49 protein-coding genes are annotated in these 50,113 nt (G+C 67.7%); 15 read left to right on the top strand and 34 right to left on the bottom strand.

All coding sequences use genetic code 11. The annotated features are described in order from the left end of the window. Positions 1-127 precede the first annotated feature (127 nt). The gene (locus QUV35_RS18930; RefSeq protein WP_366945445.1) at positions 128-844 is read left to right on the top strand and encodes an HNH endonuclease signature motif containing protein; all 717 of its coding nucleotides are present in this window, start codon (positions 128-130) and stop codon (positions 842-844) included. 88 nt (positions 845-932) lie between these two features. Here the strand turns inward: QUV35_RS18930 and QUV35_RS15575 are convergent, their stop codons facing one another. From QUV35_RS15575 to QUV35_RS15535, 9 genes are all read right to left on the bottom strand, one after another. Further along, the gene (locus QUV35_RS15575; protein WP_300876066.1) at positions 933-1,976 is read right to left on the bottom strand and encodes a Fic family protein; all 1,044 of its coding nucleotides are present in this window, start codon (positions 1,974-1,976) and stop codon (positions 933-935) included. A 125-nt stretch (positions 1,977-2,101) separates the two neighbouring features. After that, on the bottom strand, positions 2,102-2,593 hold the full coding sequence (locus QUV35_RS15570; protein WP_300876063.1) for a thioesterase family protein: 492 nt from the start codon (positions 2,591-2,593) through the stop codon (positions 2,102-2,104). Further along, complete coding sequence (locus QUV35_RS15565) at positions 2,590-3,747, bottom strand: acyl-CoA dehydrogenase family protein (protein WP_300876060.1); 1,158 nt, start codon at positions 3,745-3,747, stop codon at positions 2,590-2,592. The genes QUV35_RS15570 and QUV35_RS15565 overlap by 4 nt, the downstream gene beginning before the upstream one ends. Beyond that, complete coding sequence (locus QUV35_RS15560) at positions 3,744-5,702, bottom strand: biotin carboxylase N-terminal domain-containing protein (RefSeq protein WP_300876057.1); 1,959 nt, start codon at positions 5,700-5,702, stop codon at positions 3,744-3,746. The genes QUV35_RS15565 and QUV35_RS15560 overlap by 4 nt, the downstream gene beginning before the upstream one ends. After that, on the bottom strand, positions 5,699-6,496 hold the full coding sequence (locus tag QUV35_RS15555; RefSeq protein ID WP_300876054.1) for an enoyl-CoA hydratase/isomerase family protein: 798 nt from the start codon (positions 6,494-6,496) through the stop codon (positions 5,699-5,701). Before QUV35_RS15555 ends, QUV35_RS15560 begins: the two co-directional genes overlap by 4 nt. Then, the gene (locus tag QUV35_RS15550) at positions 6,493-7,665 is read right to left on the bottom strand and encodes an acyl-CoA dehydrogenase family protein (RefSeq protein ID WP_300876051.1); all 1,173 of its coding nucleotides are present in this window, start codon (positions 7,663-7,665) and stop codon (positions 6,493-6,495) included. The genes QUV35_RS15555 and QUV35_RS15550 overlap by 4 nt, the downstream gene beginning before the upstream one ends. A gap of 31 nt (positions 7,666-7,696) precedes the next feature. Continuing rightward, the gene (locus tag QUV35_RS15545) at positions 7,697-9,349 is read right to left on the bottom strand and encodes a carboxyl transferase domain-containing protein (protein ID WP_300876048.1); all 1,653 of its coding nucleotides are present in this window, start codon (positions 9,347-9,349) and stop codon (positions 7,697-7,699) included. 201 nt (positions 9,350-9,550) lie between these two features. Then, on the bottom strand, positions 9,551-10,453 hold the full coding sequence (locus QUV35_RS15540) for an SDR family oxidoreductase (RefSeq protein WP_300876045.1): 903 nt from the start codon (positions 10,451-10,453) through the stop codon (positions 9,551-9,553). After that, complete coding sequence (locus tag QUV35_RS15535; protein WP_300876043.1) at positions 10,450-11,145, bottom strand: TetR/AcrR family transcriptional regulator; 696 nt, start codon at positions 11,143-11,145, stop codon at positions 10,450-10,452. Before QUV35_RS15535 ends, QUV35_RS15540 begins: the two co-directional genes overlap by 4 nt. A gap of 144 nt (positions 11,146-11,289) precedes the next feature. Here QUV35_RS15535 and QUV35_RS15530 point away from each other — a divergent pair, with 144 nt between their 5' ends. From QUV35_RS15530 to QUV35_RS15520, 3 genes are read left to right on the top strand one after another with little or no spacing between them, the layout of a single operon-like run. Continuing rightward, complete coding sequence (locus tag QUV35_RS15530; protein WP_300876042.1) at positions 11,290-12,525, top strand: saccharopine dehydrogenase NADP-binding domain-containing protein; 1,236 nt, start codon at positions 11,290-11,292, stop codon at positions 12,523-12,525. 1 nt (position 12,526) lies between these two features. After that, positions 12,527-12,970, top strand: a complete 444-nt coding sequence (locus QUV35_RS15525) for a hypothetical protein (protein WP_300876039.1) — start codon at positions 12,527-12,529, stop codon at positions 12,968-12,970. Positions 12,971-13,022: 52 nt separating this feature from the next. Then, positions 13,023-14,135: an NADH:flavin oxidoreductase/NADH oxidase gene (locus QUV35_RS15520; RefSeq protein ID WP_300876036.1), complete on the top strand. Its 1,113-nt coding sequence runs from the start codon at positions 13,023-13,025 to the stop codon at positions 14,133-14,135. A gap of 6 nt (positions 14,136-14,141) precedes the next feature. On the opposite strand, the gene QUV35_RS15515 is transcribed toward QUV35_RS15520, so the two are convergent. Beyond that, a complete protein-coding gene (locus tag QUV35_RS15515) occupies positions 14,142-14,666 on the bottom strand; it encodes a MarR family transcriptional regulator (RefSeq protein WP_300876033.1) in 525 nt (174 codons plus the stop codon). Between the two features lie 101 nt (positions 14,667-14,767). On the opposite strand from QUV35_RS15515, the gene QUV35_RS15510 reads away from it, so the two are divergent. Together QUV35_RS15510 and QUV35_RS15505 are read left to right on the top strand one after the other, a co-directional pair. After that, positions 14,768-15,766 carry a tripartite tricarboxylate transporter substrate binding protein gene (locus QUV35_RS15510; RefSeq protein WP_300876030.1) on the top strand — a complete coding sequence of 333 codons (999 nt, stop codon included), beginning with the start codon at positions 14,768-14,770 and terminating at the stop codon, positions 15,764-15,766. Further along, complete coding sequence (locus QUV35_RS15505; protein ID WP_300876027.1) at positions 15,759-16,244, top strand: DUF3237 domain-containing protein; 486 nt, start codon at positions 15,759-15,761, stop codon at positions 16,242-16,244. Before QUV35_RS15510 ends, QUV35_RS15505 begins: the two co-directional genes overlap by 8 nt. Here the strand turns inward: QUV35_RS15505 and QUV35_RS15500 are convergent. The 5 genes from QUV35_RS15500 to QUV35_RS15480 form a co-directional block, all read right to left on the bottom strand. Next, positions 16,241-17,407 carry an NAD(P)/FAD-dependent oxidoreductase gene (locus QUV35_RS15500; protein WP_300876025.1) on the bottom strand — a complete coding sequence of 389 codons (1,167 nt, stop codon included), beginning with the start codon at positions 17,405-17,407 and terminating at the stop codon, positions 16,241-16,243. The two genes, QUV35_RS15505 and QUV35_RS15500, sit on opposite strands and share 4 nt — an antisense overlap. Positions 17,408-17,490: 83 nt before the next feature. After that, positions 17,491-18,759, bottom strand: a complete 1,269-nt coding sequence (locus QUV35_RS15495; protein ID WP_300876022.1) for a sigma-70 family RNA polymerase sigma factor — start codon at positions 18,757-18,759, stop codon at positions 17,491-17,493. A gap of 9 nt (positions 18,760-18,768) precedes the next feature. After that, complete coding sequence (locus QUV35_RS15490) at positions 18,769-19,179, bottom strand: VOC family protein (protein ID WP_300876019.1); 411 nt, start codon at positions 19,177-19,179, stop codon at positions 18,769-18,771. Positions 19,180-19,198: 19 nt separating this feature from the next. Further along, a complete protein-coding gene (locus QUV35_RS15485) occupies positions 19,199-19,621 on the bottom strand; it encodes a YciI family protein (RefSeq protein ID WP_300876015.1) in 423 nt (140 codons plus the stop codon). Between the two features lie 98 nt (positions 19,622-19,719). Beyond that, positions 19,720-20,073, bottom strand: a complete 354-nt coding sequence (locus tag QUV35_RS15480; protein ID WP_300876012.1) for a YciI family protein — start codon at positions 20,071-20,073, stop codon at positions 19,720-19,722. Positions 20,074-20,202: 129 nt separating this feature from the next. Here QUV35_RS15480 and QUV35_RS15475 point away from each other — a divergent pair, with 129 nt between their 5' ends. The 4 genes from QUV35_RS15475 to QUV35_RS15460 all read left to right on the top strand — a co-directional run bounded on the left by QUV35_RS15475 (position 20,203) and on the right by QUV35_RS15460 (position 22,365). Continuing rightward, positions 20,203-21,099 carry a demethoxyubiquinone hydroxylase family protein gene (locus QUV35_RS15475; protein ID WP_300876009.1) on the top strand — a complete coding sequence of 299 codons (897 nt, stop codon included), beginning with the start codon at positions 20,203-20,205 and terminating at the stop codon, positions 21,097-21,099. Positions 21,100-21,480: 381 nt separating this feature from the next. Further along, a complete protein-coding gene (locus tag QUV35_RS15470) occupies positions 21,481-21,750 on the top strand; it encodes a hypothetical protein (RefSeq protein WP_300876007.1) in 270 nt (89 codons plus the stop codon). Beyond that, the gene (locus tag QUV35_RS15465) at positions 21,720-22,010 is read left to right on the top strand and encodes a nucleotidyltransferase family protein (RefSeq protein ID WP_300876005.1); all 291 of its coding nucleotides are present in this window, start codon (positions 21,720-21,722) and stop codon (positions 22,008-22,010) included. Before QUV35_RS15470 ends, QUV35_RS15465 begins: the two co-directional genes overlap by 31 nt. Then, positions 22,003-22,365 (top strand): DUF86 domain-containing protein, encoded by a 363-nt coding sequence (locus QUV35_RS15460; protein WP_300876002.1) that lies wholly within the window; start codon positions 22,003-22,005, stop codon positions 22,363-22,365. Before QUV35_RS15465 ends, QUV35_RS15460 begins: the two co-directional genes overlap by 8 nt. A gap of 3 nt (positions 22,366-22,368) precedes the next feature. On the opposite strand, the gene QUV35_RS15455 is transcribed toward QUV35_RS15460, so the two are convergent. After that, the gene (locus QUV35_RS15455) at positions 22,369-23,574 is read right to left on the bottom strand and encodes a tetratricopeptide repeat protein (protein WP_300875999.1); all 1,206 of its coding nucleotides are present in this window, start codon (positions 23,572-23,574) and stop codon (positions 22,369-22,371) included. A 9-nt stretch (positions 23,575-23,583) separates the two neighbouring features. Next, complete coding sequence (locus QUV35_RS15450) at positions 23,584-24,348, bottom strand: enoyl-CoA hydratase (protein ID WP_300875997.1); 765 nt, start codon at positions 24,346-24,348, stop codon at positions 23,584-23,586. A gap of 183 nt (positions 24,349-24,531) precedes the next feature. On the opposite strand from QUV35_RS15450, the gene QUV35_RS15445 reads away from it, so the two are divergent. Then, entirely contained in the window at positions 24,532-26,787 is a 2,256-nt protein-coding gene (locus QUV35_RS15445; RefSeq protein ID WP_300875994.1) for a patatin-like phospholipase family protein, read from the top strand. Positions 26,788-26,793: 6 nt separating this feature from the next. On the opposite strand, the gene QUV35_RS15440 is transcribed toward QUV35_RS15445, so the two are convergent. From QUV35_RS15440 to QUV35_RS15370, 15 genes are all read right to left on the bottom strand, one after another. Further along, positions 26,794-27,600 carry a thioesterase family protein gene (locus tag QUV35_RS15440; RefSeq protein ID WP_300875992.1) on the bottom strand — a complete coding sequence of 269 codons (807 nt, stop codon included), beginning with the start codon at positions 27,598-27,600 and terminating at the stop codon, positions 26,794-26,796. Between the two features lie 97 nt (positions 27,601-27,697). Further along, positions 27,698-28,906, bottom strand: coding sequence for an acetyl-CoA C-acyltransferase (locus QUV35_RS15435; RefSeq protein WP_300875989.1), 1,209 nt, complete (start codon positions 28,904-28,906; stop codon positions 27,698-27,700). Continuing rightward, positions 28,903-29,325, bottom strand: coding sequence for an endonuclease domain-containing protein (locus QUV35_RS15430; RefSeq protein WP_300875987.1), 423 nt, complete (start codon positions 29,323-29,325; stop codon positions 28,903-28,905). Before QUV35_RS15430 ends, QUV35_RS15435 begins: the two co-directional genes overlap by 4 nt. A 141-nt stretch (positions 29,326-29,466) precedes the next feature. Further along, on the bottom strand, positions 29,467-31,866 hold the full coding sequence (locus tag QUV35_RS15425; protein WP_300875984.1) for a 3-hydroxyacyl-CoA dehydrogenase/enoyl-CoA hydratase family protein: 2,400 nt from the start codon (positions 31,864-31,866) through the stop codon (positions 29,467-29,469). Positions 31,867-31,897: 31 nt separating this feature from the next. Continuing rightward, positions 31,898-32,335 (bottom strand): DUF2147 domain-containing protein, encoded by a 438-nt coding sequence (locus QUV35_RS15420; RefSeq protein ID WP_300875982.1) that lies wholly within the window; start codon positions 32,333-32,335, stop codon positions 31,898-31,900. A 32-nt stretch (positions 32,336-32,367) separates the two neighbouring features. Next, the gene (locus tag QUV35_RS15415; protein WP_300875979.1) at positions 32,368-34,164 is read right to left on the bottom strand and encodes an acyl-CoA dehydrogenase C-terminal domain-containing protein; all 1,797 of its coding nucleotides are present in this window, start codon (positions 34,162-34,164) and stop codon (positions 32,368-32,370) included. Between the two features lie 42 nt (positions 34,165-34,206). Then, complete coding sequence (locus tag QUV35_RS15410; protein ID WP_300875977.1) at positions 34,207-34,914, bottom strand: TetR/AcrR family transcriptional regulator; 708 nt, start codon at positions 34,912-34,914, stop codon at positions 34,207-34,209. A 123-nt stretch (positions 34,915-35,037) separates the two neighbouring features. Then, positions 35,038-35,730, bottom strand: a complete 693-nt coding sequence (gene pdeM, locus QUV35_RS15405; protein ID WP_300875974.1) for a ligase-associated DNA damage response endonuclease PdeM — start codon at positions 35,728-35,730, stop codon at positions 35,038-35,040. A 29-nt stretch (positions 35,731-35,759) separates the two neighbouring features. Then, positions 35,760-36,452 carry a nucleoid occlusion factor SlmA gene (gene slmA / locus QUV35_RS15400; RefSeq protein ID WP_300875969.1) on the bottom strand — a complete coding sequence of 231 codons (693 nt, stop codon included), beginning with the start codon at positions 36,450-36,452 and terminating at the stop codon, positions 35,760-35,762. Between the two features lie 132 nt (positions 36,453-36,584). Continuing rightward, positions 36,585-38,072 (bottom strand): ATP-binding protein, encoded by a 1,488-nt coding sequence (locus QUV35_RS15395; protein ID WP_300875967.1) that lies wholly within the window; start codon positions 38,070-38,072, stop codon positions 36,585-36,587. Then, the gene (locus QUV35_RS15390) at positions 38,056-38,748 is read right to left on the bottom strand and encodes a response regulator transcription factor (protein ID WP_300875966.1); all 693 of its coding nucleotides are present in this window, start codon (positions 38,746-38,748) and stop codon (positions 38,056-38,058) included. The genes QUV35_RS15395 and QUV35_RS15390 overlap by 17 nt, the downstream gene beginning before the upstream one ends. A 128-nt stretch (positions 38,749-38,876) precedes the next feature. Further along, a complete protein-coding gene (argB, locus tag QUV35_RS15385) occupies positions 38,877-39,776 on the bottom strand; it encodes an acetylglutamate kinase (protein ID WP_300875963.1) in 900 nt (299 codons plus the stop codon). 112 nt (positions 39,777-39,888) lie between these two features. Next, entirely contained in the window at positions 39,889-40,995 is a 1,107-nt protein-coding gene (locus QUV35_RS15380) for a M14 family metallopeptidase (RefSeq protein ID WP_300875960.1), read from the bottom strand. Continuing rightward, entirely contained in the window at positions 40,992-42,209 is a 1,218-nt protein-coding gene (locus QUV35_RS15375; protein ID WP_300875958.1) for a M20 aminoacylase family protein, read from the bottom strand. Before QUV35_RS15375 ends, QUV35_RS15380 begins: the two co-directional genes overlap by 4 nt. Positions 42,210-42,386: 177 nt before the next feature. Continuing rightward, the gene (locus tag QUV35_RS15370; protein ID WP_300875956.1) at positions 42,387-43,538 is read right to left on the bottom strand and encodes an ABC transporter substrate-binding protein; all 1,152 of its coding nucleotides are present in this window, start codon (positions 43,536-43,538) and stop codon (positions 42,387-42,389) included. Positions 43,539-43,634: 96 nt separating this feature from the next. On the opposite strand from QUV35_RS15370, the gene QUV35_RS15365 reads away from it, so the two are divergent. The 3 genes from QUV35_RS15365 to QUV35_RS15355 are packed head-to-tail and all read left to right on the top strand — an operon-like array spanning position 43,635 to position 47,119. Continuing rightward, positions 43,635-45,677, top strand: a complete 2,043-nt coding sequence (locus QUV35_RS15365; protein ID WP_300875955.1) for a molybdopterin oxidoreductase family protein — start codon at positions 43,635-43,637, stop codon at positions 45,675-45,677. 7 nt (positions 45,678-45,684) lie between these two features. Next, a complete protein-coding gene (locus tag QUV35_RS15360) occupies positions 45,685-46,776 on the top strand; it encodes an aminopeptidase (RefSeq protein WP_300875952.1) in 1,092 nt (363 codons plus the stop codon). A 19-nt stretch (positions 46,777-46,795) separates the two neighbouring features. Continuing rightward, positions 46,796-47,119: a polyhydroxyalkanoic acid system family protein gene (locus tag QUV35_RS15355; protein WP_300875949.1), complete on the top strand. Its 324-nt coding sequence runs from the start codon at positions 46,796-46,798 to the stop codon at positions 47,117-47,119. A 15-nt stretch (positions 47,120-47,134) separates the two neighbouring features. On the opposite strand, the gene QUV35_RS15350 is transcribed toward QUV35_RS15355, so the two are convergent. Next, positions 47,135-47,389 (bottom strand): acyl-CoA-binding protein, encoded by a 255-nt coding sequence (locus QUV35_RS15350; RefSeq protein WP_300875946.1) that lies wholly within the window; start codon positions 47,387-47,389, stop codon positions 47,135-47,137. A gap of 237 nt (positions 47,390-47,626) precedes the next feature. On the opposite strand from QUV35_RS15350, the gene QUV35_RS15345 reads away from it, so the two are divergent. Next, positions 47,627-49,111: a wax ester/triacylglycerol synthase family O-acyltransferase gene (locus QUV35_RS15345; protein ID WP_300876068.1), complete on the top strand. Its 1,485-nt coding sequence runs from the start codon at positions 47,627-47,629 to the stop codon at positions 49,109-49,111. A gap of 64 nt (positions 49,112-49,175) precedes the next feature. Here the strand turns inward: QUV35_RS15345 and QUV35_RS15340 are convergent, their stop codons facing one another. Next, entirely contained in the window at positions 49,176-49,946 is a 771-nt protein-coding gene (locus tag QUV35_RS15340) for a type III pantothenate kinase (protein WP_300875943.1), read from the bottom strand. Positions 49,947-50,113 lie beyond the last annotated feature (167 nt).

The following is a 50,113-nucleotide window of genomic DNA, read 5'->3' as shown; positions in this document are numbered from 1 at the left end:
TCTTGAAAAGTTGCACCGACTTTGCTCACGTATCAGCGGGACAGGACACTAGGTCGATATACCCTATAGGGGTACCGCATGGAGCATCTCCATCTTGAGAGCTTGAGCTGCGGGTTCGAGGGTGGGAATGGGTTTTAAAGCATCGGATGGTTCACCAAACGCTTCCAAAGAAGCCTCCTGGTCGGATGAAGAACTGCAGAGCACCATCGCAGCCTATGTCGAAATTCAAGAAGCAGAAAGGGTGGGAGCTGCCGTCAACAAGGCCCAAACTTATCGTCTCCTCAGCGCTAAGTTCGAACGGTCTCCCGGCGCGTTTGAGCGAAGAATGCAAAACATCTCTGCGGTGCTGGACGCTTGGAATCTCCCCTGGATCGACGGACTTAAACCGATGCGAAACATCGGCGCCAATGTCCGACCTCGAATCGCAAAACTGTTGAGGCGGGCCTACGGAGAATTGGCCAAGAACACAGAGGCATATGAGGCAGAGGTCTTGCTCCACCTTGAAAGCACTCCGGCCGTGGCACCGACAGGTTCGGTGAGTCCCGCCTTGACGGTTCGGACGGTCACCACGTTTGTTAGAGATGCCGCGGTCAAGGCATGGGTATTGGAAAGCTCAAAGGGAAAGTGCGAATGCTGTGGTGAGCCAGCCCCCTTCCAAACAGTCGATGGATATCCGTACTTAGAAGTGCACCATCTTCGAACGCTAGCCAGTGGAGGCTCAGACACTCCGTCCAATACGCTGGCAATCTGCCCCAATTGCCATCGACGGCTGCACTACGGTGAGGACGCGGGCGACCTTCGGCGCCGACTGCTGCAGACTCTGCCCCGACTCATACGCGAATGAATCGTCTGGCAGGTTCGAACGCTGCTGTCATCTACCTGCGGGTCTGCATGCCAATACAAACCTTCGCCCACATCTCCCAAACCCCTCCTCACTCATACCAAACACCCCTCCCCGCCCCCCGTTGAACCAGCTGTCCCCGTGCAACCAAGGCGCGGAAATGTTGCTTGAGGGTGTTGCGGTTGCTGCCGGTCAGCCGCATCGCTTCGGCCATGGTGATGCGGCCATGCTCGCGCGCGAACTCGACGATCTGCAGTGAGCGTTCCGGCAGCACGGCCAGCACGATCCTTTCGCGTTCCACCTTGCGGTTGAGCCGGCTCACTTGTTCGGCCAGTGCCCGAAGAAAAAACATCAACCAGGGTTGCCAGTTCGGTGAAGCGGTGCGAATCGTCCCCTGCGTTTGCCGAAGCGCAAGGTAGTAGGCCTCCTTGCTCGACTCGATCACGCTCTCCAGCGAGCTGTAGGGCACATAGGCATAGCCCGCCTGCAGCAACAGCAAGGTGGTCAGGACCCGGCTGAGGCGTCCGTTGCCGTCCTGAAACGGGTGGATCTCCAGAAACACCACCACCCAGATACCGATGAGCAGCAAGGGATGGAGACGGCCTGCATCGCGCTCTTCGTTGAACCAGCTGACCAGTTCGCTCATGAGGCGCGGCGTGTCAAAAGGCGTCGCGGTTTCAAACACCACGCCCAAGGGTTTTCCGTCGTCATCGAAGGCAACCACGTTGTTGGTGGAGGTCTTGTAATTGCCCCGGTGCCAGGCGTCCTTCTCGCTGTGCGCGAGCAGGTCGCGGTGCAGCTGCTTGATATGGTTCTCGGTCAGCGCAATGTCTTGCGAAGACGAGAACACCAGCTCCATGACCTCCGCATAACCGGCCACCTCCTGCTCGTCGCGCGTCGTGAAGGATTTGATCTGAAGCCTGGAGAGCAGGCGTTCAACGTCCCGGTCAGACAGCTGGCTGCCCTCGATGCGGGTGGACGAGCCGATGCTTTCGATGGTGGCCACGCGCCGCAAGGCCGAGAGGCGGTCTGGCGCCAGGGTGCCCAGCGCGCGCCATGCCCCCTTGAACTCATCGATGCCGGCGATGAGTTTCAGCACCTCCGGGGTGATCTGAACGGTGTGGATGGCCAACATGGGAACCGATAATACGCCCGATTACACCCATTAATGCCTGTCAGATGAGCACTTGGACGGAAATCACCCATTCCAACACCCAATGACACCCATTTCGCGAAGAACGGATGCCTGCGTGCCCGCCCTCACGAAACGATATAAGCCCCCGCCCCGGTCGACAACAGCTTCCCGTCCGCCCCCAGAATCTCCATGCGTGTGCTGGCCACGCGCGAGCCCAGGCGCATGACTTCGGCGCGCAGTTCAAAGTGGTCGCTGATGCCGGGGCGCAGGTAGTCGATGCGCAGGTCGATGGTGCCGAGCTTGCCGAAGCGGTGCAGGCGCTGCAGCGGGGGTTCGTCCATGTGGCGGGCGCCGATGGCGGCCATGCAGGCCAGGCCGCCCATGGCGTCCAGGCAGGCGCTGATGACGCCGCCGTGGATGCGGTTGTGGCTGTAGTGGCCGACCAGCTGCGGCTTCATGTCGATGCGGCCGGTGACCTTGTCGGGCGTGATGCTGGTGATCTTCAGGCCCAGCACCTGATTGAAAACGATCTTTTCTTCAAACAGCTGCTTGAGCGCGTTGACAAACTCGGGCTCGAATTCAACCGGGGCGGCCGGGGTCGTTGTTGTTTTGGTCATAGCGCCCATTGTCGTGCGGCGAGTTCCTTCATGATCTCCTCGGCGCCGCCGCCGATCATCATGACCTTGACTTCGCGGTACACGCGCTCGCTCACGGTGCCGCGCATGTAGCCCATGGCACCGAGGATCTGCACGGCAGCATCGGCGCAGTGCTGCATGGTCTGGGTGGCGTGGTTCTTCAGCAGGCACACCTGTGCGACCCAGTCGGCGCCATCGTCACCGTCATCCACGCGCGCGCCCAGCGCGTCCACCCAGGCCTGGGTGGACTGGATGCGCATCTGCATGTCCATGAGCTTGTGGCGGATCACCTGGCGTTCGATCAGCGGTGCACCGAAGGTGCAACGCTGGCGGGCCCAGGCCAGGGCTTCGTCATAACAGGCTTGTGCAAAACCGAGTGCCATGGCCGACATGGCCAGGCGCTCGCCGTTGAAGTTGCCCATGATCATGCGAAAGCCCGTGCCCTCCGCGCCCAGCCGGTAGCGGGCGGGCACACGCACACCGTCAAAGCGCAGGTGTGCGGTGTCGCTGCAATGCCAGCCCATCTTGTGCAGCTTGCTGCGCGAGATGCCGGGGGTGTGGCAGGGCACGACGATCATGCTGATGCCGCCTGCGCCCTTGTTGTTCACATCCGTTCGCACGGCGAGCGTGATCCAGTCGCAGCGCATGCCGGAGGTGATGAACACCTTCTCGCCGTCGATGACGTACTCGTTGCCCTCCAGCCGCGCGGTGGTGCGCAGCGCGGCCACGTCCGACCCGCCGCCGGGCTCGGTGATGCCCAGGGCCGCAATCTGCTCGCCGCGCAACACGGGCGCAATCACCTCGGCCTGCAGCTCGGGTGTGCCGTGTGCCAGCACCGGTGGCAGGCCGATGTTGTGCGTGAACAGGCTGGCCATCACACCGCCACTGCCGCCATGGCGTGCCAGCGTTTGCGACATGGCGTTGCGCACGCTCCAGGGCGCGGGCGTGCCACCCAGGTGCTCGGGGTAGCCCAGGCCGAGCAGACCGAGCTCGGCGGCCTGGTGGTAGAGGCCGCGAGGGAACTCGCCGGCCTCGTCCCACGCGCCCACGTGGGGTGCAATGGCTTGCGTGGCGAAGCGCTGCACGGTGTCGAGCAGGGCTGCGCGGTCTTCGGGGGTGAAGTCTGTTGAGGTCATGCGGCAAAGGTGACAAGGAGTTGTCCGGGTGCAAGCTGTTGACCTGTGGTCACCAACACGCCCTCCACCATCAGGTCGCGCGGTGCGGCCAGGGTGTGTTCGAGCTTCATGGATTCGATGACCAGCAGCGGCTCGCCCTTGGCCACCGAACCGCCGGGCTGGGCGTGCACGGCGATGAGCTTGCCGTTGAACGGGGCGCGCAGTTCGCGGGCGCGGTCGGCGCCGCCGGCGCGTTGGGCGGGCTGGTGACTCCGTTCGGTGAGCCAGAGGTCCACCGCGGGGCCTGCGCCCTGCACCTGCACATGCCAGCGTCCGGCTGCGGTGGCCACGGCAGAGGCGGTCCAGCGCTGGCCATCGAGCGACACGCGCACTGTCCCGCCGCCCGGGGCTTCCAGCTGGGCAGTGTGTGCGGTTTCGCCGTGGCCGATGCGCAGCTGGCCGGCGCCGAGTTCCTGCACGTCGAGGGTACACACCGCGTCGTCGAGGCCAAAGCGCAGCGGCCGGTTGAACGGAACGGCCAGGCTGGTCGCGGGCGGTGCCAGCGCGTGCTGCACCGCGAGCATGGCCACCACCAGCGCGGGCTGGCCGGGTGCACGCTGCGCGGCCAGTTGGGCGCGCAAGTCTTCGCCGTGCCCGGCCAGGAAGGGAATGAGCGCCTCGCCCGCGCCAAACACCGGATGGCGCAGGCAGGCGGCCAGAAACGCGCGGTTGGTGGGCAGGCCCAGCACCTGCGTTTGGTCGAGCGCGTGGGCGAGCTGCCCGATGGCCTCGGCGCGTGTGGGTGCATGGGCAATGAGCTTGCCCAGCATCGAATCAAAGTGCGGCGTGACCTCGCTGCCGGTTTCCAGCGCGTGGTCGAAGCGCAGGCCGGGGGTCATGGGCGGTTGGGTGAAGCGGGCCACGCGGCCGGTGTGCGGGGTGTGGTGGTCGTCTTCGGCGCACAGGCGCACTTCGATCGCGTGGCCGTTGAAGGTGATCTCTTCTTGCGTCAGGGGCAGCGGTTCACCGCGCGCCACGCGCAACTGCCATTCGACGAGGTCGAGGCCGGTGAGGGCTTCGGTGACGGGGTGTTCGACCTGCAGGCGGGTGTTCATTTCCATGAGGAAGAAGGCCCCGGAATCCTCCACCAGAAACTCCACCGTCCCCGCCCCCACATAGCCCGCTGCCTGCGCCAGCGCCACCGCGCAGCGCCCCAGCTCTTCGCGCAAGGCCGGTGACACCGCCGGGCTCGGTGCTTCTTCAATGATCTTCTGGTGCCGCCGCTGCACCGAGCAGTCGCGCTCGCCCAGGTGCACGCAGTGACCGTGGGCGTCGGCAAACACCTGCACCTCCACGTGCCTGGGGCGCAACAGCGCGCGCTCGATCAGCAGGTCGCCGTTGCCGAAACCGCTGAGGGCTTCCGAACGTGCACTGCGCAGGGCGGGCAGCAGCTGGTCTTCGCGGTGCACCAGGCGCATGCCGCGCCCGCCGCCGCCCGCCACCGCCTTCACCATGAGCGGGAAGCCGATGCGCTGCGCCTCGGCGACAAAGGTGTCTTCGCGCTGGTCGGCACCGAAGTACCCGGGCAGGCAGGGCACGCCGTGCTCTTGCGCCAGCGCCTTCGCCGCCGACTTGCTGCCCAGCGCACGAATGGCCGCGGGCGGCGGGCCGACCCAGGTGAGGCCGGCGTCGATCACGGCCTGGGCGAAGTCGGCGTTCTCGCTGAGGAAGCCGTAGCCGGGGTGCACCGCATCGGCGCCGGTGGCGCGTGCGGCTTCCAGCAGCCGCTCCACCCGCAGGTAGGACTCGGCCGAGGTGGTGCCGCCCAGGGCAAACGCGGTGGTCGCTTCCCGCACGTGCAGGGCATGGCGGTCAGGCTCGGCGTACACGGCCACGGTCTGCATGCCCATGGCGTGCGCGGTGCGGATCACGCGGCGCGCGATTTCGCCGCGGTTGGCGATCAAAAGGCGTTTCATTTTTTGCTGGTCCAGGGGGGTGGCTGCTTTTTGGCAAAGGCCGACAGGCCCGCTGCGGCTTCGGGGCTGCGCAGCGCGGCCGCGAAGGCAATGGCGGCTTCGTCACGCAGCTCGGGCACATCCCCGCGCAGGCGCTGCAGCAGGCGTTTGGTGCTGGCCACGGCGCCGGGCGCGGCGCGCTTCAGGCGCGTCAGGCGTTCCTGCAGGCCTTGCTCGAGCCCACCGTCGTCGGCCACCTCGTCCACCAAGCCGAGCTGCATGGCGGCCTCGGCGCGAAAGCTCAGGCCTTGCAGCAAACACTGGCGGGCACGGGTCTCGCCCAGGCGCATCCACACGAAGGGCGCGATCTGCGCCGGCGGCAAACCGAGCGTGACCTCGGGTGTGCCGAACACCGAGCGCTCGGTGGCGATCACATGGTCGGCGCAACACACCAGGCCAAAGCCACCGCCCATGGCCGCGCCGTCCACCGCGCACACCAGCAGCTGAGGCAGCGCACACAGTGCGTGCAGCACATCGCCAAAGCCCCGGTTCATGGCGATCAGCGGATCGTCCTCGCCGGGCTTGAGCGGCTGGCCGATGGCGCTGGAAAACCCGCCCAGGCTGCCACCGGCGCTGAAGGCACCGGGCGCGCCGGTGAGCACGACGATGCGCAGGCTGTCGTCGGCCTGCGCGCGCAAGGTGGCCTCAAACAGGCCGAGCACCATGGCGTCGCTCAGGGCGTTGCGGGTGGCGGGGTCGTTGAGCGTCCAGCGCTCGGTATCGCCCTGGCGTTCGACCAGAAAGCTCTGGCTCACTTCATCGGCCTTTTGGCGATGCCCATGGTTTTCGCAAGAATGCCCAGCATCACTTCATCTGCCCCACCGCCGATCGACGCCAGGCGCCCGTCGCGGTACATGCGCGAGACCTTGTTCTCCCAGGTGAAGCCCATGCCGCCCCAGAACTGCAGGCAGGTGTCGGGCACGGTGCGGTTCAGGCGCCCGGCCTTGAGCTTGGCCATGGTGGCCCATTCGGTCACGTCCTCGCCGGCGATGTAGTGCTCACACGCCTGGTAGGTCAGCGCGCGCAGGCTCTCCACCTCGGTCTTGAGCTCGGCCAGCTTGAACTGCACCCATTGCTGATCGGCCAGGCTGGCGCCAAACAGCTTGCGCTCCTGCGCCCATTCCACCGTCCATTCGATGCAGTTGGTGAGGCTTTGCAGGGTGCTGGCCGCGCACCACAGGCGCTCTTCCTGAAACTGCTGCATCTGGTAGATGAAGCCCGCGCCCTCCTGGCCGATGCGGTAACGCTGCGGCACGCGCACCTCGTCAAAGTAGATGAGGCCGGTGTCGCTGCTGTTCATGCCGATCTTGCGGATCTTCTGCGCCACCTCGATGCCCTTGACGAGCTTGCCGTTCTCGCGCATGGGCACCATCACCAGGCTCTTGTTCTTGTGCGCCGGGCCGTCGCTGGTGTTGACCAGCATGCACATCCAGTCGGCCTGCAGGCTGTTGGTGATCCACATCTTCTGGCCGGTGATCACGTAGTCGTCGCCGTCCTTGCGCGCCACGCTCTTGATGCCGGCCACGTCGCTGCCGGCGGCCGGTTCGCTCACACCGATGCAGCCCACCGAGTCGCCGGCGATGGCCGACGCCAGAAAGTCGCGCTTGAGTTCCTCGCTGCCAAAGCGCGCCAGCGCGGGCGTGGCCATGTCGGTCTGCACGCCGATGGCCATGGGCACACCGCCGCAGTGGATGTGGCCCAGCGTCTCGGCCATGGCCAGGCCGTAGGAATAGTCGAGCCCCGCGCCACCAAAAGCCTCGGGCTTGGTCAGGCCCAGCAGGCCCAGCTCACCCAGGCCCTTGAACACCTCGTGCGCCGGAAAGATCTCGGCCTTCTCCCACTCGTCCACCTGCGGGTTGATGTGTTCGTCGATGTAGCGCTTGAGCGTCTTCTGGATCTCGCGGTGCTCGTGGGTGAACTGCATGGCTGGTCTCCGGTGGTTGTGATGGAAGGGCTTACATGCGGGCCACGCCGAACTGCATGGGCCGGGGCTGGTGCGCGGCGGCCTCGGCGCAGGTGTCCAGGCAGAAGGCCAGCACGGCGCGGGTGTCGCGCGGGTCGATCACGCCGTCGTCGAGCACCAGGCCGCTGGTGTGGAAGGCGTCGGCCTGGCTCTCGAACACGTTCACGATCTGGTCGAACTGAGCCTGCATCTGCACCGGGTCGGGCGTGATGCCTTTGCGCGCCATGCCGGCCTCGGCCACGATCTGCATGGTGCGTGCGGCCTGTTCGCCGCCCATCACGGCGGTTTTCGCCTGCGGCCAGCTGAACAGGAAACGCGGTTCGTAACCGCGCCCGCACATGCCGTAGTTGCCGGCGCCGAACGACGCCCCGCACTGGATGGTGATCTGCGGCACGGTGGCGCTCGTCACGGCCTGGATCATCTTGCTGCCGTGCTTGATCATTCCGCCCTGCTCGCTGTCCTTGCCCACCATGTAGCCGGTGGTGTTCTGCAGGTAAACGATGGGGTGGCCGAGCTGGCACATCCACTGGATGAAGTGCGTGGCCTTGTTGGCGCCGGCCACGTCGATCGGGCCGTTGTTGCTGATGATGCCCACCGCGTGGCCGTGGATGCGGGCCTGCACGCACAGCGTGGCGGCACCGAAAAGGGCCTTGAACTCCAGCAGCTCGGAGCCGTCGACGATGCGGGCGATGACTTCGCGCATGTCCACCGGTTCGCGGTGGTGGGGCGGCATGAGGCCGAGGAGTTCTTCGGCGGGGAAAGTGGGCTCCAGGCCATCCGCTCGGGCCGAGCCTCCCTCCCGAACGGATGAGTGAGGCTCGGGGCGGAGTGAAGGGTGAAGTCGAGGGCGAAGGGAAGCGAGGAGTCTGCGCGCCATCCCCAGCGCCTCCCGGTCATCCTCCGCCAGATACTCCCCCAGCCCCGACACAGCGGTGTGCATCTCGGCCCCGCCCAGTTCTTCTTCGGTGGCCACTTCACCGGTGGCCGCCATCAACAAAGGCGGCCCCGCGAGAAAGGCCCGCGAGCGCCCCCGCACCATGATCACCACGTCGCTGAGCCCCGGCATGTAGGCGCCACCCGCCGTGCCCGAACCGTGCTGCACCGTGATCACCGGCAGGCCGGCGGCAGAGTGGCGCGCCAGGTTGCGGAACAGCGTGCCGCCGTGCACGAAACCCTCGACCTGGTATTTCATGAGGTTGGCACCGGCGCTCTCGACCAGGTGCACGAACGGCAGCCTGTTCTGCAAGGCCATGTCCTGCACGCGCAGGATCTTCTCCAGGCCACGCGGCTGGATGGCGCCGGCCTCGATGCCCGAGTCGCTGGCCACCACCATGCAGCGCACGCCGGCAATGAAGCCGATGCCGGCCACCATGCCGCCGCCAGGCACCGACTTCGCCGGGTCCCGGGTGTCCTGCAGAAAGCCCGCCAGCGAACACAGCGGCAAGTAGGGCGCGCCCGGATCGAGCAACAGCGCCACCCGTTCGCGCGGCAGCAGCTGGCCGCGTTTGTCGAACACCGGTTTTGACTTGGCCGAGGCCTGTGCGGCCCGGTCTTCGAGCGCCCGCAGCTGATGGATGCGCGCGAGCATGGCGTCGCGCCGTTGCTGCGCCTGCGGGCTCCGGGGATTGAAAGACGATTCAAACATGGCAAGCCACCGATGTCCGCTCGGGCTGAGCCCACCTCCGTTCGGGCTGAGCCCACCTCCGTTCGGGCTGAGCCCACCTCCGTTCGGGCTGAGCCTGTCGAAGCCCTGGCCCAGGTGTAGGTGAACCCTTCGACAAGCTCAGGGCGAACGGAGCTGCGCTCAGGGCGAACGCAGAGTGGCTCCGCACGAACGGATCTTTTTTCATTCCTGAAGCACCCTCGGCGTCACATACCGATGAAAACCGTCGAAGGGTTTCACCGCGTCGCGGCCCTGCACCTCCACCGGTGCGGCCACCTGGCCCCAGCCCATGCGCACCTGCGGTCGCGCTCCGTCCACCCTGAGCACGCTGCCGCTGATGAAGCTCGCCGCGGGCGAGAGCAGGAAGACGATGGCGGCGGACGTTTCGGCTTCGTTGCCGAAGCGCCCGGCCGGCACGGTCTCGCGCATTTCGCGCAGCATGGGCCCGGCCTCGGCGGGGTAATGGTCCATGCCGCTGGAGGCGATGTAGCCCGGGGCCACCGCGTTCACGCGCACACCGCTGCGCGCCCATTCCAGCGCGGCCGTTTCGGTGAAATTCACCATGCCCGCGCGCGCCGCGCCGCTGTGACCCATGCCGGGCATCGAACCCCACATGTCGGCCACGATGTTGACGATGGATCCACCAACGGCCTGCATGCTCTGCACGTAACACTCGCGCGCCATCAGGAAGCCGCCGGTGAGGTTGGTGTCGATCACCGCCTGCCAGCCCTTGGCGCTGATGTTCTCCAGCGGCGTGATGTACTGGCCGCCCGCGTTGTTCACCAGGCCGTCGATGCGGCCATGTGCGGCAACCACCGCCGTGACCACGGTGCGCACCGTGTCTTCGTGGCGGATGTCGCAGGCGTGGAAACTGGCGCGGCCACCGTCGGCCACGATCTCGCCGGCCACCAGCTGCAGCTTTTCCAGCTTGCGCCCGATCAGCACCACGTGGGCGCCCAGGCTGGCCAGTTCGTGCGCGGTGCAGCGGCCGATGCCGGAGCCGCCGCCGGTGACCAGAATCACCTGGCCCCGCAGCAGGCCGGGGGCAAACGCAGAGCGGTAATGTGAAGCTGGGTGCGAAGTCATGCGGCCTCCTTGAGAAAGAGTTGCAGGGCAGCGGTTGTGAGCTCGTCGAGCGAGGCGCGCGCACGCGATCGGGCAGTGCGCCCCGAGGGCGCTGCGTACCATTGCACCGACCAGTTCAGCGCACCGAAGATCATGAGCCGCGCCAGCAGCGGATCGCCCGCCAGTTGACGGGTGGCATGCAGCGCCTCCAGCACCGGCACCCACGCCGCTTCGTAGTCGTCCTTCAGGCGGTTGACCTCGCTGCGCTGCGTCGCGTCGAGCGAGCGCCACTCGTACAGCATCACCGGAATGAAATCGCTGTCGGGCCCGAGCAGCACGTCGAAGTGGTTGCGCACCAGCACGCGCAGGCGCTCGCGCAACCCGGCATCGGGCGCCAGGCGGGCCAGCGCGGCATTCTGCCGCTGCAGCGCACCCTGCATGCCCTCGAGCATCACCGCGGCCAGCAGGGCTTCCTTGCTCTCGAAATGGTAGAAGGGCGAGCCCGATCGCATGCCCGCGGCGGTGGCGATGTCGCGCGTGCTGGTGCCCGCAAAACCCTGCGCCCGGAACAGCCGCGCCGCACCCGTGAGCAGCTCGCGCCGCCGGTTGCCATCGTCGCGCTCATCGGCCGTCTTGCGCGGTCGCCCGCGCGAACGCCGCGGCGCTTGGGCAGCCCCCTCGGTGGCCAGGGTTTCGGGTGTGTCCACGGTCATGGCCGCAGACCTTAACAGCGCAGGTGAATTTCAACAAGCAATTGCTTTGTGAAAATGAAGACCGCTGTCTCCGGCTCGACATCGAGGCCCCGTGCATACCCTGATGGCGATGACGGGCCGGCCGCGTTTCTGCGACCATGCCGCATGGACAAAGCCTTCGACATCATTGTTTTCGGTGCCACCGGCTTCACCGGCCGACTGGTCGCCGAGTACCTCCACCAGACTTACGGCGAGGGACGCGGTGTGGCCTGGGCCATGGCCGGGCGCAGCCTGGAGAAGCTCACGCAGGTGCGCGACGAACTCGGCATCGGTCCCGCCCTGCCCCTGCTGGTGGCCGACGCGACCGATGCCACCGCGCTGGCCCGGCTGGTGGCGCAGGCGCGGGTGGTCATCAGCACCGTGGGGCCGTACCAGTTGCACGGCCAGCCGCTGGTGGACGCCTGTGCACAGGCCGGCACCGACTATGTGGACCTGTGCGGCGAGCCCGGCTGGATGGCGCAGATGATTCCTCGCCTGCAAGGCCCGGCGGCGGCCAGCGGGTCGCGCATCGTCTTCTCGTGCGGTTTCGACTCGATCCCGTTCGATCTTGGCGTGCTCTTCCTGCAGCACGAAGCGATGCAGCGGCTGGGCGCTCCACTGGTGCGGGTGCACGGCCGGGTGAAGGTGATGAAGGGCGGCTTCTCCGGCGGCACGGCGGCCAGCCTGCTGGCCACACTGGAGGCCGCCGGGCGACAGCCGGGGTTGGCACGCACGCTGGGCGATCCGTTTGCGCTCACGCCGGGTTTTCGCGGCCCTCGCCAAGCCGACGACAACACCGCCGCTTTCGACGATCTCGCACAGTCGTGGACCGGGCCTTTCGTGATGGCGCCGATCAACACCAAGAACGTGCACCGCACCCATGCACTGCGCGGGCACCCCTGGGGCACCGATTTTGTCTACAGCGAACGCATGCTCACGGGTGCTGGCGCCGGCGGCGAGAAGCGCGCGCGAACGATGGCGCGCAACACCCGGCTGCAGAACGCGCTGCTGGCGTTCGGCCCCACGCGCGCGCTCATCCGCCGCTTTGCGTTGCCGCAGCCCGGCCAGGGCCCGACGAGGGAACAACGCGAGAAGGGCTGCTACGAGGTGCTGTTCATCGGCCAGACCGCCGATGGCCGAACCCTGCGCGCGAGCGTCAAGGGCGACCGCGACCCGGGCTATGGCTCCACCTGCAAACTGATTGCCGAGGCCGCCCTGTGCCTGGCCCGCGAGACCGGCCCCGACATGACGCCCGGCGGCGTGTGGACGCCGGGTGCGGCCATGGGCCTGACGCTGGTGCGCCGCCTGCAGGAGCGCGCGGGCCTGGGCTTTCGGATCCTTGACGAGCCTGCGCACGCCTGAGATGAGGGAACAGCGCGTCAGCATTGCCCACGCCGGCGACATTCCGCCCGCCTGGGGCCCCCTGCGCACGGCCTCGCGCCGCTTCACGGTGGCGATTCGGGAACCCCGCGGCATGGAGCGGTTTGAAGTGGCCTGGGGCGAACTCACGGCCGACCCGGGCCTGGACTGGGTGGTGGTGCCGGACCACGGCGCACCCTGGCCGATCAAGAAAGCCTTGTTCGAGCGCAGCTACGAGGCCGTCGGGCCCGGACGCTACCGCAAGCTCGAGCGCAGCCGGCTGGTGCAGGTGCCGCCCGGCACCGTGGCGCTGCTGGCCACGCTCGAGGGCCCGCTCGAGGTGCGACACCCCGACCACGTGGCCGTGGGCTCGGCGGGTGAGGTCTACGCGAACGCGGACGACTGGGTGCGCGAGCACCTGCGCTTCGACACCGACAACACGCCCTGAACGCGCCCTCAACGCGCTCCCGATCGTCCCATTCACCGTCTCAAGGAACCCCGTGAGCCAGCTTTTTTCTCCCCACGACATCGGTCCGTTGCACCTGAAGAACCGCATCGTGATCGCGCCCATGTGCCAGTACTCGGCCGAACACGGCAACGCCACCGACTGGCACCTGATCCACCTCGGCCACCTTGCGCTCTCGGGCGCGGGGCTGTTGATCCTGGAGGCCACGGCGGTCACGCCCGAAGGCCGCATTTCACCGACCGACCTGGGCCTGTGGAACGAGGCGAACGAGCACGCGCTGGGCGAGGTGCTGCGCAAGCTGCGCCAGCACTCGGCCATGCCGGTCGCGATCCAGCTCTCGCACGCCGGGCGCAAGGCGTCCAGCCGTGCGCCATGGGAGGGTGGACAACTCATCGCCCTGCAAGACGGCGGCTGGGACACGCTGGCGCCCTCGGCCATTCCCCATCTCCCGCACGAAGCGCCGCCGCACGCGCTCGACGCGTCCGGCCTGGCGCGCATCCAGCAGGCCTTCGTGGACGCGGCCCTGCGCGCACACCGCATCGGCATCGATGCGATCGAGCTGCACGCCGCTCACGGCTACCTGCTGCACCAGTTCCTTTCGCCCTTGTCCAACCAGCGCAGCGACGAATACGGCGGCTCGCTGGAGAACCGCATGCGCTTCCCGCTGGCGGTGTTCGACGCGGTGCGCGCGGTGCTGCCGCCCGGCATGGCGCTGGGCCTGCGGCTCTCAGCCACCGACTGGGTCGACGGCGGCTGGGACGTGGCGCAGAGCGTGGTCTTCGGGCAGGCGCTCAAGGCGCGCGGCTGCCACTTCCTGCACGTCTCCAGCGCGGGCATCTCGCCGCTGCAGCAGATCCCGCTCGGCCCGGGCTACCAGGTGCCGCTGGCCGAACAGCTCAAACACGAGGTGGGCCTGCCCACCATCGCCGTGGGTCTGGTGACCGAGCCCGAACAGGCCGAAGCCATCATCGCCAGCGGCCGGGCCGACCTGGTGGCGCTGGCGCGCGCCATGCTCTACGACCCGCGCTGGCCCTGGCACGCTGCGGCCGCGCTCGGCGCCCGGGTGGACGCCCCGCCCCAATACTGGCGCAGCCAGCCGCGCGGCGTGAGCCAGCTGTTCGGCGACGTGAAGATCGGCCAGCGCTGAGGCGACTCAAACGGCCCGGGCCGAGCGCCGTGCGGCGGCGCGCGAGCGATCCAGCTTCGGCAGGTCCAGCGCCTCCAGGTTGGCGCGCGCGCGCTCGGCCAGGCGCTGCACCAGCGCGTCGAGCTGCGCCACCTCGTCGGGCTCCAGCGCCAGCAGCAGCTGCCGGTTGAGCTCCACCACCACCGGCAGGAACTCGTCGTAGAGGGCGCGGCCTGCCTCGGTGAGCGACACCCGGGCCTGGCGCCGGTCGCTGGGGATCACCACGCGCGCGATCAGCTTCTTGCCGGCCAGCGCGGTGATGATGCGCGAGGTGCGGGCGCGGTCGAGCTGCGCCAGATCCGCCAGCTCGGACGACAGCATGGGCGCGTGCCGGGCCAGCATGACGATCAGCCGCCATTCGCGGCGCGAGATGCCGTAGCGGGCCTGGCACAGGCGCCCCACCGGCGCCACGGCCACCGCCTGCAGCCGGGACAGGCGGTACAGGAAGAGTTCGCTTGCCGCCTGGGCGGGGTCGCTGCGGAAATCGGACACGTGCACTCCTCTGGGTGAATACCCTGAGCTTGGTTGTATTGGTCAATCAAATGGTCCGGGCATAGATTCGACGCTCACGCCCGAACCACCCAGGAGACAACATGTACACCATCCTCTCGTCCCCGTCGACCACCCGCCTGGCACGCACCGCCTGGCTGGCCCTGGCAGCGGCCTGTGCCGCGCCCCTCGCCCTGGCCCAGGCCTGGCCGGGCAAGGCCGTCACGCTGGTGGTGGGCACACCCGCCGGCGGCTCGGTCGACGTCTATGCCCGGGCACTGGCCGACCAGCTCGCCCGCCAGACCGGCGGCACCTTCATCGTCGAGAACAAGGCCGGCGCCAACGGCAACCTCAGCGCCGACCAGGTGCATGCCGCCGCGCCCGACGGCCACACGCTGTGGATCAGCACACAGGCCATGTTCACCATCAACCCGTCGGTCTACGGCAACCTGCGCTGGAAGCAGTCGGACTTCAAACCCATCGCCAAGGGCATCGAGAGCCCGCTGGTGCTGGTCACGCACCCGTCGGTGCCAGCCAGAACCCTGGCGGAACTCGCCAAGTGGGCAGCGGCCAACCCGAAGAAGGCCGCCTACGCTTCGTTCAGCCCGGGCACGCCCTCGCACTTCCTGGGCTTCCAGCTCAACGAACGCCTGAAGCTCGACATGGTGCACATCCCCTACAAGGGCAGCGCGCCGCAGATCGCCGACCTGCTGGGCGGCCAGGTGCTGCTCGGGTTCACGCAGCTGCAGGCGGCGCTGCCGCAGGTGCAGGCCGGCAAGCTCAATGCCATCGCCGTCACGTCCAGGGAGCGCACCCGGTTCATGCCCGAGGTGCCGACCCTGGCCGAGCTCGGCCACCCCGACCTCAGTTCCACCGTCTGGTTCGGTGTGGTGGCGCCGTCGGCGGCCCCCAAGGCGGTGCTTGACCAGATCATGGCGGCTGCGGTGAAGGCCCAGGCCACGCCGGAATTCAAGGCCCGGCTGGAGGCCCAGGGCTTCGACGTGCCGCAGGAGAACGGCGACGCGTTCGCGGCCACCATTGCCGCCGAGACCGCGCGCTGGGCGCAGGTCGTCAAGGCCACCGGGTTCCGCGCCAATGAGTGACGCTGGCCACCCGGTGTCGCCCGCACCACCCGAACTGGACTTTTTCGCCACGCTCTCGGTGCAGGTCGCGGCGGCCCACGAGGTCGGTCAGACGCCTGCCGGCAACCGGCGGATCATTCCCATCCTGGGCGGACAGGTGCAGGGCCGGGGATGGAGCGCCCGCGTGCTGCCGGGCGGCGCGGACTTCCAGGCCATCGTGACCCCCACGCTGGCCCGGCTGGACGCGCGCTACCTGCTGGAGACGGAGGCGGGCGAGCTGATCTATGTCTGCAACCGGGCCGTTCGCGCCGCAGCGCCCGAGGTCACGGCCCGCCTGATCCGGGGCGAGCCGGTGGACCCGGCCCAGGTGTACTTCCGCTGCGTGCCCACGTTCGAAACCGCCGCACCCAGCCTGGCCTGGATCAACGAACGGGTGTTCGTGGGCACCGGCGTGCGCCGCCCCGACCGGGTCGAGATCAGCTGCTTCAACGTGCTCTAGGCGCGCCCGGCCCGGGCCATGTGGCCGGCCACCTGCTGCGCCTGCGCCGCAATGGTGCGCAGCAGGCCCCCGGGCTGGCGCACATCGAAGCCGACGAAATACACACCGGCCAGCGCGCCCTGCCCCACCGCCTGGGCGGGCATGCCGCGCGTGTCCAGCGGCAGGGCTGTGGACGGAAACAGCTCGGGCAAAGCCGCGCCGTAGCCGGTGGCCAGCAGCACGGTGTCGAACGGGTGCTCGCTGCCGTCGGTGAACCGCACGCCGCCGGGCACCAGGCTCTGGATGCCGGGGTAGACCTGGATGTCGCCGTTCCTGATGTGCGCCAGCGTGCCCACGTCGATCACCGGGGTCTTGCCCTCTTCACGCAACTGGCGCAGCGGCGACACGGTGGCGGTGTGCAGGCCGTAGCGGCCGAGATCGCCCACCGTGAGCTCGCGCAGCAGCGTGGCGGCGGCGTCGCCCAGTGCGTGCGGCAGGCGGCCGAGCAGGATGCTCGATAGCTGGGTGGGCCGGCCCAGCACGTCGCGGTACACGATGTTGACCGGCGAACGCACCGACAGCGCGGCCCGCACGCCGTGCTCGGCCAGGTCGAGTGCGATCTCCGCGCCGGTGTTGCCCATGCCCACCACCAGCACGCGCTGGTTGGCAAACGCCTGTGCGTTGCGGTATTCACGGCTGTGCAGCACACGCCCACCGAAGCCGGACTGCCCGGGCAGCGCCGGCGCCGATGGCCGGCGGTTGGCACCGGTGGCCACCACCACCTGGCGCGATGCGATGACGCGGCCACCGGCGATGCGCGTGATCCAGCCAGAACCATCGCCCGCCGCAGGCTCGATCGTCAGCACCGACTGGCCGAGTTCGGGCACCAGGCCGTGGTGCCGGGCGTAAGCCGCGAGGTAGTCCACCACGCCCTGGCGCGACACATAGCGCGGTGCGTCGGCTGGAAACGCCAGGCCCGGCAGCGCCGAGTGCGTCTTGACGGTGTGCAGATGCAGCCGGTCGTAGTGATGGCGCCACGCCGAAGCCAGCTCGTGCGCCTGGTCGATCACCAGCGCGCGCACGCCGCGCTGCGCCAGGCAGGCCGCGGTGGCCAGCCCGGCCGGCCCGGCCCCGATGACGAGGGTGTCGGTTCGGGTGGGGGGTGCGGTGGATGTGCTGGCCATGGACACGGGTGGTGAGTGACCAGTGTGGCGGTCGCACCGGCACCGCGCCATGGGGCTTGTACCCGTGCCAGAAAGACCTCGGTTCAACGCAGGCTGTCGGCGCGTTCCAGCAGGAAAGTTCGCTCCCGCTCGTTGCTGGCCAGCGCAGCGGCCCGCTCGAACTCGGCCCGGGCCTCGGGGCGGCGCCCGAGCCGCTCCAGCAGGTCGCCGCGCACGCTGGGCAGCCAGTGGTAGTGGCGCAGGGCCTTGTGCTGCACCAGGGCGTCGACGATCAGCAGGCCTGCCGCGGGGCCGGCGTGCATGGCCACGGCCACCGCGCGGTTGAGCTCCACCACCGGTGAAGGAGCGACCCGGGCCAGCTCGCCGTACAGGGCAGCGATGCGTGCCCAGTCGGTCTGCGTGGCGCGCAGCGCACGGGCGTGGCAGGCGGCGATGGCGGCCTGCAGCTGGTAACTGCCGGCTTCAGGCGCCAGGGCCTCGGCGCACGCCAGCGAGGCCAGTCCGCGACGGATCAGCAGCGTGTCCCAGCGGCTGCGGTCCTGCTCGACCAGCAGCACCGGGCGGCCCTGCGCATCGGTGCGCGCCGCCGTGCGCGAGGCCTGGATCTCCATCAATGCCAGCAGGCCGTGCACCTCGGCCTGCTGCGGCGCCATCTGCGCCAGCATGCGGCCCAGGCGCAAGGCCTCGTCGCACAGGGCCGGGCGCATCCAGTGATCGCCCTGGGTGGCGGTGTAGCCCTCGTTGAAGACGAGGTACACCACCTCCAGCACCGACTTCAGGCGCTCGCCCAGCGCCGGCCCGCGCGGCACTTCAAAGGGCACGCCCGCATCGCCCAGCGTTTTCTTGGCGCGCACGATGCGCTGGGCGATGGTGGCCTCGGGCACGAGAAAGGCCCGAGCGATCTCGTTCGTGGTGAGGCCACCGAGCAGCTTGAGGGTGAGCGCCACGCGCGCATCGGCCGACAGAACGGGGTGGCAGGCGGTGAACACCAGGCGCAGCAGGTCGTCACCCATCTCGGGCTGGCGGGATTCGTCGAGCGTGTCCACAAAGTCGGGCACGTGGTTGGCCCCCAGCGCCTCGAGGTCGGCCGCGATCTCGCCGTGCCGGGCCTCGGCCATCTGCCGGTGGCGCAGGTGATCGAACGCGCGGCGCCGGGCGGTGGTCATGAGCCAGGCGGCGGGGTTGTCGGGCACGCCTTGCGTCAGCCAGTGTTCGAGCGCCGCCAGCAGGGCGTCCTGCGCCAGCTCCTCGGCCACGCCCACGTCACGCACGACGCGCGCCACATGGGCCGTGATGCGCGCGGACTCAAGGCGCCAGACGGTGGCGATGGCCTGGTGGACACCGGCGTGCATGGCGCGCGCTCACATCTGCGCGGGAGCCGCCGCCTCATCCATCCAGAAGATCTCCCACTGATGGCCATCCAGATCGGCAAAGCCGTGCTGGAACATGAAGCCGTGGTCTTGCGGCGCATTGGGTGTGGTGGCCCCGGCGGCCACCGCCCTGGCCACGAATTCATCCACCTCGGCACGGCTGTCGCACGAGAGCGCAATCAGCACCTCGGTGGTTTTCCTCGCGTCGGCAATCGGCAACCGGGTGAAGCCCTGGAAGAACGGCTCGACCAGCAGCATGGCGTGAACGTGGGGTGCGATCTCGAGACACGCACCCTTGTCGTTGGTGAACCGCTCGTTGAAGCCGAGGCCGAGCGCCCTGAAGAAGGCCTGCGAACGGGCCAGGTCCTTGACGGGCAGGTTGACGTGGATGTCGCGCAGCATGGTGATCTCCTGTGGGTGCTCAGTTCGTGCCCCGGCTGAGCTTCTTGAAGTCCTCCAGCGGCTGGCTGGGCGGGAATTCGTCGAGCTCGATGAGCTGGCGCAGCTCGATCACGCCTTCCCTGCCCCTGCCGGCCGGGTTGGGGAATCGGCGGCTCCATTCCAGCGCCTCCTCGCGCGAACGCACCTGGATCAGGGTGTAGCCGGCCATGAGTTCTTTGGCCTCGGCAAACGGCCCGTCGACCACGCGCGTGCTGCCGTCGCTGCCGTGTTTCACCCGCCATCCCTGGCGGCTGGGGTGCAGCCCCGCCCCATCGAGCAACACGCCGGCCCGGGCCAGCGCCTCGTGGTAGCGGACCATCTCGGTCATCAGTGCCTCATCGGGCGCGGGGTTGGTCTCGGCTTCAAATTCGTCGCAAGACTTGACGATGATCATGAATCGCATGGGCGTCTCCTGGTGGGTGGGATCGTGGGTGGGGGTGCTCACCCACACGACGATCCAGCCATGGCGTTTTCGACAGACCGGCCCCGGCCCGTCGCCACTCACTGGTAACAGGGGGCGAGCGCGCGCACCTCGACGGTGGCCCATTCGGCGGCCGGGCATTCGTGGGCGATGGCCACCGCCTCGTCGAGGCTGGCGCACTCCAGCAGAAAGAAACCGCCCACCATTTCCTTGGCCTCGGCAAACGGGCCGTCGGACACCCTGGGCTGCCCTCCGGCGGTGGTCACACGCACCGCGCTGGCCTGCGAGGCCAGCGACTCCGACGCCTTGAGCTTGCCCTGCGCCTGCAAGCCCTCGCCAAAACGCTGCATGCGGGCATAGAGCTCGCGGCCCTCGGCCTCGGTGCGGCCGGCGCGCTGCGTGGTGGGTTCGATGATCAGCAACATGAAGGACATGGCGGTCTCCGGTCGAGGGGTTGCAGCAGGCTGAACATCCTACACAGCGCAGGGGCTTGCAGCACAGCGCTGCCCGGGGTCTTGAGATAGGGCGCTGCAGCAGCCGGCCCGCGCCGATACGATCCGCGCATGACTGAAAACACCCCGGCCCAGCGTTGCATGACCGTTCTGTACGACGGCGATTGCCCGCTGTGCCGACGCGAAATCGCCGTCTACCAGGGGCTTGCTGCGCGCGAGCCGGTGCGCTTTGTCGATGTGAGCGCCCCCGACACCGCCCTGCCCGACGAGCGCAGCACCTTGCTGGCGCGTTTTCCTGTGCAGCGCGAAGACGGCAGCCTGCTCAGCGGGGCCGAGGCGTTCCTGGCCTTGTGGGCGCGCCTGCCGGGCTGGCGCTGGCTGTCCCGGCTGGGCCGCCTGCCCGGCGTGCCCTGGCTGATGGAGCGCGCCTACGTGGGCTTTCTGCGCGTTCGCCCGGCCATGCAGCGCGTGGCGCGCGGCCTCGATGCCCCCGCCGTGCCCGACGACATGCTGGCCGATCTGCGTTCGGACCACGCGGGCGAAACCGGTGCGGTGTGGATCTACCGGGGCATTGCACTGGTCACGCGCGACCCCGCCCTCAAGGCCTTTGCCCTGCGCCATGGCCAGACCGAGGAGGACCACCTGCGCCGGGTCGGCGAGGTGTTGCCCTGGGGAAGGCGCAGCTGGCTGCTGCCCGCCTGGCGCGTGGCGGGCTTCCTCACCGGGGCCCTGCCCGCTTTGGCGGGGCCGCGCGCGGTGCACGCCACCATCGCGTCGGTGGAGACGTTTGTCGACCACCACTACCAGCAGCAGATCCAGCGGCTGGAAGGCCGCGCCGGCGTGGCCCCGCTGCGCGCCCTGCTGGTGGAATGCCAGGCCGACGAGGTGGCGCACCGCGATGAAGCCCTGGCCTTGCAGACGCAGGCTCCGGGGGCACTGCTGCGCGCCTGGTGTGCACTGGTCGGCAGCGGCTCGGCCATGGCGGTGAAGCTCGCACGGCTGGTCTGACCCTGCTTGGCACCCTCCCACATCCGGGGGGTGGCGTTGCCACGCTGCGGGTGACCAGGTGGACCGCGCACCAGCTGCAATCGCTCGGCGCCGACGTGTTCGGTCTGCAGGCAATGTGGAACCCGGTGTCGGTGCAGCGCGCACTCACCTCGGCCGGTGTGGCAGACCACAATGACCTGCTGGAGGCGCCCGGCTCCAACGGCAAACAGTCCACCGGCCCGGGACGGCGATCTCCACCATCCCGCGCACGGCCGAGGCCACGGCGCTGCGGTTTCTGCTCTCTGAACAGTCGCGCTACCTGTTGGGCGAGACCAAGGGCGGCGACACCTCGCTCCACGCCGCGAAGACCTTGCAGGCATACCCCAACACCCGCGACGTGCATTGCACCCCTGTGCACCAGGACATCCCGAGTCGCTCGACCACACCGTGGTCAGCCAGGAGTTCCACGACAACAGCAAGAAGCGGATCTGGATGTTCGACGACCAGGTGATCAACAACGACCACCTGAACGTCGAGGACCACAAGGCCCTGGGCACCGGCGACCACGGCGTGGTCCGGGGGACGTTCAGGTACAGCCTGGCGAAGGTCACGGCCTGCAGGCTTTCAAGTACAGTTTGCCCATGGACCGCGACCACACGCTCTCACTGCTGAAGCAACACAAGCCTGAACTGGCTCGGCGCTTCGGCGTGCGCGATTTGTCGTTGTTTGGATCAACGGCCCGTGGCACGGCGCGAAACGACAGCGACGTGGATCTGCTGGTGTCGTTTGAAGGGCCAGCGACTTCGGAACGCTACTTTGGCGTTCAGTTTTTTCTGGAGGATTTGCTGGCGTGCCCGGTCGATCTGGTCACCGAAAAAGCGCTGCGCCCCGAACTGCGCGCCCACGTGGAAAGGGATCGCTTGCGTGTCTGAACCGTTGCAACGCGAATGGCACTTCTACATCGACGACATGATCGGTTTCTGCGCCAAGGTCCTCGAGTACACAAGGCATCTTGACGAAAACAGCTTTGGGGCAAGCGGCGTGAACTACGACGCTGCACTGCGCAACATGGAGTTGATCGGCGAGGCAGCCACCCACATTCCAGATCAAGTGCGATCAAGGCATCCCGAAATTGCGTGGCGAAAGGTCATTGCCACGCGCAATCGTCTGATTCACGGCTACCTGGGTATTGACAACGATGTGTTGTGGAGCATCGTCCAGACCGACATCCCCCAGTTGCTCCAACAACTGCGGCAGATCAAGCGCACTTGGGCCGACCCAGCCTGAATCTCAGGCGCTGGCCACCGGCTCCAGCAGCACATACAGGCCCGTCACCGGCTGCTGCTGGTCTTCCCGCAGCGGTGCCTGCCAGCTCTGGCGCACACGAAAGCCGTTGAGCGCGCACAGCCGGTCAACGCAGGCCGCAGAGTGGGCATAACGCAGGCTGGGCAACAGCCTGAGTTCGCTGCCATCGGTGGCGAGTTCGACCGAGAACGCAAAACATGCCCCGGGCTGCAGGCGCTCACGCACCGCCTCGAACACGGCGTCGAGGGCGCCCACGTACATGAACACGTCGGCCGCCATCACCAGGTCGACCGGCTCGGTGCTCTCGCGCAGGAAGGCCAGCAGATCGCCATGGACCACGCGCCGGTAGGCGCCACTGGCCCGGGCCTGGGCCACCATGGCCGAAGACAGGTCCACGCCGTCGACCGCACCCGCCTGCGCCTGGATGAGGCGCCCGCACAGGCCGGTGCCGCAACCCAGATCGAGCACCCGCTCGAAGTGCTGGCCGCTGGCGAGCAAGGGGGCCAGCAGGGTGGTGTGCGCCTGGTAGTTCAGCTGTTCGACCAGGTGCGCCTGGAAGTCGTCGGCGTACTCGTCGAACAGGGCTTGCACGTACAGCGACGGTGGATGCGCGGGCACGGCACCGCCCTGCACCGACGACAGGTAGAAACGGTTGAGCGTCTCGTCGCCACCGTTGGCCAGGGCCTGCTCGTAACACCGCGCGGCCTCGGCGTGGCGCCCGATGTCGCGCATCACGCTGCCGCGCTGGCTCCAGGCTTCGGCCAGCGTGGGCTCGATGGCCACCGCCTGGTCGAGCGCCTGCAGCGCCTGGCCCGGCTGCTGCAGGCGCAGCCGGCACATGGCCAGCGACAACCACAGCTGCCCGGTGTTCGCACCGAGCCGGATGCCTTCCTGCAGTGCCTGCGCCGCTTCGCCCCAGTGCGCCAGCGCCTCCTGCGAGAGCCCCAGGGCCACCCAGGCATCGCGGTGGGCGGGGTCGGCCCGGGTAGCCTGCGCGAGCGTGGCCACGGCGTCCGTCCAGCGGCCCAGACGGCACTGCGTCACACCGAGGTTGGCCAGCACCGAGGGCCGCCCCGGCACCAGGGCCAGGGCAGCCTCGTAATGCGCTGCGGCGTCTTCGAGCAGGCCCGCCTCGAACGAGGCGTTGCCTTCAAAAAACCGGGCCTTGGCCTGTTCGACGGGATCGGTCATGGCGCGTGGTCACAGGTTCGAGAAATCCGGCTTGCGGCGTTCCATGAAGGCACCGAAGGCCTCTTTGGCCGCCGGCTCGCCCAGCATGCGACCGAAGCTCACGCCCTCTTCGGCCATGACAGCCATGACCTGCTTGAGCTGACCCTGCTTCATCAGGCGCTTGGTCTCGATCAGCGAACTGATGGGTTTGGCGGCCATCTTGCGGGCCACGGTCTGTGCGTAACCCGAGACCTCGAGCGGGGGCAGCACGCGGTTGACCAGGCCCACTTCAAGGGCCGCCTCGGCCATGAAGGGCTCACCCAGCAAGAGCGCTTCGGCGGCACGGTGGTAGCCCAGCATCTGCGGCACCAGCAGGCTGCTGGCGGCCTCGGGGCACAGGCCCAGGTTGACGAAGGGCATGGAGAAGGCGGCGTTGTCGCCGGCATAGACCAGGTCGCAGTGGAACAGCAGCGTGGTGCCGATGCCCACGGCCGGACCGCACACGGCGGCGATCAGCGGCTTGGGAAACTGCGCGAGGCCGCGCAGGAAACGGAACACCGGCGACTCGGTGGTGGCGGGCGGGTTGTTGAGGAAGTCGGCAATGTCGTTGCCGGCCGAGAAGATGGCTTCGTTGCCCTGGAACACGACACAACGCACTTGCGGGTCGTCCTGCGCGGCCTGCAGCGCGTCGGCCATCGCGCCGTACATGGCAGCGGTGATGGAGTTCTTCTTGTCGGGGCGGTTGAACGTGAGGGTGCAGACGCCGGCTTCGGTGTGGACGAGGATGTCGCTCATGGGGAGTGTCTCGGTGGGCAGGAGGACCCGCAAATTACCACGAATGACCGGCTCGCGATGGGGTGCGCTCCCCAGCCCTGACCGGTGCGTGACAGCGTGTATCGGCGCCTCTTTCCGATGCATGCCCCGCCTACACTTGGCCGCATCCCGGCGCCTGGGCGCCCTTTCGCACACAGGTGTTTCATGCGCTCCCGTTTCGCCCTTCCGATCCTTGTCCTGGTGGCGTCGCTGCTGCTGCCACTGCCCTCGGTGGCGCAGGGCAGCAGCGTCGGCGAACGCCCCCGTGTGGCGCTGGTGCTCTCGGGCGGTGGCGCGCGCGGGTTTGCACATGTGGGCGTGCTCAAGGCGCTGGAGGCCGCGCACGTGCCGGTGGACATGATCGTGGGCACCTCGATGGGCGCGATCATCGGCGGGCTGTATGCCAGTGGCATGAAAGCCGACGACCTGGAGCGCGAGATCCTCGCGGTGGACTGGGACGGCTTGTTCAACAGCCGCGAGCCGCGCCAGCTGCTGTCACAACGCCGCAAGGAAGAAGACTTCGAGCTCTCGCCGGTGCTGCAGCTGGGTTTTCGCAACGGCGAGTTCCGCCTGCCCACCGGGGCGGTCTCCAGCCGCTCGCTGGAGGTGCTGCTGCGGCGCTACACGCTCTCGACCCGCCACCTCGAATCCTTCGACCAGCTGCCCACGCGGTTTCGCGCGGTCGCCACCGACATGGAGACCGGCCAGGCGGTGGTGCTGGACCGGGGCGATCTGGCCGCAGCCCTGCGCGCAAGCATGTCGGTGCCGGGCGCGTTTTCCCCGCTGGCGATCGACGACCGACTGCTGGGCGATGGCGGGCTGGTGAACAACCTGCCGGTGGATGTGGCGCGCGCGCTGGGCGCCGAAGTGATCATCGCGGTGAACATCGGCACCCCGCTGGCCGGGCGCGAGACGCTGGGCACCGTGCTGGGCGTGGCCACCCAGATGGTCAACATCCTGACCGAGCAGAACGTGCAGGCCAGCATCGCCACCCTCACGCCGAAGGACCTGTTGCTCGCGCCGCCCCTGGGCAAACTGAGCTCCAGCGACTTCGACCAGGCCGCCGAACTGGTGAAGCTGGGCAACGCCTACGCCCGCACCGTGAGCGAGGCGCTGGCCCGGTTTGCGGTGGACCCGCAGCGCCACGCCCGCTGGGTGCAGGCGCGCAGCACGCAGGCCCTGGCCAATGCCGACCAGGTGGGGCGGATCGGCGCCATCCGGTTCGAGGGTGTGAGCGAGGAGCGCGCCGCGCGACTGTCGAAGGAACTGGACACCGAGCCGGGCCAGCGGGTGGACGTGCCCAGGCTCGAGGCCGATCTGCAGAAGCTCGCGGTCAGCGGCGACTACGAGCGCATCGACTACACCCTGAGCCGGCGCGAAGACAACGGCACGGAAGACCTGACGATCCAGCTGCGCGAGAACACATGGGGCCCGAACTACCTGCGCGTGGGCCTGGACCTGCGCACCGACTTCCAGGGCGAAGGTGCCTTCAACCTGCGCATCAGCCACAACCGGCACTGGCTCAACGAGCGCGGTGCCGAATGGCGCAACCGGGTGCAGCTCGGTGAGACCGTCGGGCTGTATTCCGAGATCTACCAGCCGATGGGGGCCAACAGCCAGCGCTTTGCCGCCGCCTACCTGGATGCGGGCATCAACAAGGTCGAGCTCTTCAGCGACACCGGCGATGCGCTCGCGCTGGTGCAGCGCCAGGGCGTGCGGGTCGGCGCCGACCTGGGCTGGCCGATCGGCCTGCGCGGCGCCATCGGCGAAGCGCGGCTGGGCCTGGTGGCCAGTGCCCGCCGCGCGACACCCGAGCTGCTGTCGGCAGCGGTGCCCGCCGGCGTGGACACCGTCCGCTGGACCGAACGCGGCTTGCGCGCGGCCTTGATCGCCGATCAGCTGGACTTCGCCAACTTCCCCTCGCGCGGCTACCGCGCCCGGGCCGAGATTTCCTGGGGCCGGCGCCAGCTCGACGGCGGCGAGACCAGCGACTTCACCCGGCTCGAGAGTTCGTTCACGGCGGTCAGGAGCCGGGGCGTGCACACCTTCAACATCGGCGGTCGCGTGGCCTACACCAACCAGATCCCGCTGGCCGCCATCGACGAGTATTCGCTCGGCGGTTTCCAGAACCTCTCGGGCTACCGCACCGCTCAGGTCGCGGGCAACTACCTGCTGTTCGGGCGGCTCACCTATTACCAGCGCCTGGCGTATTCGGTGGGGGTGGCGCGCGCGCTGTTTGTCGGCGGTTCGCTGGAAGCGGGCAATGCCTGGACCGAGCGCAGCGACATCACGCTGCGGCAGCTGCGCGGCGCGGGCAGCCTGTTCGTGGGTGCAGACACCGGCATCGGCCCGCTGTACCTGAGCATCGTGAGCGCCCCCAAGGGCTACACCGGGCTCTACCTGTTCCTGGGAAGGCCCTGAAGACGATCACTCTTTGAAATAGACGACCTGGTGCGAGGTGGCCAGCATCCGGCCAGCCTCGCTCCAGACCTGGGCGGTCTGGTCGAAGAAGCCGTTGCGAAAGGCCTGCGCGCTGGCTTGTCCCTTGATCCAGCCCGCGCCGACGGCGGCGAGCTCGGCACCACCGGCATGGAAATACACCGTCATCGACACCGTGCCCGCCGGCACCCGCGTGGCGCGGCGCAGCCACACGCGCGGGTAGAACACATCGGCCATGGCGGCGAGGCTGCAGAAGTCCAGCGGGCGCGCGGGTTCGTCGCGCATCCACAGCGTGGTGCGGCTGGCGTCGCCACTGCCGTCCCAGGCGGTGGGAATCGCGCCTTCGGTGATGCGGATGTCGTAACGCCTCACCCACTCCACCTGTGCAGCCATGTTGGGCTGGCCCAGCGCGTCGGCGGTGGGCATGTCGGGCGCGGCCAGCTCGTCAACACCCCAGGTCCCGCGGCGCGCGGCGGTCACGGCGGTGGCGGTGAGCACGGTCTCGCCAGACTGCACGATCTCCACCACCCAGTGCTGGGTGGATCGGTTGGTGCGCGCGGCGCGCGCCACCACCTCGAACGGAGCGTCGGCCAGCGCCGCAGCGTAGTTCACCGTGAGCGCCACCGGTTCGCCCAGCAGGGCCGGGTGTTGCAGCACGGCATTGAGCGCGGTGGCCGCCGTGACACCGCCGAACGGCCCGACCATGTTGGCGTAGGCGGGTGAGGTTTTGCCTGCGAAGCGATCCTCGCCCAGCGGCTGCAGGGCGATGGCTTGATCAAAAACATGGAGCGTCATGGCGAAGTGTCTCCTTCCAGTGGCGCCGCGGAACCGGCTTTGCGGCCGCCAGCGCCGCCCCTGGGGGTGACGCGAAGCGGCGCGGGGGGAAGCTTGTCTACACGCGCTCGATGATGCCCGCAGCCCCCTGGCCCATGCCGACACACATCGTGACCATGCCGTAGCGCTTGTTGTGGCGCTTGAGTGCGTGCACCACGGTGGCCGCGCGGATGGCGCCGGTGGCGCCCAGCGGGTGGCCCAGCGCGATGGCGCCGCCCATGGGGTTCACCTTGGCCGGGTCCAGGCCGAGCGTGTTCATGACCGCCAGCGACTGCGCGGCAAACGCCTCGTTGAGTTCGAACCAGTCGATGTCGTCCTGCTGCAGGCCGGCGTATTTCAGCGCGGCCGGAATGGCCTCGATCGGGCCCACGCCCATGATGTGCGGCGGCACGCCACGGCTGGCGTAGCTCACGAAACGCGCCAGCGGCGTGAGGTTGTAGCGCTTCAAGGCGGCTTCACTCACGAGGATGAGCGCGCCCGCGCCGTCGCTGGTCTGCGAGCTGTTGCCGGCGGTGACCGAGCCGCGCGCGGCGAACACGGTGCGCAGCCTGGCCAGGCCTTCCAGCGAGGTGTCGGGGCGTGCGCCTTCGTCCAGGCTCACGGTGCGGGTGGTGGTGCTCACCTCGGCGCTGTCCAGGTCCACGCTGCGCTCGGTCACTTCCACCGGCGTGATCTCGTCGGTGAATTCGCCGTTCTTCATGGCGAGCACGGCGCGCTGGTGCGACTGCACGGCAAACGCGTCCTGTGCGTCGCGCGACACCTTCCACTGCTGCGCCACCTTCTCGGCCGTCAGGCCCATGCCGTAGGCGATGCCGTAGCTCTCGACGTCGTCGGTGTTGCTGAAGATGCTGGGCGAGAGGCTGGGCGAGTTGCCCATCATGGGCACCATGCTCATGCTCTCGGTGCCGGCAGCGATCATCACGTCGGCTTCGCCCACACGGATGCGGTCGGCCGCCATCTGCAGGGCCGAGAGACCGGAGGCGCAGAAACGGTTGACGGTGATGCCGCCGACGCTGTGCGGCAGGCCGGCCAGGATGGCACCGATGCGCGCCACGTTCAGGCCCTGCTGCGCTTCGGGAATGGCGCAACCGCAGATCACGTCTTCGATCGCCTTCGGGTCGAGCGTGGGCACCTGGGCAAGCGCCGATCGCAAGGCGAGCGCCAACAGGTCGTCCGGGCGCAGGTGCTTGAACGAGCCCTTGTGCGAACGGCCGATGGGGGTTCGGGTGGCGGCAACGATGTAGGCGTCCTGGATGTGTTTGGTCATGGGTTCTCTCCTTTAGCGGTGTATGGCCCCTTCCCCCTCTGGGGGAAGGCTGGGATGGGGGCAGCGCCCGCCAACATGGTGAGTTGATGATGGATGGCGCTCAGCACGCCATCGAGGTTCTGAAACGGTGCGTTGGACGGGAAGCGCAACACAGAAAAGCCCTGGGCCGTGAAGAACGCGTCACGAACCTGGTCGTAGGACTGGTTGTCGGCGTGCTGCGAACCATCCAGCTCGACGATGAGCTTCGGGTCAAGGCAGGCGAAATCAGCAATGAAGTGGCCCAACGGATGCTGTCGGCGAAACTTGGAGCCCAACTGCTCACCACGAAGCCCTGACCATAGCTTGCGCTCGGCGTCGGTCATGCCTCGGCGCAGTGTGCGGGCGTTGACTCGGGCTTTGGGAGTGGCCTGGTTCTGCATGGTCATTGGCTGGCGGAGAGCCCCCATCCCTGCCTTCCCCCAAAGGGGGAAGGGGTCAGACACGCGCGCCAGCAGGGGGACTTGCTCTCTCCCCTGCCGGAAGAAAGCCGGGATGGGGACACACACACCGGACTCATGGCTTCAATTTCTCACCGGCTTGCCGGTGTTCAACATCCCCAGGATCCGCTCCTGCGTCTTCGGATGCACGATCAGCGCGCAAAAAGCCTGGCGCTCCAGCGTCATCAGGTAGTCCTCGTTCACCAGCGTGCCGGGCTCGACATCGCCGCCCGTCACCACGTTGGCGATGAGTGAAGCGATGTGGAAGTCGTGCTGGCTGATGAAGCCGCCGTCGCGCATGTTGACCAGGCTGCCCAGAATGGTGGCCTTGCCGTCGCGGCCGGCCACCGGGAACAGACGCTTGTGCGGCGCGCGGTAGCCACCCTGGAACAGGCTCCTGGCTTCGTTGATGGCCACGAACAGCAGTTCATCCTTGTGCGGCACGATCAGGTCGGAGTGCAGCACGTAGCCGAGCTTGCGCGATTCGAGTGCGCTGGTGCCCACCTTGGCCATGGCCGCGGCGGTGAAACCCTCGGTCAGGAAAGGCAGCAGGTCCTTCCCGGTGGAGGTCTCGGCGTTTTCCGCGGCGCGGCGGGCAATGCAGGTGAGACCACCGGCGCCGGGCACCAGGCCCACGCCCACTTCCACCAGACCGATGTAGCTCTCCATGTGAACCACACGGCGCGCACTGTACGAGGCCAGTTCACACCCCCCGCCCAGCGCCAGGCCGCGCACGGCCGACACCACCGGCACGCTGGCATAGCGCAGGCGCAGCATGGTCTGCTGCATGAATCCTTCGGCGTCTTCGATGGCGCTCACACCCACGGCCATGAAGGCCGGCAGCATGGCCTGCAGGTCGGCGCCGGCACTGAAGGGCTCGTCACCCGACCAGATCACCAGACCCTGGTACTCCCGCTCGGCCAGGTCCACGGCGGCCATCAGGCCTTCGCACACCTCGGGGCTGATCGCATGCATCTTGGTCTTGATGCTGGCGATCAGCACCTGCTCGTCGAGCGTCCAGATGCGGATCGAATCGTTCTCTTCGATGGTGCTGCCCGCCGTCTCGAACTTGGGCCCGGCTTCGCCGAGCAACAGCTCGGGAAAATGCTGGCGCTGGTACACCGGCAGCTGCCGGCGCGCCTCGAAGGTGCCGGTGGTCGGGTTCCACGAACCCTGGGCGGTGTGCACACCACCAGCCTCGGCCACCGGGCCCTTGAACACCCACTCGGGCAGCGGCGCCGTGCTCAGCGCCTGGCCGGCGTCGATGTCTTCCTGAACCATCTTCGCCACATCGAGCCAGCCCGCTTCCTGCCAGAGCTCGAACGGGCCCTGCTTCATGCCGAAGCCCCAGCGCATGGCCTGGTCGACGTCGCGTGCGGTGTCGGCAATTTGCCCCAAGTGCACGGCAGCGTAGTGAAAGCTGTTGCGCAGGATCGCCCACAGGAACCGGCCTTGTGGCCCTTCGGCGTTGCGCAACAACTTCAGGCGCTCGGCGGCCGGGCGCTTGAGCATGCGGCCATAGACCTCGTCGGCCTTCTCGCCCGCGGGCACATAGTCCTCGCTGTCCAGATCGAAGCGCAGGATGTCGCGGCCGACCTTCTTGAAGAAACCGGCCTTGGTCTTCTGGCCCAGGTTCTTGAGCTCCAGCAGTTTGGCCAGCACCGGTGGCGTGCCGAAGCTGCCGTAGAACGGGTCGGTCTCCAGGCTCAGGTTGTCCTGCAGCGTCTTGACCACGTGGGCCATGGTGTCCAGGCCCACCACGTCGGCGGTGCGGAAGGTGCCGCTGCTGGCGCGGCCCAGGCGCTTGCCGGTGAGGTCGTCGACCACATCAAACGTGAGACCGAAGTTCTCCACCTCTTTCATCGTGGACAGCATGCCGGCAATGCCGATGCGGTTGGCGATGAAGTTGGGTGTGTCCCGGGCACGCACCACGCCCTTGCCCAGGCCGCTGGTCACAAAGCTCTCGAGATCGTTCAGGATCTGCGGCTCGGTGGCGGGCGTGGCGATGAGTTCCACCAGCGTCATGTAGCGCGGCGGGTTGAAGAAATGGATGCCGCAGAAACGCGGCTTGATCGCCTCGGGCAGCACTTCACCCAGCCTGGTGATCGACAGGCCCGAGGTGTTGGACGCCACGATCGCGTGCGGAGCAATGAAGGGGGCGATCTTCGTGTAGAGGTCGAGCTTCCAGTCCATGCGCTCGGCGATGGCCTCGATGATCAGGTCGCAGTCCTTCAACAGCTCCATGTGCTCTTCGTAGTTGGCCTGACCGATCAGATCGGCGTCCGAGGCCACGCCCAGCGGCGAGGGCTTGAGCTTCCTGAGGTTGTCGATGGCGCGCGTGACGATGCCGTTCTTCGGGCCCTCCTTCGCGGGCAGATCGAACAGCACCACCGGCACCTTGACGTTGACCAGGTGCGCAGCAATCTGCGCGCCCATCACGCCGGCGCCGAGCACAGCGACTTTTTTCACTTGAAATCGGTTCATTGTTTTTCCATGAAAGGGGAAAGGCTCGCGGTCACTCGACCCGCAACCAGACCTGGGTTCGGTAGAACGGGCCGATGTAGCCACGCATCTCCAGCTTCTTGCCGTCTTCCACCGGCTTGAGGCGGGTGCGATAGACCTTGCCGTTGTTCGGGTCGACGATGGTGCCGCCCTCGAACACCGCGGCGTCGCCTTCGCTGGCCTTGAGACCACGCAGGATGGTCATGCCCAGCACGGGTTTGTCCTTGCGGTCGTCGGTGCACTTGTCGCACACCGCGTCGGGCTTGCTCTCGGGGTCCAGCAGCTTCTCGATGCTGCCGCTGTAGACCCCGTTGGCCTCCTTGATGCGCACCAGGGACTTCTCTTTCTTCGTGTCGTCGTCGATGGTCTTCCACAGACCCACCGGCGACATCTGTGCGAACGCAGACAGAGACACCAGCAGCAAGGTGGTGCCCACAACGGTCTTGATCATGGAAGTCTCCTGGTGGTTGAGCGAATCGCTGATCAGGCCAACGCCGCGTCCGTGTCCATGAGGACCCTGGAGCCAGAACGCGCGGTGCGCATCAGCGTTGCGGTCTCGGGAAACAGCTTGGCAAAGTAGAAGCGGGCGGTCTGCAGCTTGGCCACATAGAACGGGTCGGTGTTGCCGGCCGCGATCTCGCGCAGGGCCACCTGTGCCATGCGGGCCCAGAAGTAGCCGAACACCAGGTGGCCGGCCACACGCAGGTAGTCAACCGCTGCGGCGCCCACTTCGTCGGCGTTCTGCAGGCCCTTGAAGCCGATCTCGGTGGTGAACTTGGTGATCTGCTCGCCGAGGACGGCGAGCGGGTTGATGAACTCGGCCATCTTCTCGTTGACACCTTCTTCCATCACCAGCGCGCCCACCAGCTTGCCGAACTTCTTCAGCGTGGCGCCGTTGTTGCCCAGCACCTTGCGGCCCAGCAGGTCCAGGCTCTGGATGGTGTTGGTGCCCTCGTAGATCATGTTGATGCGGGCATCGCGCACGAACTGTTCCATGCCCCATTCCTTGATGTAGCCGTGGCCACCAAACACCTGCTGGCACTGCGTGGCTGCGTTGTAGCCGTTGTCGGTCAGGAAGGCCTTGGTGATGGGTGTCAGCAGCGAGAGCATGTCGTCGCTGTCCTTGCGCACCTTTTCATCGGGGTGCGCATGCACCTTTTCCAGCAGCACCGAGCAGAAGATGGCCAGCGCGCGGCCGCCTTCGGCGTAGGCCTTGGCGGTGAGCAGCATGCGGCGCACGTCCGGGTGCACGATGATCGGATCGGCCGGCTTGTCCTTGGCCTTGGGGCCGGTCAGGCTGCGCATCTGGATGCGGTCCTTCGCGTACGCCAGTGCGTTCTGGTAAGCCACTTCGGTCAGGCCCAGGCTCTGGTTGCCCACGCCCAGGCGTGCGGCGTTCATCATCACGAACATGCCCTGCATGCCCTTGTTGGGCTGGCCCACCAGGGTGCCGTTGGCGCCGTCCAGCACGATCTGCGCCGTGGCGTTGCCGTGGATGCCCATCTTGTGCTCGAGACCACCACAGTAGATGCCGTTGCGCTCACCCAGCGTGCCGTCCTGGTTCACATTGAACTTGGGCACGATGAACAGGCTCACGCCCTTGATGCCGGGGGGTGCATCGGGCAGGCGGGCCAGCACCAGGTGGATGATGTTCTCGGCCATGTCGTGTTCGCCGGCGCTGATGAAGATCTTGTTGCCGGTGAGCTTGTAGGTGCCGTCGGGCTGGGGCTCGGCCTTGGTGCGCATCAGGCCCAGGTCGGTGCCGCAATGCGGCTCGGTCAGGCACATGGTGCCCGTCCATTCCCCGCTGGTCATCTTGTGCAGGTAGGTGGCCTTCTGCTCGTCGGTGCCGAAGGTGTGCAGCGAAGCGTAGGCGCCGTGGGTCAGACCGGGGTACATGGTCCAGGCCTGGTTGGCCGAGTTCATCATTTCGTACATGCACTGGTTGACCACCAGCGGCAGGCCCTGACCGCCGAATGCAGGGTCGCAGGAGAGCGCCGCCCAGCCACCGTCCACATACGTCTTGTAGGCTTCCTTGAAACCCTTGGGCGTGGTGACTTCGTGGGTTTTCTGGTCGAGCTTGCAGCCTTCGGTGTCTCCGCTGATGTTCAGCGGAAAGATCACCTGCGAAGCGAACTTGCCACCCTCTTCGAGCACCGCGTTGATGGTGTCGGCGTCGATGTCTGCGTGGGCCGGCAGGGCCTTGAGATCGTCGGTGACCTTGAGCACTTCGTGCATCACAAACTGCATGTCGCGCAAGGGTGGGTTGTAAACGGGCATGGGGAAACTCCTGTGCTGGGTTTGTGAAAGACGAATGGGAAATCAGCCCTGCGCGCGCGCAGCGCCCGAGGGTTTGGTGACTGTCTTGCGGGGCGCGGGCACCGGTGTGCTGCCGAAGCGGGTGACGATGTTCTCGAACGCGCGCACCGCACGGCCGGCCGAGTCGGGGCTGCGCAGGAAGCGCGCTTCGTAGTGCAGCGCCAGGATCAGCGCGTGGATCTCGAAAGCCATCTGCACCGCGTCGGTGTCAGGGGCGAGATGGCCTTCTTCAATGGCGATCTCGACCGCGCGGCGCATGGCCGAAAGCCAGGTGTTGACCGAGCTGGCCAGCGCATCGCGCACCGGGCCGGGCCGGTCGTCGAACTCGACCGCACCGCTGATGTAGATGCAGCCCGAGTCGATTTCCACCGAGGTGCGCTTCATCCAGTTGTCGAACAGGCTGCGCAGCCGGGGCAAGCCTCGCGGTGCGTCGATGGCGGGGTAAAAAACCTCTTCCTCGAAGCGCGCGTGGTACTCGCGCACCACCGAGATCTGCAACTCCTCGCGCGAACCGAAATGGGCGAACACGCCCGACTTGCTCATCTGCATCACCTCGGCCAGCGCCCCGATCGACAGTCCTTCCAGACCGATCTGCGTGGCCAGGCCGAGCGCGGCATCGACGATCGCCGCCTTGGTTTGCTGGCCTTTCTGCAACGGCTTGTGGGCCGAGGTGTCGGCGCGTGAACGGCGGGCGGTGGGCGTGGTGCTCATGCAGTACGGGGGTAGGTGTTCCGGGTAATCGAACGGTCGTGCTATTTTTACCGCAAAAGCGGACCTGTGCGCGCGTCCGGCGCTTTTTGTGGGGACTTTGTTTAGGCCGGAGGCCCTAAACCATCACCGTCGGGCGACCGGAACTTCACGAACCGACTCGTCCGCCACCGCCCACACCCGGTCACCCGGTCGCCGCTGGATCGGGTGCATGCCGGTGAAGTCGCCGAAGGCAGGCAGCACGCCCACCGCATGGCGCGCCGGGTCGCCGAACCAGAAGCACGGCAGGCGCAGGCGCTCGCGCGCGCCGCCTCGCAAACCGATGCAGGGATGCAAATGGCCGGCCAGCGTGTATGCGCCGGCAACGGGCTGCGGTTCGTGGCACAGGGCCCACGGCCCCTCCAGCCAGGGCTCTGTCCGCAGCTCAATGCCCCATTCGACTGGTGGATCGCCCGCGTCGCGGTCGTGGTTGCCGCGCACCAGGTGCACACGCAAACCGGGGGCTTCGCCGCGCCAGGCGGCCAAGGCCTGCGCCACGACGTCGGTCAGCTCGGGGCTGCGTCCGCGCGCGGCGTGCAGCAGGTCACCCAGGAACACGAGGTGCTTCACCGGCGTGTCGCCCAATGAAGCGAGTGCGTCGGACAGGGCGTCGAGCGTGGCGGCGGTGGAGCCGCCGGGCACCGGCACGCCCAGGCGGCGAAAGCTGGCCGCCTTGCCCAGGTGCACGTCGGCCACGAGCAAGGCGCCGTGGTCGGGGAGAAAGGCCGCGCCTGACGGATGCAGGCAGATCGTCAGGCCGGCGCCCGGATGCACCGGCACCCAGGGCGCGCAGAGCCCACTTTGCCTGGTCAGAGCCGCGCCACCGGCAGCAGCAGGGCGAGGCTGTGCTCCAGGTTTTCCACCGGCGCCCGCTTGAAGCCGCTGCGCGCAAACCGCTGCAGCCTGCCTACGCAGAAGGCGGTGATCACCGACGCGTCGGCCTGCGCATCCACCGTGGGGGTGGCCACGCCAGCCACCACGGCCGCTTCGCGAAGGTTCTGCCGCAGCACCGATTCGATCCTGTCGAAGAACAGGTTCATGCGCTGGTGCAGGCGGTCGTTCTCGAACACCAGGGCGTCACCCACCATCACCCTCGTCATGCCGGGGTTCTTCTCGCCGAACTGCAGCAACAGCGTCACGAGCTTGCGGCAGCGTGCGTTGGCATCGGGTTCACGTTCACCGAGCTGGTTGATGAGCCCGAACACCGACTGTTCGATGAACTCGATCAGGCCTTCGAACATCTGGGCCTTGCTCGCGAAGTGGCGGTAGAGGGCGGCCTCGCTCACCTCGAGGCGCGCCGCGAGGCCGGCGGTGGTGATGCGTTCGGCGCCGGGCTGCTCCAGCATGGTGGCCAGCGCCTGCAGGATCTGCACCCGGCGCTCACCGGGTTTGGGCCGCTTGCGCGCGCCGCCATCGGTGTGGGCCGCGGCTTCGATCACGCTGGCCGCCTCCAGGGCGGCGGCGTCTTCCGGCGATGGGGATTCGGGAGCGTTGGTGGTCATGGGCGGGCGGTCCGATCGGTGGGGGCTGATGGGTGCTGGTGGCCGCGGTGCCGGCCCGGGTTTGTCATCCTGTTACGAATTTTCGCATATCGCCGCGAGCAAAAAAAACCAACCGGGACGGGGTACGCACTGTCAGTGGGTAATCGCATTCAGCGTCAGGCGAACGCGCAGTCCGCGCCCCGCGACGCCGTTGTCCAGCTGCAGGTGTGTGCCGTGCACACGGGCAATCTCGTCGGCGATCGCCAGGCCCAGTCCGTTGCCTTCGCCAGCCGTGCCCGGCACGCGGTAGAAGCGCTGGAGAACGCGCAAGCGTTCGCCGGCGGGAACGCCCGGACCGTCGTCTTCCACCTCGATCCAGACGCGCGCTCCCTGGGGCGATGTGGCGCTGCCGCAGCGCAGGGTGATGCGCCCTCCCTGGGGCGTGTACTTCACGGCGTTGTCCACCAGGTTGATCAGCAGCTCGCGCAGCAGCCAGGCGTGACCCTGCGTCTGGGCGGGCTCGATCTCCAGACCCAGATCCATCTGCTTGTTGCTGGCGGCATCGAGGTAGAGGCCCAGGATGTTTTCGCACAGCTCGGCCAGATCGACCTGCTGCAAGGCCTGGTTGTCACCGCCCATGGCGTCGACCCGCGACAAGGCCAGCAACTGGTTCGCCAGCTGCGAGGTACGGCGCGTGGCGTCGCGCAACCGCAGCACCTGGTCGGCACGCAGGCTCAGCATGTCGCCGCTCCCCATGCTGCGGGCGGCCTGGGCCCAGGCCTCCACCTGCGACTGCAGTCCTGCCAGCGGTGTGCGCAGCTGATGCGCCGCATCGGCCACAAAGCGCCGCTGGGCCTCGGTCTGGGCATTGACCAGCCCGAACAGCCGGTTGAGCGAATCCACCAGCGGCTGCACCTCCACCGGCGCCGTCTCGGCGCTGATGGGGCTGAGGTCGCGTGGCGAGCGGCGCTCCACCGCCTGCTTGAGATCGATCAGGGGTCGCAAGGCCCGCGCCACGCCCCAGGTGACCACACCGGCAGCCACCAGGAAAAGCACCAGGTTGGGCAGCATCACCCGCATCAACACGGAGCTGGCCCAGTGTTGCTGGCCGTTGGAGCCGTCGGCCAGCAGCACGATCAGTTCACCCGCCGATGACCGCGTGCGTTGCGCCACCACCCGGTACGTCACGCCGCTTTCAACCACGCTCAGGAATTCGGCGCCGTCGGTGGCGGGCAACACGGTGGGCAGCCACCGCTCGCCCAGCAACTGGCTGCCTTGGGCATCGAACACACCGAAGGCGGCAAAACCCTTGCGCTCCTGAAGAAACTCCTCCACCGGCGGGGCCAGCAGCAGCGCGAAGGCGGGCGCCTGCAGCACATCGTCGGCGCCCAGAAGAGGCTCTTCGAGCGGGGCCGGGCCACGCGCTGCAACGTCCATCACCACCACCGAGTCGGCCAGCAGCGGCACCAGCCGCAGCAACCGCTGGTCCTGCTGCAGGGCGGCGGTGCCGGCGCTGTGGAAATGGAACACCATGCTGACGGCGCCGATCAGGGCGATGGTGATGAGCAGCAACACCAGCAGGCGCCGTTGCAGCCCCCAGATGATGCCGGCAGAGGGTGAACGCTCAGGTTTGGGCCACATCGCCCGAAGACCCGGTCACCTCCAGCCGGTAGCCGAAACCCCGGATGGACCGCAGACACACGCCCGCCGGCTCCAGCCGTGCGCGCAGGCGCGAAATGTAGACCTCGATGGCGTTGGGCGTGATTTCCTTGTCCCAGCCGGTGAGTGCCTGCAACAGCTTGTCCTTGGCAGCGGGCTTGGGCGCCTGCAGCAGCAGGTATTCGAGCACGGTCCATTCGCGCGGCCCGAGTTCCAGCGGCTCGCCGGCCAGCGTGATGCGGCGCAGCGCGGTGTCCATTTCCACCGGGCCAAAACCCAGTACCGCCGAGGTGGCGGCCTGCGAGCGGCGCAGCAAGGCGCGCAGGCGTGCCAGCAACTCGGGCAGTTCGAAAGGTTTGACCATGTAGTCGTCGGCGCCGAGATCGAGACCCTGCACCCGGTCGTGCAGCGCATCGCGCGCGGTGAGGATCAGCACCGGCATCTCCAGGCCCCGGTCGCGCACCCGCCGCGTGAGTTCCAGCCCGTCGACACCGGGCAGACCGATGTCCACGATGGCGAGGTCGAAGCTGTCGCTCTCCAGCGCCCGTTCGGCGCGCTCGGCGCTGGGCACCCAGTCCACCGTGTAGCCGGCGTTGCACAACCCCAGCTTGATGCCGCTGGCCACCATCACATCGTCTTCAACGAGCAGCAGCCGCATCTAGACACCCCCCCTGCCGCGCTTCGCGCGTTCCCCCTGAGGGGGACGCACCCTGGGCCCGGCGAAGCCGGATCCGCGGGCGCCCTTGGGCGGGCACCTCGCGCCGGCAGGCGGCGTGTGCGTCTGCATCAGTGGCTTTTGATCATGGTGCCGAAAGGCTCGTTGCCCAGCACTTCCAGCAGCAAGGCATGCGGCACGCGGCCGTCAATGATGTGCACCGCGTTCACGCCGCTCTTGGCCGCGTCGAGCGCGCCGGCGATCTTGGGGATCATGCCGCCGGAGATGGTGCCGTCTTCCACCAGTTCGTCGATGCGCCTTGGCGTGAGCTCGGTGAGCAGGTTGCCGTCCTTGTCGAGCACGCCGCGGATGTTGGTGAGCATGAGCAGCTTCTCGGCCTGCAACACCGTGGCGAGCTTGGCCGCCACCACATCGGCATTGATGTTGTAGCTTTCGTTGTGCTCGCCGAAACCGATCGGGCTGACCACCGGAATGAACTGGTCGTCCTGCAGGGCTTTCACGACGCTGGGGTCGATGCTGACGATGTTGCCCACCTGTCCCACGTCGTGTTCGAGGCTCGGGTCCTTCTGGTCGGTCATGCGCAGCTTCTGGGCACGGATCATGGCGCCATCGCGCCCGGTCAGCCCGACGGCCTTGCCACCGGCCTGGTTGATCAGGCCCACGATGTCCTGCTGCACTTCGCCGCCCAGCACCCACTCCACCACCTCCATGGTTTCCGCGTCGGTGACGCGCATGCCCTGGATGAACTGGCCCTGTTTGCCCAGGCGCTTGAGCAAGGTCTCGATCTGCGGACCGCCACCATGCACCACCACCGGGTTGATGCCGACCAGCTTGAGCAGCACCACGTCTTCGGCAAAGTCCTGCTGCAGCGACGGGTCGGTCATGGCGTTGCCGCCGTACTTGATGACCATGGTCTTGCCGTGGTACCTGCGGATGTAGGGCAGCGCCTGGGCCAGGATCTCGGCCTTGTCGCGCGGGGCAATGGGGGTGACGTCGGGGGGGGTGGTCATGGCTTGGGCGGTTGTGTCGCTGGGGAAGTGGCGAAATTGTAGGCTTGGCGATGGATGCTGCCTGGTTCGTGGCAGGCCGGCTCCAGGCCCGGCCGCCACGAAAGCGGCAGGCTCACGACAGGGAAGAAGCGAGGCCCGAGACAGCCTGGAACAAGGCCTGGCGAGCCTGCACCACCACCCGTGCCTTCCACTCCGGCGTGTCCACATAAAACGCCGCCAGCACGCGCGCCTTGATCTCGGCCTGCAAGGCCTCGGGCGCCTCGGGATGCAGGTGCAGCCAGTGATCGCCACGCAGAGCGTCGATCACTTCTTCGATCGGCACCGTGCCGTACTCCATCGCGATGCCGGTGTACTCGGCCTGCGGGCACTCTTCGCCAGCGGCGTTCCACATCAGACCGGTCAACATCGCCGAGGTGGACGAGCCGTCGTAAATGGAGGTCACCGGGGTCTGGCCTCCGCCGTCCCACCAGCGGCGGGCGCGCGCCAGCGACACGGCGTCGTCGCGGCAGGCGCTGATGCGCTCGCCCAGGCCGCTCTCGCCCAGGCCGGTGTGCAGGTCGATCCACGCGAGGTGCCGGGCCTGCCTGCCGTGGCGACGCAACACCTGGCGCAGCGTGAGGTTGCTCCAGGTGGCGTCCACGCCACCGAAGAACAGGCCACCGGCAAACGCGTGCTGTCCCTGGGACACAGCGGCCTGGAAGCGCGGCAGCCCGTGGGTCCGGATGTAGGCACCGATGGCCGCCGCGTTGTCGGGCCCGGGGGGCCATGAGGCGGGCAACAGCAGGTCGTGCAGTTCGGCGTATTCCGGGTTCGACGGCAGCGGCTGGCTGAAGTCCTGGAAGTTTCGGTTGAGGTCGACGTTTTCGTGGGTGACGCGGCGCACCCACGAGAAGCCGTGGGGATTGAGGGCGTGGATGTAGAGCACGGCCACCCCGGCAGCACGGGCGTGTTCGCGCCATTCGGCGTCCTGCGCCGCAAACACCTGCACCCCGGAGCCACAGAAGCCTTCGACCCCGTGGCAGGCGCTGCTGACGATCAACAGGCGCTCGGCATGCGGGTCGCCATCGAGTGCCACGTCCATCGCCAGCACCTCGCCCTCGCGCCCCGGCAGCGGGTGGTTGTGGCTGCCGATGGCCATGCCGGCGGTGGCGGCCGCTTCCAGGAAACTCACCCGGGCCCGGGCGTATGAAGGCGAAAACGCGTCGGCCGCGGCGATCAAGCAGCGACCTCGGCACGCGGGGTGTTCAACCACTTTTCGGCCAGTTGCACCCAATAGGTGGCGCCCAGCGGAATCAGGTCGTCGTTGAAGTCGTAACTGGGGTTGTGCAGCATGCAAGGGCCACCGCCGTGGCCCATTTCGCGATGCGCGCCGTCGCCATTGGCGATGAAGGCATAGCAGCCGGGCCGCTCCTGCAGCATGTAGGCGAAGTCTTCCGCGCCCATGGTGGGCTCCTGGTCCACCACACGCCCGGCGCCCACGATGTCGGCCATCACCTGGCGCGCGAACGCCGTTTCAGCGGCGTGGTTGATGGTTGGCGGGTAGTTGCGCTTGAACCTGAACTCCACGGTGGCACCGAAGGCGGCGCAGGTGTGCTCGGCGATCTCCTGCATCCGGCGTTCGATCATGTCGAGCACCTCGTAGGTGAAGGTGCGCACCGTGCCCTGTATCTCGCAACTGTCGGGCACCACGTTGGTGGCCTCGCCGGTGTGGATCATGGTCACCGAGACCACACCGGCATCCACCGGCTTCTTGTTGCGCGAAATGATGGTCTGGAAGGCCATCACCATCTGGCAGGCCACGGGCACCGGGTCAATGCCGTTGTGCGGCAGCGCGGCGTGCGCGCCTTTGCCCCGGATGGTGATGTGAAACTCGTTGCTCGACGCCATGACCGGGCCGGCACTGGCGGCGAAGGTGCCCACCGCCATGCCGGGCCAGTTGTGCATGCCGAACACCGACTCGACCGGGAACTGCTCGAACAGGCCGTCCTTGATCATCTCGCGGGCGCCGCCGCCACCTTCTTCGGCCGGCTGGAAGATCAGGTAGACCGTGCCGTCGAAGTTGCGGTGTTTCGCAAAGTGCTGCGCGGCGCCCAGCAGCATGGCGGTGTGGCCATCGTGGCCGCAGGCGTGCATCTTGCCGGCGTGCTGGCTGGCGTGCGCGAAGGTGTTGTGCTCCTGCATGGGCAAGGCGTCCATGTCGGCGCGCAGGCCGATGGCGCGGCCGCAGGCACCACCATCACGGCCATGCACGATGCCCACCACACCGGTGGTGCCCATGCCACGGTGCACCGGGATACCCCACTCGGTGAGCTTGGCCGCCACGACTTCGGCGGTGCGCTCTTCCTTGAAACACAACTCGGGATGGGCGTGGATGTCGCGGCGCACGGCAGCGATGCTGGCGGCCTGCGTGAGGATGGAGTCGATGAGTTTCATGGTGACCTTTGCATGCCCGGGCAGTGGGGGTGGACAACCAAACATGGTATCGAAGCCTTTGCGCGGGCGCGGCTCCTTGAGCGACAGCCCACCGCATCGGTGGGGCGATCGTGGCGCAGTGACCACCCGCGGACCGGGCCAGTGATGCAAGACTGCAACGCAGCCTTGCGCCCCGGCTCAGCGGCGGATGCGCCCGTCCTCGGTCAGCAGCGTGAGTTCGACAAACCGGGAACCCGTGTGCTTGGCGGGACCGAAATCCACCGGAAACCCGCCCAGGTTCACGTTCTGCATGCCCTGCACGGCATTGATGAAGCCCTCTCGCGAGAGCGCCCTGCCCGCGCGCCGCACGCCCTCGGTGAACACCTTGGCCGCCACGAAGCCTTCCATGCCGGAGTAGTTGGGCTCCACCCCCCGCTTTTCCTTGATGGCCGCCAGGTACTCGCCCGACAGCGGTGTGGCCGGCGTGTAGGGAAACGGCATCACCTGGCTCACGGCCACACCGCGGGCCTCCGCGCCGAGTTCGTCGATGAGGGCCTGCGTGCCCACGAAGGACACGTTGTAGAAATTGCCGCTGAAACCCGCGCGGCGCGCCTGCCGAACGAAAGTGGCCACCGCCTTGTAGGCGCCGATCTGCACGATCGCCTCCGGCTTCTGCGCCATGATGTCCTTGACCGCTTGCGCCACTTCAACCGTGTTGCGCTCCACCGTGCCCAGGGCCGACGGCTCCAGATTCAGGGTGGCGAGGGCCCGTGAAACACCGTCCAGCCCGGTCTTGCCGTAAGCGTCGTTCTGATAGAAAACCGCGATTTTCTTGATGCCGATGGAGGTGATCTGGCGAACGATCGCTGCCGTCTCGTCGAAGTAGGAGGCGCGCACGTGAATGGCGTAGCGGTTGAACGGTTCGCGCAGCGCCTGCGCACCGGTGAACGGCGCGAAAAACGGCACCTTGGCTGCGCTGGCCAGCGGCAGCGCAGCCAGGCTGGTGGGGGTGCCGATGTAGCCGAACAAGGCGAACACATCGTCGGCGATGAGCTGGCGGGTGTTGGCGGCGCAGCGCTCCGGCTCGTAGCCGTCGTCCATCCGCTTGATCTCCAGCGTGCGCCCATTGACGCCGCCCCTGGCATTGACGGTGTCGAAAAACGCCTGCGCGCCGAGGTGGAACTGCAATCCGAGCTGCACGGCAGCACCGGTGAACGGGGCGGACTGTCCCAGCACGATGCGGGTGTCGCTCAGGCCGGCGCTCTGCGCCCGCGCAGACGCACCGCAGGCGGCCAGGGCCCCCGAGCCGACCAGCTTGCACACCGTGGACAGGGCTTCGCGACGCTGCATGCAGATACTCCTGATATGCTGATTTCGAAAGCCCGCAGGGTAACGGCAAGTGCCCCGGCGATACCGAGTCAAACGCCTCCATATCCACACCTTCCGATGAACTCCACCGTGCACACGATCCGCGGCGCCTGCCCGCACGACTGCCCCGACACCTGTGCCCTGATCACAACAGTGGACGGTGGCCGGGCGGTTCGCGTGCAGGGCAATGCCGGGCACCGCCACACCGATGGCGTGCTCTGCACCAAGGTGTCCCGCTATGCCGAGCGCACCTACCACCCAGAGCGCCTGCTGCACCCACTCAGGCGCACCGGCCCCAAGGGCAGCGGGCGCTTCGAACAGGTGAGCTGGGACGAGGCACTGGACACCATCGCCAGCCGCCTCAAGGCCATCGCCGCGCGCGACCCACAGGCGGTGCTGCCCTACAGCTATGCCGGCACCATGGGTCTGGTGCAGGGCGAGGGCATGGCGGCGCGCTTTTTCCACCGGCTCGGCGCCTCCTTGCTCGATCGCACCATCTGCGCATCGGCCGGTGGCGAAGGGCTGGTGCAGACCCTGGGTGGCAAGGTGGGCATGAAGGTGGAGCACTTCGCCGACTCGAAACTGATCCTGATCTGGGGCAGCAACTCCATCGGCAGCAACCTGCATTTCTGGCGCCTGGCCCAGCAGGCCAAACGCAACGGCGCGCGCCTGGTGTGCATCGACCCGCGCCGAACCGAAACCGCCGAAAAGTGCCATGAGCACCTGGCGCTGCGCCCGGGCACCGACGCTGCCCTGGCGTTGGCACTCATGCACCAGCTGATCACCCACGACTGGCTGGACCACGACTACATCGCGCAGCACACCCTGGGCTGGGAAGCCCTGCGCGAACGCGCCCTGCAGTGGCCGCCCGAGCGGGCCGCCGCCGTCTGCGGCCTGCCGGTGCAACAGATCACCGATCTCGCGCGCGCCTACGGCACCACCCGCCCCGCCGCGATCCGGCTGAACTACGGCATGCAGCGCGTGCGCGGCGGTGGCAACGCGGTGCGCGCCGTGGCCTGCCTGCCGGCACTGGTGGGCGCGTGGCGCCAGGCCGCGGGCGGAATGCTGCTGTCGAGCTCGGCGCAGTTTCCGGTGGACCGTGCGGCCTTGCACCGGCCGGAGCTGCTGGCCGGCGCAAGGCCGCGCACCCTCAACATGAGCACCATCGGCAACGACCTGCTGCGCGAGGGCTCGGCCGCCTTCGGCCCGGCGATCGAGGCGCTGATCGTCTACAACAGCAATCCGGTGGCGGTGGCACCCGAGTCGGGCAAGGTGGTGCAGGGCTTCCTGCGCGAAGACCTGTTCACCGTGGTGCTCGAACACTTCCAGACCGACACCGCCGATCACGCCGACGTCATCCTGCCGGCCACCACCCAGCTCGAGCACTGGGACATCCACACCAGCTACGGCCACACCGACGTGCTGCTCAACCGCCCGGCCATCGCCCCGGTGGGCGAGGCGCGCACCAACAGCGACATCTTCCGCGCGCTGGCCGCGCGCATGGGCTTTGACGACCCCTGCTTTGCCGACGATGACCTGACCCTGTGCCGCACGGCGTTCGGCGACCGGGTGGACTTCCAGACCTTGCTCGACCAGGGCTTTGCCACCCTGCCCGTGCCCGAGGCGCCGTTTGCACACGGCGGCTTTCCCACGCCGTCCGGGCGGTGTGAGTTCTTCAGCGCGCGCCTGGCAGCACAAGGCATGGACGGCCTGCCCGACCACCTTCCCAATCACGAGCTGCAGGGCACGTCGGCCGCCTACCCGCTGGCCATGATCTCGCCGCCGGCGCGCAACTTCCTCAACTCCAGCTTCGTCAATGTGACCAGCCTGCGCGACATCGAGGGCGAGCCCCTGCTGGAGATCCATGCCGAGGACGCGCAGGCGCGCGGCATCGAGACCGGCCAGATGGTGCGTGTCTTCAACGACCGCGGCGAGTACCGCTGCAAGGCCCAGGTGTCCCCGCGTGCGCGTCCCGGCGTGGTCCATGGCCTGGGCATCTGGTGGCGCAAGCTCGGACCGGCAGGCACCAACGTGAACGAAGTCACCAGCCAGCAGCTCACCGACCTGGGCGGCGGACCGGTGTTCTACGACTGCCTGGTCGACGTGGCCGGCGTGCACTGAGGACGCCGTGAAACAGCTGCTGGCCATCGCCGCTGCGGCTCTGCTGAGCACCGGATGCGCGAGCAACACCACCGGCGTGGGCTACTACTGGCAGTCGGTGACCGGGCACCTGCAGATGATGCGGGCGGCCCGACCGGTCGACGACTGGCTGGCCGATGAAGCCGCTTCGGCCACGCTCAAACAGCGGCTGGAAGACGCCCGGCGCATCCGCCGCTTCGCGGTGAACGAACTGGCCCTGCCCGACAACGCCAGCTACCACCGCTACGCCGACCTCAAGCGCCGCGCCGCCGTCTACAACGTGGTGGCCGCACCGGCGCTCTCGCTCAAGCTCGAAACCTGGTGCTTCCCGGTGGCCGGCTGCGTGGGCTACCGTGGCTACTTCCGGGAGTCGGACGCGCGGGCCTTTGCCGACAGCCTGGATCCGCAACTCGAGGTCGCCGTCTACCCGGTGCTGGCGTATTCCACCCTGGGCTGGATGAACTGGGCCGGCGGCGACCCGTTGCTCAACACCTTCATCGCCTACCCGGAAGGCGAGCTTGCGCGGATCATCTTCCACGAGCTCTCGCACCAGGTGGTCTATGTGCAGAACGACACCACGTTCAACGAGTCGTTTGCCACCGCCGTCGAACGGCTCGGCGGCGAGAAGTGGCTCAGCCGCTCCAGCGCGAGCGCCCGGGCCGACTACGCCACCTTCGACCAGCGCCGCCGCGCCTTTCGCGCCCTCACCCGCTCGACACGTGAAGCGCTGAAACGGATCTACGACGACGGCGCACTGCCCGACGAGACCAAGTTGCAGCGCAAGGCCGTTGTGATGAGCGACTTCCGGCAGCGCTACGAGCAGCTGAAGGCCGGCTGGAACGGCTACGCCGGCTACGACCCGTTCGTGGCACGGGCGAACAACGCCAGTTTTGCGGCACAGGCCGCCTACGATGAGTGGGTGCCGGCGTTCGAGGCCCTGTTCGAGCGCGAAGGCCGCGACTTTGCCCGGTTCTATGATGCGGTTCGGGACCTGGCCCGGCGTCCGAAAGAAGAGCGCCAGGCTGCATTGCGCGAGCTTTCGCCTTCTTCCCTGGCCGCCGCCGGCCCCGACCGCCCCTGACACCCCACACGAGACACCCATGGCCGACATCCACATCGAACGCGATCACCAACTCGGCATGGGCGGCGCTCGCAAGCTGGCGTGGCGCTGGGCCGAGCAGGCCGAAAACGACTTCGACATGAGCTGCACCTATGAAGAAGGCACCGACTGCGACGAGGTGCAGTTCAGCCGTTCGGGCGTGAGCGGCACGCTCAAGGTGTGGGCCGACCGGTTCGAGCTCGACGCCCGACTGGGTTTTCTGCTGGGCGCCTTCAAGGACCGCATCGAGGGCGAGATCGTGAAGAACCTGGACGAACTGCTGGCGGCGAAGAAGCCCGCCGCCAGGAAGAAAAAAGCCGGCTGACAGACCGGCCGGTGTTCAGCTCAGGCTCTGGATCAGGTCGATGTACTGCTGCATCGCGTCGTCCTTGCCGGTGCCTTTGAAACCATTCCACGCGTCCCACTTGGCGCGACCGACCATGTCGCCGAAGCCGGGCTTCTTGCCCTCGACATCCCCTTCGGTGGCCTGCTTGTAGAGGGCGTAGATCTTGAGCAGCGTGGCGTTGTCGGGACGCTCGCTCAGGTTCTTCGAATTCGCCACCGCGGCGTCGAAAAGGGTTTTGAGATCGGCCATGAATGCTCCTGTTGTTGAAATGATCCGCTGCGACCGGGCGGGCCGGGCTTAGGGCTCTCCCGCTATCTTACGGTTGGCAGCCTCTGCACAATAGCGCCACCCATCCAGATCCGCACAGCCACCCGAGGAGCATCCATGGTTCAACGCGTTGCCGCCCGCAGCGACACCCCTTCGGCGCGTGCCGGCCGACCCAAGACCTCCCCGGGTTCCGCCCTCAACGGCGCGGCAGCCGGTGTCATGCCCGTGGTCAAGCAGGCCCTCTCCACGCTCGGGCTGGAAGGCGAGCGCATGAGCAAGGTCGACACCGCCTGGCTGCGCATGGACTCACCCTCCAACCTGATGATGATCGTCGGCGTCTGGATCCTCAAACCGGGTGTCAGCCTGCACGACCTGCGCGAACGCGTGCGCGATCGCATGCTGCCCTATCGCCGCTTCACGCAGCGGGCCTGCGAAGACGCGACCGGCGCGCACTGGGTGGCCGATGCCGACTTCCGCCTCGACCGCCATGTCGTTGCCCACCGGTTGTCGCAAACGGGCTCGCAAACCGAGCAGGACGCGCTGCAGGCGCGGGTGGCCGAACTGGCCATGCAGCCGCTGGATCGCCAGCACCCGTTGTGGCGTTTCGAACTGATCGAACAGTACGACGGTGGCTCGGCAATGGTGGCACGCATCCACCACTGCATTGCCGACGGCATCGCGCTGATCAGCGTCATGATGAGCCTGGTCGACGGCGGCGGCGCGCCACCCCAAAGCCGGCGCCGCCAGACCGCCAAACCAGGTCTGGACGGCGCCGAGGACTGGGTGGTGGACACCTTGATCCGGCCCTTCGGCGATCTCACCGCCAAGGCGCTGGAAGCGGCCGGCGGCGGCGCTGCGAAGTCGTTTGCCATGCTGGCCTCACCGCAGCAGAGTCTCACCGACTCGTTTGGCCAGGCGGTTGACCTGGCGCGCATGGGGGGTCAGCTGGCCAGCGACCTGGCTGCGCTGGCGCTCATGCCCGACGATTCACCCACCCGACTCAAGGGACAGCCTGGCAACACCAAACGCGTGGCCTGGTGCGAACCCATCCCGCTCGACGAGGTCAAGGCGATCGGTCGGGCGCTGAACTGCTCGGTCAACGACGTGCTGCTGGCCTGCGTGGCCGGCGCCATCGGTGGCTACCTCAACAGCCTGGGCGACGACACCAAGGGCAAGGAGATCCGGGCCATGGTGCCGATCAACCTGCGTCCGATGGAAGACGCCTGGAAACTCGGCAACCGTTTCGGGCTGGTGCCGCTGGTGCTGCCGATTGGCTGCACCAACCCGGTCGAACGGGTGTTCACCGTGCGCTCGCGCATGAACAGCCTCAAAGGCAGCCTGCAGCCGCTGCTGACCTTCGGCCTGCTGTCGGTGGCGGGCCTGCTGGTCAAGCCCGCGCAGGATGCCTTGCTCAGCCTGTTCGGCCGCAAGACCACCGCCGTCATGACCAACGTGCCGGGCCCGGCCAGCAAGCTCAAGGTGTGCGGCTCCACGCTGGAGCAGACCATGGTCTGGGTGCCGCAGACCGGCACCGTCGGACTGGGGGTGTCGATCCTGAGTTACGGCGGCGGCGTGCAGTTCGGTGTCATCGCAGACACGACCTTGTGCCCGGACCCGCAACGCATCATCGACGAGTTCGAGCCGGAGTTCCGGCGCCTGCTCATGCTCACGCTCATGCTTCCGTGGGGGGAGAGCGCGGCCTGAGGCCGCGAGGCCCGAGCGCTGCGCATGGCCTGCGGGCTGCCAGGCCGGGTCCGCGCTGCCCGGCTCAAGCGGTCATCAAGCGGCGCGAGGCCATTTCGAGCAGGCCGTCGAAGATCAGGCCTTCCACCAGCTCCACCTGCAGCGCCATGGCCGGAGCCATCTTCCAGCCAGCGCCGCCGGTCATGAAGCACACCGGCTCGGCACCGCAGTGGCGGCGCAGGTTGTCCACCATGCGCTGCACCGCGCCGGCGATGGCGAAGGTGCCGCCACTGGTGAGCGCGTCGCTGGTGTTGGTGGGAAAGTCGCGCACTTCCCCGGTGGGCACGTGCAGGCCGGCGGTCCCCGATTCGAGCGCGCGCAGCATGATGCCGTGACCAGGCAGGATGATGCCGCCCAGAAAACGGCCCTCCGTGTCGATGGCTTCCACCGTCACCGCGGTGCCCACCATCACCACCACACAGGGACGATTCAGACCGAGGGACACCAGCCGCTGACGCGCCCCGATCATGGCGACCCAGCGGTCGGAGCCCAGACGTGCGGGGTGGTCGTAGCCATTGCTCACACCCGCCTCGGCGCTGCTGGAGACGACCCACTGAGGCGTCACATCCCAGAGTTCGAGCTGCTCCTCCACCCGGCGCTTGACCGCATCTCCGGCGACCACACAACCCAGCACCCAGCGCGGCGTGGGCAACCCGGCCCAGTCGCCTTCGGCCAGGGTTTCGATGTTTTCGAGGAACTGCGCCCCTTGTGCGATCAACCGGGAACCGGAACGCGGCTCTTCGTAGAAAGCCCATTTCAGGCGGGTGTTGCCAACGTCCAGGGCCAGAAATGTCATGCGCGGATTATGACCACGCCAACCCCGGGGGGTTTGCGCACCGCAACATGACAGGCCAGTGAACCGCCCGGCCCGTACCGCGGTCCAGGCGCAGCGGGGGAGCGTGGGGGCGCACAGATCCGGCGCCGGGCCGCCCCAAGCCGGATCAGCCCCCTCGGGGGGCAGCG

The organism is Hydrogenophaga sp. (assembly GCF_030373225.1).
Lineage (GTDB): Bacteria > Pseudomonadota > Gammaproteobacteria > Burkholderiales > Burkholderiaceae_C > Hydrogenophaga.
Note: the sequence above shows the minus strand (reverse complement) of the source record. Positions and strands in the feature narration are given on the sequence as shown.

Coding starts and splice junctions, on each gene's coding strand:
- QUV35_RS15525 (WP_300876039.1), top strand. CDS start 12,527: ATGAGGGAACAGCGCGTCAGCATTGCCCACGCCGGCGACATTCCGCCC.
- QUV35_RS15435 (WP_300875989.1), bottom strand. CDS start 28,906: ATGACCAAACACATCCAGGACGCCTACATCGTTGCCGCCACCCGAACC.
- QUV35_RS15570 (WP_300876063.1), bottom strand. CDS start 2,593: ATGACCAAAACAACAACGACCCCGGCCGCCCCGGTTGAATTCGAGCCC.
- QUV35_RS15565 (WP_300876060.1), bottom strand. CDS start 3,747: ATGACCTCAACAGACTTCACCCCCGAAGACCGCGCAGCCCTGCTCGAC.
- QUV35_RS15350 (WP_300875946.1), bottom strand. CDS start 47,389: ATGGCCGATCTCAAAACCCTTTTCGACGCCGCGGTGGCGAATTCGAAG.
- QUV35_RS15430 (WP_300875987.1), bottom strand. CDS start 29,325: ATGCAGAACCAGGCCACTCCCAAAGCCCGAGTCAACGCCCGCACACTG.
- QUV35_RS15375 (WP_300875958.1), bottom strand. CDS start 42,209: ATGAAACTCATCGACTCCATCCTCACGCAGGCCGCCAGCATCGCTGCC.
- QUV35_RS15445 (WP_300875994.1), top strand. CDS start 24,532: ATGCGCTCCCGTTTCGCCCTTCCGATCCTTGTCCTGGTGGCGTCGCTG.
- QUV35_RS15345 (WP_300876068.1), top strand. CDS start 47,627: ATGCCCGTGGTCAAGCAGGCCCTCTCCACGCTCGGGCTGGAAGGCGAG.
- QUV35_RS15480 (WP_300876012.1), bottom strand. CDS start 20,073: ATGTCCTTCATGTTGCTGATCATCGAACCCACCACGCAGCGCGCCGGC.
- QUV35_RS15440 (WP_300875992.1), bottom strand. CDS start 27,600: ATGACGCTCCATGTTTTTGATCAAGCCATCGCCCTGCAGCCGCTGGGC.
- QUV35_RS15530 (WP_300876042.1), top strand. CDS start 11,290: ATGGACAAAGCCTTCGACATCATTGTTTTCGGTGCCACCGGCTTCACC.
- QUV35_RS15575 (WP_300876066.1), bottom strand. CDS start 1,976: ATGTTGGCCATCCACACCGTTCAGATCACCCCGGAGGTGCTGAAACTC.
- QUV35_RS18930 (WP_366945445.1), top strand. CDS start 128: ATGGGTTTTAAAGCATCGGATGGTTCACCAAACGCTTCCAAAGAAGCC.
- QUV35_RS15370 (WP_300875956.1), bottom strand. CDS start 43,538: ATGCAGCGTCGCGAAGCCCTGTCCACGGTGTGCAAGCTGGTCGGCTCG.
- QUV35_RS15340 (WP_300875943.1), bottom strand. CDS start 49,946: ATGACATTTCTGGCCCTGGACGTTGGCAACACCCGCCTGAAATGGGCT.
- QUV35_RS15450 (WP_300875997.1), bottom strand. CDS start 24,348: ATGAGCGACATCCTCGTCCACACCGAAGCCGGCGTCTGCACCCTCACG.
- QUV35_RS15415 (WP_300875979.1), bottom strand. CDS start 34,164: ATGCCCGTTTACAACCCACCCTTGCGCGACATGCAGTTTGTGATGCAC.
- QUV35_RS15475 (WP_300876009.1), top strand. CDS start 20,203: ATGACTGAAAACACCCCGGCCCAGCGTTGCATGACCGTTCTGTACGAC.
- QUV35_RS15410 (WP_300875977.1), bottom strand. CDS start 34,914: ATGAGCACCACGCCCACCGCCCGCCGTTCACGCGCCGACACCTCGGCC.
- QUV35_RS15495 (WP_300876022.1), bottom strand. CDS start 18,759: ATGCACGCCGGTGTCCACCAGGCCATCGCCACCGTCTGGCGCCTTGAG.
- argB (WP_300875963.1), bottom strand. CDS start 39,776: ATGACCACCCCCCCCGACGTCACCCCCATTGCCCCGCGCGACAAGGCC.
- QUV35_RS15390 (WP_300875966.1), bottom strand. CDS start 38,748: ATGCGGCTGCTGCTCGTTGAAGACGATGTGATGGTGGCCAGCGGCATC.
- QUV35_RS15420 (WP_300875982.1), bottom strand. CDS start 32,335: ATGATCAAGACCGTTGTGGGCACCACCTTGCTGCTGGTGTCTCTGTCT.
- QUV35_RS15395 (WP_300875967.1), bottom strand. CDS start 38,072: ATGTGGCCCAAACCTGAGCGTTCACCCTCTGCCGGCATCATCTGGGGG.
- QUV35_RS15490 (WP_300876019.1), bottom strand. CDS start 19,179: ATGCTGCGCGACATCCACGTCAACCTGCCCGTCAAGGACCTGGCCCGT.
- QUV35_RS15500 (WP_300876025.1), bottom strand. CDS start 17,407: ATGGCCAGCACATCCACCGCACCCCCCACCCGAACCGACACCCTCGTC.
- QUV35_RS15465 (WP_300876005.1), top strand. CDS start 21,720: ATGGACCGCGACCACACGCTCTCACTGCTGAAGCAACACAAGCCTGAA.
- QUV35_RS15485 (WP_300876015.1), bottom strand. CDS start 19,621: ATGCGATTCATGATCATCGTCAAGTCTTGCGACGAATTTGAAGCCGAG.
- QUV35_RS15540 (WP_300876045.1), bottom strand. CDS start 10,453: ATGACTTCGCACCCAGCTTCACATTACCGCTCTGCGTTTGCCCCCGGC.
- slmA (WP_300875969.1), bottom strand. CDS start 36,452: ATGACCACCAACGCTCCCGAATCCCCATCGCCGGAAGACGCCGCCGCC.
- QUV35_RS15365 (WP_300875955.1), top strand. CDS start 43,635: ATGAACTCCACCGTGCACACGATCCGCGGCGCCTGCCCGCACGACTGC.
- QUV35_RS15535 (WP_300876043.1), bottom strand. CDS start 11,145: ATGACCGTGGACACACCCGAAACCCTGGCCACCGAGGGGGCTGCCCAA.
- QUV35_RS15550 (WP_300876051.1), bottom strand. CDS start 7,665: ATGCAGTTCACCCACGAGCACCGCGAGATCCAGAAGACGCTCAAGCGC.
- QUV35_RS15560 (WP_300876057.1), bottom strand. CDS start 5,702: ATGAAACGCCTTTTGATCGCCAACCGCGGCGAAATCGCGCGCCGCGTG.
- QUV35_RS15545 (WP_300876048.1), bottom strand. CDS start 9,349: ATGTTTGAATCGTCTTTCAATCCCCGGAGCCCGCAGGCGCAGCAACGG.
- QUV35_RS15455 (WP_300875999.1), bottom strand. CDS start 23,574: ATGACCGATCCCGTCGAACAGGCCAAGGCCCGGTTTTTTGAAGGCAAC.
- QUV35_RS15510 (WP_300876030.1), top strand. CDS start 14,768: ATGTACACCATCCTCTCGTCCCCGTCGACCACCCGCCTGGCACGCACC.
- QUV35_RS15355 (WP_300875949.1), top strand. CDS start 46,796: ATGGCCGACATCCACATCGAACGCGATCACCAACTCGGCATGGGCGGC.
- QUV35_RS15505 (WP_300876027.1), top strand. CDS start 15,759: ATGAGTGACGCTGGCCACCCGGTGTCGCCCGCACCACCCGAACTGGAC.
- QUV35_RS15425 (WP_300875984.1), bottom strand. CDS start 31,866: ATGAACCGATTTCAAGTGAAAAAAGTCGCTGTGCTCGGCGCCGGCGTG.